This is a genomic window from Rothia mucilaginosa (genome assembly GCF_001061665.1).
In the GTDB taxonomy this organism is placed as follows: domain Bacteria; phylum Actinomycetota; class Actinomycetes; order Actinomycetales; family Micrococcaceae; genus Rothia; species Rothia mucilaginosa_A.
The window spans coordinates 230,041-276,604 of the sequence record NZ_JVSP01000014.1 but is presented as its reverse complement, the minus strand read 5'-3'; the positions used below and the strand labels follow the sequence as shown (position 1 = coordinate 276,604).

Genomic DNA, 46,564 nt, shown 5'->3' with positions numbered 1-46,564 from the left:
TTCGTTTTTTCCTCCTCGCCGCGGCGACTCATACAACTATACAGACCCGAATACGGGCCCGCAACCCGAAATAGGGTGAAGTGGGACACAAATATGGGGGTTTAGGTTCATTCTGACTTGAACAGTGGAACAAAACCCCTAGTCAATGCGGGGTAAAGGCCTCAAAAAATCTTCGAAAAAATCTTAAAAATCCCCACGAAAGCCCGAAAATCCCCCAAAACTCACTCCGAAAACCCCCTACGGAAGCGCAAAAGGCCCCCGAAACGAAGAAAAGATGGGGGAATGGGCTACCGCCCCTCCCCTGCATCCTTACGTTTCCGCTCCTCGACCAGTTCCCTGACCCGGTTCCCTGGCGTACCCGCCATCAAGAGCAAAGAGGGAGGGCGCCCCTCACGGGACGCCTTCCCCCCTTACGTTCATAAACCTACAGAACGGTTATCGCGACAACCTACTCGACAGCCACCGCACGACGACGGGACACATCGTACAGAGTGATGCCCACAGCCATCGCCGCGTTCAGCGACTCCATCGCCGAATCAATCGGAATCGACACAATCTGATCGCAGTTCTCAGTCACCAGGCGGGACAGGCCCTTGCCCTCCGAACCAACCACCACGCACAGCGGCTCGTTCGCAAGCTCCAGAGCCGGCAGCTCAATATCGCCGCCGCCATCCAGACCAATCACAAAGATGCCCTGCTCCTTAGCCTGCTGAATCACACGAGTCAGGTTAGTCGCCATTGCAACGGGAATACGAGCAGCCGCACCGGCACTGGTCTTCCACGCACCCGCGGTCACCGCAGCCGAACGACGCTCGGGAATAATCACGCCGTCACCGCTAAACGCCGACACGCTACGAATAATCGCCCCCAGGTTACGGGGATCGGTAATGCCATCCAGCGCCACAAACAGCGGCGGAGTCGACAGCTTACCCGAGTGCCAGCGCTCCATCGTATCCAGCACCAGATCGGTAGCATCCGGGTACTTGTACGGCGGAATCTGCATCGCCACGCCCTGGTGCACCGCACCATCGGTCAGACGATCCAGCTCGCTACGCGGAATCTCCAGCATCGGGATGTTGCGCTTATTCGCAATCGTCATGATCTCGCGAACGCGGTCATCCACCTCAATGCGGCTCATAATATACAGGTGCTTCGAGGGAATCTCGGTACGCAGCGCCTCCAGCACCGCGTTACGACCCGTCACCAGCTCATCGCTGGCGCGCTTACCGCCCAAACGAGTCTGGAACTTACGGTTCGTACCGGTCGCCGCACGACGCTCAGCCGCACGCTTCATCTTGTACGCCTTGTGGTAAACGCGATCCTCAGCCTTCGGAGTCGGGCCCCTGCCCTCAAGGGCCTTACGGCCGTGACCGCCGGTGCCCTTAGTAGCACCCTTCTTCTTGCCGGTAGCGCCCGGGCGCGAACCTGCCTTAGCCATTCTTCTCTTCCTTCGTCAAAATAATGAATACGAGTCTACGCGAAAAGACCCGCAACGCCTAAGCCCCCAACGCAGAACGCGGGGCACGCCACCAACCTACGCAATGCTCCAGCTCGAACCCTCAGCGCCGTCACGCACCTTCACACCCGCGGAAAACAGCAGGTCGCGCATCGCATCGGCCTTAGCCCAATCCTTCTGGGCACGCGCATCCGCACGCTCCGCCAGAACCGCCTGAATCAGGGAGTCCAGAGCCTCATGCTCGGCATCCGAGGCGCCCTCAGCGTTAAAGCTCATCAGCTGCGCCAGGCCCAGCACCTCAGCCATAGCCATCACGGCATTAGCGGCCTCCGAAGCGTCCTCACCGGCAGCGAGCGCTGCATTACCCGCGCGAGTCTGCTCATGCAGAACCGCCAGGGCACGAGGAATGTTCATATCGTCATCCATCGCCTCGGCGAAAGCCTCGGGCACCTCGCGGTCGGGCTTCAGCAAATCCTGAGTTGCGGCCAGGAACGACTCAACACGCTCAATAGCCGTTGCCGCCTCCTGCAGCGAAGACGGGCGATAGTCCAGCACCGAACGGTAATGCGCGCTACCCAGGTAGTAGCGAACCACCAGCGGACGAGCCATTTCCAGCATCTGCGCCGGCGAAATCGTATTACCGATAGACTTCGACATCTTCTCACCCTCGTAGGTGACCATGCCGTTGTGCATCCAGAAGTTCGCGAAATCATCGCCGGCCGCGGTCGACTGGGCCAGCTCGTTCTCGTGATGCGGGAAGCGCAGATCCAGACCGCCGCCGTGAATGTCGAAGCGCGAACCCAGGTACTTACCGGCCATCGCCGAGCACTCCAGGTGCCAACCCGGGCGGCCACGACCCCACGGGGACTCCCACGAAGCGGTCAGCGGCTCGCCCTCCTTATAGCCCTTCCACAGCGCAAAATCACGAGGGTCGCGCTTACCGCGCGGATCGGCATCCGCCGAATCCTGCATATCGTCAATGCTCTGGTTGGTCAGCGAGCCGTATTTCTCCCAGGAGCGCACATCAAAGTACACGTCACCCGAATCATCCAGCGCCGGGTAGGCGTGGCCGCGGTCAATCAGGCGCTGAATCAGAGCAAACATCTCGGGAATATGGCCGGTCGCGCGCGGCTCATAGGTCGGCGGGTCAATACCCAGCGCCGCGTAGGCCCGAGCAAACACCTTCTCAAAACGGTACGCGAGCGCCCACCACTGCTCATTCGGGAACTCGCCCTCAAAACCGGGCTGCATGGAATCAGCGGACTTCGCCAAAATCTTATCGTCAATATCGGTGACGTTGCGGACCGTCGTCACCTTCAGGCCGCGGTAGCGCATCCAGCGGCTCAGCTGGTCGAACACCAGCGCAGAACGGATATGGCCCAGGTGCGGTTCACCCTGCACCGTGGCACCGCAATAGTAGATACGCGCCTCACCGGGCACGACGGGCTCAAACTCGCGGATAGTCGCGGAAGCTGAATCATAAAAACGCATAGTCACACTCTCATTTTACGGGGTCGGTCCAGGCACCGGGGCGATAGGTTACGGAATGGGGCAAGCCGGGCAGAGGCCTAGTGGCGCTCATACACCAGAGCCGTCGCAATCGCCGCCACGCCCTCCCCGCGACCGGTCAAACCCAAACCGTCGGTAGTCGTCGCAATCACCGTCACCGGGGCCCCCGCCGCCTCACTGAGCACGCGGTTCGCATCCTCACGGCGCGGTGAGAACTTCGGGCGGTTACCAATCAGCTGAACGCTCACATTGCCGATCTCGAAACCGGCCGCACGCACAATCGCCACGGCCTCCGAAAGAATACGAACACCCGAGGCGCCCTTCATATCCGGGCGGTCCACACCAAAGTTCGAGCCCAAGTCCCCCGTGCCAGAGGCGGCGAAGAGCGCATCCGCGGCAGCATGGGCCACCACGTCGCCATCGGAGTGGCCGCTCAGGCCCCGCTCCCCCGACCAGTGCAGGCCGGCGATGTGCAGGGGCGTGCCCTCCGGGCCAAAAGCGTGAACGTCAACGCCGGTGCCGACGCGCGGAATAACAGTCATGATGGGTCCTTCGCTCAATAGATATTAGACAGAAGAAGAGGGGATACTCAGGGGCGCGTTCCGCCAAAGAGCGCCCGCGCCACCTTCAGATCCATGGGGGTGGTCACTTTAAAGGCGTCCTCGTGCCCGGCCACCGTCAGCACCGGTTCGCCGGCCGCCTCCATCGCCATCGCGTCATCGGTCAGCAGCTCGGCTTCCTCGGGAGGCAGGGCTCGGCTACGCTCATGAGCCGCCAGTAGCGCCGCCACCTCGAATCCCTGCGGGGTTTGTACGGCGCGCATGCTCGAGCGAGCCGGGGTTCCAGTAACCACCGCGGAGGCATCCACCGTCTTGATGGTATCGACCACCGGCAACACCGGAATAACCGCGCGCACCGTCCCCGCGGCAACGCGGGTGCCCAGGCCCTCCAGCACGCGGTGGTACACCTCCGGCGGGGTGAAAGAGCGGGCACAATCGTGAATCAGCACGTAATCCACCGCGATCTCGGCCTCGCGAAGCGCGTCAAGAGCCGCCACCACCGATGCGGTGCGGGTGTCACCACCGACCGTCACCAGCGCCTCGGCGCGGTGCGCGTCCTCAAGGAGCTCCGGGCAGAGGCTCTCGCACCCGGCGGGCACCGTCACCACCACGTGCTCGGCAATCCGCGACTCGCGGGCGCCCTGCAGGGCATGGTCGAGTAGCGTACGCCCCTGTACGCGGACCGCGGCCTTCGGAATCGGCTCACCCAGGCGCGTTCCCGAACCTGCACCCAGCACGATAATGGCCACGCGCGAGGGGTCTTTGCTCTGCCGGTTCTGCGCGGGCTGGTTCTGCGCGAAGCGGTTCTGTGCGTTGGCCTCGGCGGTCACAGAATCAGCGGTAAAGCTCATACGTACTCTCCTCGGCTCGACGCTAATTCTCGAACTTATAGCCCAGGCCGCGAACCGTCACCACGTAGCGCGGTGCCGAAGAATCCGGCTCAATCTTGGAACGCAGGCGCTTAATGTGCACGTCCAGGGTCTTCGTGTCGCCCACGTAGTCCGCGCCCCACACACGCTCAATCAGCTGTCCGCGCGTCATCACGCGACCAACGTTGCGCAGCAGAATCTCCAGCAGCTCGAATTCCTTCAGCGGCATGGGTACTTCCTCGCCGTTGACCGTCACCACGTGGCGATCGATGTCCATGCGCACGGGGCCGCCCGTAAGAACCGCGTCCATCGGCATGTCGGGCTCGGCGGAACGGCGGCGCAGCACCGCGCGGATGCGTGCAATCAGCTCGCGCGCCGAGTAGGGCTTCGTCACGTAGTCGTCGGCGCCCAGCTCCAGGCCAAACACCTTATCCAGCTCGGAGTCCTTGGCGGTCAGCATGATAATCGGTACCGAGGACACCTCGCGGAGCTTACGGCACACCTCCGTGCCGGGCATGCCGGGAAGCATCACGTCCAGCAGCACCAGGTCGGCGCCCTCGCGTTCGAAGGTGGGCAGCGCGTCCAGGCCGTTATCCACCACGACCGTCTGAAAACCCTCACGCCCCAGCAGGAAGGCCAGGGGATCCGACAGGGCCTCTTCGTCCTCAACAATCAGAATTTTCGTCATACTTTATCCTTGATTCCCATAAAACCTATACCGCTAACACTACACTGTGAGCGGTGCCTCCGGCGCCTCGGTCAGCGGCAGGGCCAACGTAAACGTCGAGCCCTCCTGCGGCATCGAACGCACCGTCACACTGCCGCCGTGCTGAGTCATCACATGCTTCACGATGCTCAGGCCCAGGCCCGTGCCGCCGGTCTGACGCGAGCGAGCCGGGTCCACCCGGTAAAAACGCTCGAAGATGCGCTTCTGCTCATCCTCGGGAATACCCACCCCCTGATCCGACACCTCAATGAGCAGCTGATCGGCCACGCGGTGCACCAGAATGTCCACCTTCGTATGTTCGGGCGAGTAGCGAATCGCGTTCTCCACCAGGTTCTGCACGGCCATGCCCAGGAGCTCGGCGTCGCCGTACACCTCGGGGGCGTCCTCAATGCGGCTGGAAACCTGAATGTCCTTCTCCTCGGCAGCCAGGTGGGAGCGGTCCATCGCGTCCGCCACCAGGGTGGGCACGGACACCGGGCCGCCACGGGCAATCACGTCGGTCGACTGCAATCGTGAGAGCTCGATAATGTCGCGCACCAGCGCGGAGAGGCGGCGCGTCTCCTTGTGCAGGCGGCCCACGAAGTACTCAATCGCCTCCGGGTCATCGCTAGCCTGCTCAATCGCCTCCGCGAGTAGGCTCACCGCGCCCACGGGTGTCTTCAGCTCGTGCGACACGTTCGCCACGAAGTCGTTACGCATGCGTTGCACGCGAGAAATTTCGGTGCGGTCGTCGGCAAGCACCAGGATGTATTCGTCGCCCAGGGAGGCCACGCGAACATCCAGGACCAGTGCCTCGCTCTCGCCGCGGTCAATTTCAAAGCTTTGCTCGGCAAAAATGCCGCGGTGGCGCACCGTGCGAATCATGCTAGCCAGCTCGGGCGAGGTGACCGTATGCCCGCGCACCAGGCCCATCGCGTAGGCGCCCGGCGAGGCCTGAACCACTCCCCCCACCTCGTCGATGACCAGGTAGGCGCGGCCAATCACCGCCAGCACCTGAGCCGCACCGTCACGCAGCGTCGGTGCGGATACGAGGCTACGCTCACGCTCACGCTCACTACGGGCCACCGCGTTCATGCTCAGGACGCCGACCAGCAGACCTATCATGCCCGCGATGAAGGCGATCAGACCGGCATCCATACGTTCTCCTCCTGCGTGGGTATCTTCCACAAGTATATTGAACAGCCGCCCACCCAAGAGGCCGGCCCACGCAATGAGCCGCCCACCGAAACGGTGAGCGGCTCATAATCACGCGGGCGCTCTGCAGAGCGAACCTCGCGAGAGGTAATTACTTACCCTGGTTTGCCACGGCTGCGATGGCGTCCTTAGCGGCCTCGGGATCGAGGTACTCGCCAGCCTTAATGGGCTTGAAGTTCTCATCCAGCTCGTAGTACAGCGGGATACCGGTCGGGATGTTCAGGCCGGCGATGTCCTCGTCGGAAATGCCCTCGAGGTGCTTCACCAGCGAGCGCAGGGAGTTACCGTGCGCTGCCACCAGAACGGTCTTGCCTGCTGCCAGGTCGGGCTTGATGTCCGACTCCCAGTAGGGGAGCATACGGCCCAGAACGTCCTTGAGGCACTCGGTGCGGGGAGCGTTCTCAACGTTGGCGTAACGAGGGTCGTGTGCCTGCGAGTAGGGATCGTTGTCGTCCAGCGGGGGCGGCGGAACGTCGTAGGAACGACGCCAGGTCATGAACTTCTCGTCGCCGTATTCCTCGCGAATCTCGGACTTGTTCTTACCCTGCAGGGCGCCGTAGTGACGCTCGTTCAGGCGCCAGGTGCGCTTGACGGGAATCCACAGGCGGTCCGCTGCATCCAGGGCGATGTTTGCGGTGTTGATAGCGCGACGCTGCAGGGAGGTGTGCACAACATCGGGGAGGATGTTGCGCTCTGCCAGCAGCTCGCCGCCGCGCTTAGCCTCGGCGCGGCCCTTGTCGGTCAGGTTGACATCCACCCAGCCGGTGAACAGGTTCTTCTCGTTCCACTCGGACTGGCCGTGGCGCAGGAGTACTAGTTTGTAAGTCATGCTTCTATTTTTTCATTTACCCGCCGGTTTGTCATGCCTTCGAGGGCAGAAAATCCGGGTTCTCCCAAAAACTTGCCGGATGCACCGCTTAGCTGGCAGAAAGCCCCACACCCCGCGCCCGGAAATCGTTCCGGAACGCGGTATGCGGGGCTCACCGTATGCGCTTGCGACGGCCACAAGATGGGCGCGGATGCTTAGCTGAAAACCTCCTAGAAGCGGCGGCCACCCACTACGGGCCACACGCCGGCCAGGAACACGCCGCTCACCACGGCGGCCATCAGCTGCAGCATCAGCATCGTGTTACCCACGCCGGTGAAGGCCGAGAAGACGCCCAGCACCTGCACCACGGCGGAGACGCCGGTCAGGGCAAGCCAGGTGTTCTTAGGACGCTTGCCCGCGAACTCGTAGGCGTTGGCCGGCGCGGTCCATGCACGGTACAGCGCCAGAACGCCGATCACGGCACCGGCGGCCGACAGCAGCAGGTTAATCAGAAAGGTCGCGTAGAGGACCAGGACAATAGGAGACATTGTATTCCTTCACTCGAGCGGCCGTATAGCCGGGTACCCAGTACCCTAGCACACTACCGTAGCTAACGGTGCCTTATCGAACGGCCTTGAAGGCCTCGACCAGATCATTGTAGAGGTCATCGACGTTCTCGATACCCACGGACAGGCGCAGCATCGACTCGGGAATCGACTCCGGCTCGCTACCATGGCGGCGGCGGCGCTCCACGAGGGATTCCACACCGCCGAGGGAGGTGGCGGGGGTCCACACCTTCAGCGCCTCAACCACGTTGCGGGCGCCCTGCGCGTCGGTATCCAGCGTGATGCACAGAATCGCGCCGAAGCCGGACATCTGCTTCTTCGCGACCTCGTGGCCACGGTGGCTCTCAAGACCCGGGTAGCGCACCTCCGAGACGAAGGGGTGCTCGCTCAGACGCTCGGCCAGCACCTGCGCGTTCTGCACCGCACGTTCCACGCGCAGCGCCAGGGTACGCAGGCCGCGCAGGCCCAGCCACGCCTCCATGGGCCCGGGGATCGCGCCGTTGGTGATGCGGTAGTGCAGCATCGCCTTGTACAGCTCCTCGTTCGAGGTGAGGGTCATGCCCAGCAGCACGTCCGAGTGGCCGGCCAGGAACTTCGTGGCCGAGTGCACCACAACGTCGGCGCCCAGGTCGAGCGGACGCTGCAGAATCGGGGTGGCAAAGGTGTTGTCCACGGCGGTCACGACGCCCAGGCGGCGGGCTGCGGCAAGAATCTCGGGCAGATCCCCCACCTCAAGCATGGGGTTGGTGGGGCTCTCAAGCCAGGCCAGGACCTTCGGGGAGGAGTAGTTCACGTTTTCCGGGGTCACGCCGGCGCGGGATGCGGCGTCCTCCATGGCTGCGATGACGTTGGCTGTGTCCTCAATGTCCACGCGCACCAGCTCGATGATGCCGCGGCGCTCCAGATCCTTGCACAGGGTCACGGACGCCATGTAGGCGTGCTTAGGAATCAGGACGATAGCGCCCACCGGCACCAGGTCAATCACGGAGGAAACGGCGGCCATGCCGGAGGGGAACAGCAGGCCGGGCTGGGAAGCGTTCTCCAGCTTAGCGACAACCTCTTCCATGCCCTCCCAGGTCGGGTTCGAAAAACGGGCGTACACGCGGTCGTGCTCAATGTTGACGGCGTCCACGCCGCGGTAGGTGGAAGTCAGAACAATCGGGGGGTTCACCGGCGCATCGTGCTCGTGGGCGGGGCGGCCACCGGCGACTACATAGGTTTCAGCGGAATAGTTCATGTCATGGTTATCTGCACTCATACCTTAAGCCTGGCACACCGGGGCCTCGAACGCATACCTCATCCGGCACTTTCCGCTCAGGATTAACACGCTTTTTACGCGGGGATGCTGCCGAGTCCCGCGCGAAGGCCGTTGCGGCTCCCACCGGCAGGCTGCCGATGCGCACCGCAGGCCCACGGTGAACCCGGTACCCTTAAGGGGTGATGGATACTCTCAGCTACACCCCCCTCCCCGATTCCGCGAACCCCGCCAACCGCCGCGGGCTCTTCATCGTGGTCGAAGGAGGCGACGGCGCCGGCAAAACCACCCAGCTCACCCTGCTGGATGAGGCGCTCCGCGCCCGAGGCTACCGGGTCGTCACCACCCGAGAGCCGGGCGGTACCGAAATCGGCGAGAAGCTACGCGCCCTCGTGCTCGAGGCGGGCCAGGGTGCTATTGACGACCGCACCGAGGCGCTCATTTTCGCGGCCTCCCGCGCCGCGCACGCGGCTCAGCTGATTCGCCCCGCGCTCGCTGAGGGAGCGATCGTGCTCTGCGACCGCTACATCGATTCTTCCGCCGCCTACCAGGGCGTGGGCCGCGGCCTCGGTGTGAACACAATTGTTGACCTGAGCCGCTGGGCCACCGCAGACCTGGTGCCGGACGCAACCCTGCTTCTGAGTGTGCCCCTGCGCGCCGAGCAGGAGCGCATGACCGAGCGCGGCACCGTGGACCGCATCGAGGCCGAAGGCGCCGATTTTAAGGCGCGCATCCACTCGGCCTTCGAGCGGATTGCTCGCGAGGATTCCAACGGTTCGCACCGCATCGTCGACGGTGTGGGAACGATCGATGAGGTGCATGCCCGCGTCCTTGAGGTGGTCGAGCCTCTGCTGGGCCAACGTATCCTCGATCGTTCCGCCGCGCCGCGGGTGACCGAGCAGAAGACCGAGGGGGATGCATGAGCCTGTGGGATTCTCTGCTGATTCCTGAGCGCGAGCGCGACCAGTTGCGTCGCGATGTCGCCTCCTCACGCCCGACCCACGCCTGGCTGTTTACGGGCGCGGCCGGCGCGCCCCATCGCGAGGCGGCCAAGGTGTTTGCCGCGGCTCTGCTCTGCGAACAGCCCGATCCGCAGAACCGCGGATGCGGTGAGTGCAAGGGCTGCGTGACCGTGATGAACGGTTCGCATGCGGACTTCACGCACTTTAGGACCGAGGCCACGAACATCAGCATCGAGGAGGCACGCGAGCTGGTCATGAAGGCCCAGGACCGCCCGACGGTGGGCCGCTGGCGAGTGATTCTGCTCGAGGATACCGAGCGCATGCCCGAGCGCACCTCGAACGTGCTACTCAAGGCCATCGAGGAGCCGCCCCCGCACACCATCTGGCTGTTGACGGCTCCTTCTCCCACGGATGTGCTGGTCACGATTCGTTCGCGTTGCCGTCCGGTGCAGTTGCCGGTGCCCTCGGAGGAGCAGGTGCACGGGTATCTTCTCTCGCGCGGTGTGGCCGACCCGCTGGCGCGCCGCGCGGCACGCCTGGCCATGGGCGACGCCGAGGAGGGGTACCGCCTGGCCACCGATGAGCAGGCCATGGCCCGCCGGGAGATGACCACCTCCCTCATTCTGAACGTCCGTTCCATTTCTTCGGCGTTTAGCGCGGCGGAAAAACTCACCGACCTGGCAGAACAGGATGCCCAGGCGGTCTCCGCTGCAAAGGATGAGCGGGAGCGCGCCGAGCTGATGGCCCTGTTGGGCATCCGCGAGGGCGAGCGAGTGGCTCCGACCCTGCGCGCCCAGGTGCGCAGGCTTGAAGACCAGCAGAAGCGCCGGGCCAAGCGCGTGGCTTCCGATACGCTGCTGCGTTCGGTGGCCCAGGTGCAGACCGTCCTTCGCGATGCACTGACGCTCTCCCTTTCGGCGCAGCTACCGCTCATTAACGAGCACCTGCGCGAGCCGCTGACAGCGTGGTGCGAGCGCCGCTCCCCCGAGCAGCTCCTGCAGGACGTGCAAGCGGTAGAGATTACCCTGCGACGCCTGCGCACGAACGCGAACGCGCGCCTGGCGCTTGAGGCGCTCATGAGCCGCTTCGTCGCGTAGGCTCGCGCCCGAGGTTAAGCAGGGCCGCACAAAACTAAAATGCGGGGGCCGTTAACGGCCCCCGCCTGTTATTACAGCGATTTTCACGCGGTACCGTACGCTCGCGTTGGCCCGGCGAACCGGCACCCGCCTAGTTACGGAAACCGTGCACCGGCGAGGGAATACGGCCGCAACGGGCGATAAACGCCTCTGCACTCGGGGTGTGCGTGGGCATGACCGGCGCGCGGCCCAGCAGGCCACCGAACTCGACCATATCGCCCACGCCCAGACCCACGGCCGGGATAACGCGCACGGCGGTGGTCTTGTGGTTCATCACGCCGATGGCAGCCTCGTCTGCAATCATGGCCGAGAGGGTCGCGGCGGAGGTGTCGCCGGGAACGGCTACCATGTCCAGGCCGACGGAGCAGATGGCGGTCATAGCCTCGAGCTTATCCAGGGTAATCTGGCCGGCGGCGGCGGATTCAATCATGCCGATATCCTCAGAGATCGGAATGAAGGAGCCGGAAAGACCGCCGACGTTCGAGCAGGCCATGAGACCTCCCTTCTTAACCGCGTCGTTGAGCAGCGCGAGGGCCGCGACGGTGCCGTGGGTGCCGACGGTTTCCAGACCCATCTCCTCGAGGATGTGAGCCACGGAGTCACCGATCTCGGCGGTGGGTGCCAGGGAGAGGTCGATGATGTTGAATTGCACGCCCAGGCGCTCGGCGGCGAGGGTGCCGACCAGCTGGCCCACGCGGGTAATCTTGAAGGCCGCCTTCTTAATTTCTTCCGCGCAGGTGTCGAAGGATTCGCCGCGCACCTTCTGCAGGGCGCGGTGCACCACGCCGGGGCCGGAGACGCCCACGGAGATGGTGGTGTCTGCCTCCTGCACGCCGTGGAAGGCGCCGGCCATGAAGGGGTTGTCGCTGACGGCGTTGGCGAAGACCACGAGCTTGGCGCAGCCGAAGCCGTGCGTGTCGGCGGTCAGGTCGGCGGTGGCGCGGATGGTTTCGCCCATGAGCTTGACGGCGCTCATGTTGATGCCGGCACGGGAGGAGCCGATATCCACGGAGGAGCAGACCACGTCGGTCTCGGCGAGGGCGCGGGGAATGGAGCGAATCAGCTTTTCGTCGGCGGGGGTCATGCCCTTATCGACGAGGGCGCTGAAGCCGCCCACGAAGTTCACGCCCACGGCTTTGGCCGCCGCGTCGAGGGTGCGGGCGAACTCCACGTAGTCCTCGTCATCGGATGCACCGGCCACCAGCGCGATGGGGGTGACGGCGATGCGCTTGTTGACAATCGGGATGCCAAGCTCGGCCTCGATGCCTTCGCAGACGCTCACGAGGTTTGCCGCGCGGGTGGTGATCTTCTCGTAAATCTTGCGGCGGGCTACTTTGCCGTCGGAGTCGGCGCAGTCGAGCAGGGAGATGCCCATGGTGACGGTGCGGATATCGAGTTTTTCTTCCTCGATCATGCGGATGGTTTCGAGAATATTGCTGTTCATCATGGTGGCCGCCTAGAGGGTGTGCATTGCCTTGAAGATGGACTCGGCCTGAATACGGATCTGCACCCTCTGCTCGCGCTCGACGCTAACCATGGCTTCCTGCAGGTCGATGAGGTTCTGCTCGTCCTTGTTGAAGGAGCAGTGCATAATCATGGTGAAGTATTCGCCCATGATGGTCTGGGAGACGTCCAGGACGTTGACCTTGCGCTCAGCCAGGGCGGTGGTGACCGCGGCGATGATGCCCTCGTGGTCGATGCCTGTAACGGTGATGATGATCTTCACGGTGTTCTCCTTGGGGATGGTGCGAATACTAACGGCGGATGCATCCAGCTGCCGCGGCGGGCGGAATCACCCGGGTTTTATGCATAGAAGAACGAACCTATGCATACTTATACCAACAATTATAGGTTACCCAGGCCACAGATAACAGGGGAACGGGCACTATTTTGCAGAGCCGCACCCCAAACCTTCAAAACCCGAGAATAAAAAATCCGCGGCTTCACCGATATAGATATCGAAAAAACCGCGGATTCTTATAAGTCTGTGTATCTAAAGCCCCTAACGGAACTTAGATGTTAAACGTAGGATGCGATATACAGCTCGCCGCTACCGCTCAGCACGGCCACGGAGGGCTCGCCCACGTGCAGTACCGACTCGGTGGCGCCGAGCACGAACTCGTCCGTGCCGTTGCCGTCCTTGGCCTGAATCGTCACCTTACCCGCGACGCTCAGGGCCGCGCTAATGCCCTTGAAGGTGTAGCTTAGCGGCTTGCCCTCTTCAATGCGAACACGGGTCACGCTCATGCGCTCATCCCACATGGCGTAGGTGCCCAGGGGTCCGTCCTCGGGGTTGGGGCGCTGGATGACGGGGGCGTCCTGCTTCTCGCCGAGCACCTTAATGAGTTCCTCGGTGTCGATATGCTTGGCGGTCAGGCCGGCACGCATCACGTTATCGGAGGGGTTCATCAGCTCAATGGCGGTACCCGAAACGTAGGCGTGCACCTGGCCGTCGGGGGTAAAGGCAGACTCGCCGGGAGCAAGGTGCACCAGGTTCATCACGAAGGCCACGAGCAGACCGCGGTCACCGGGGTACTTGCCGTCCACGATGCGCACGAGCTCGGCGGCGTCGGCTACCACATCGTTCGAGGCGCCCAGTAGCCCGGGGGCGGTGTCTACCAGGTGCTGCACTGCGGCGGAGGCGGTCTCCTCGGGCAGGCGGATAATCTCGGTCAGAAGCTGCTTGGGGCTGAGCTCGGCACGCTCGGCCAGCCAGGCGGCACCGAATGCGGCGGCCAGGGTCTTGAGCTGCTCGACGGGGCGCACGCCGGTGAGCACGCGCATCGGGCTCAGCGCGATGACGGTCTCGGGCTTGGAGTAGCGGTCCTTGTAGTTGCGGTAGGGCGCATCAATCGCGATACCGCGGGCCTGCTCGTCCTCGAAGCCGGCGATGGCCTGTTCGGGGGTAGGGTGCACCTGAATGGACAGGGGGGCGTCAATCGCAAGGATTTTAAAGAGGAAGGGGAACCAGTCGGAGGTTCGGTCCGGGCGCAGGAAGCGGGAGGGATTCTCCACGATCAGCTCGTTCAGCGGGGATTCGGCGCCGTCCACGGTAGCGCGCGAGGGCGCAGCCGGATGCGCACCCACCCACACCTCAGCTTCGGGCTGTTCGGTGGGTACGGGCACGCCACGCATACGTCCTAGAATTTCGCGTGAACCCCACGCATAATTCTGAATCTGGTTTTTAAGGGAAAAAATCTCACCCATGGGGAAAAATACCTCTCGCCGGGGGCTGTTTGATATAAGTGACGTGATAAAAAACCCATATATTCAGCGGAATTTATAAGGTTTTACCTGCCCATTATAGGGGCTTAGTAGACTTCTTTACCGCTAAAATAAAAGGCGTGACTACTATTAATCTACATGACTCATTCAAGGCGTACGACGTGCGTGGCATCGTCGGCGAGACCATTACTGCAGAGACTGTTCGCGCTACCGGTGCGGCATTTGTCGATGTTCTGGGACTGCAGGGCCAGACCGTCCTGGTCGGCGGCGATATGCGTCCCTCCTCTCCCGAATTCATGGATGCATTTGCCCAGGGTGCAACCGCTCGCGGCGCAAACGTTGAAAAGATCGGTCTGATTTCTACCGACGTTCTTTACTTTGCGTGTGGCGTTGAAAACGCCGCCGGTGTTACCTTTACCGCTAGCCACAACCCTGCCGAATACAACGGTATGAAGATGGCTAAGGCCAGCGCCGTTCCGGTGTCCTCCGAAACCGGTCTGTTTGACATCCGCGACCAGGCACAGAAGTACCTGGACGCCGGCGAGATTCCCTCGGTTGAGAAGGTCGGCACCGTGACCGAGAAGGACATCCTCAAGCCCTACGCAGAGTACCTGCGCAAGCTCGTGGACCTCTCCTCCATCCGCCCGCTGAAGGTCGTGGTGGACGCCGGTAACGGCATGGGCGGCATGACCACCCCCGCCGTTCTGGGCGACACCATCCTGCCGGGCCTGCCCCTGGAAATCGTTCCCCTGTACTTCGAGCTGGACGGCACCTTCCCGAACCACCCGGCCAACCCGCTGGAGCCGGCCAACCTGGTCGACCTGCAGAAGGCTGTCGTGGAGCACGGCGCAGACATCGGTCTCGCCTTCGACGGCGACGCCGACCGCTGCTTCGTGATTGATGAGAAGGGTAACGCAGTGACCCCCTCGGCCGTGACCGCTCTGGTGGCCGAGCGCGAGATTGCCCGTGCCAAGGCTGAGGGTAACGAAGAGCCCGTCATCATCTACAACCTGATCACCTCGAAGGCTGTGCCCGAGCTCGTTGAGAAGCTGGGCGGCCGCGCCGTGAAGACCCGCGTTGGTCACTCCTTCATCAAGGCCGTCATGGCCAAGGAGAACGGTGTGTTCGGTGGCGAGCACTCCGCTCACTACTACTTCAAGGACTTCTTCAACGCCGACACCGGTATGCTGGCCGCTATGCACGTGCTGGCAGCTCTGGGTGGCGACGACAAGCCCCTCTCCGAGATCAGCGCGAAGTACTCCCCGTACGTTGCCTCCGGCGAGATTAACTCCGAGATTGAAGACAAGGCTGCCGCTGTGGACCGTGTGCGTGCACACTACGCTAACGCTCCCGTGGTTGTTGAGGATTCCGACGGCACCACCTTCACCAACACCGAAGAGGGCTGGTGGGTTAACCTGCGTCCGTCGAACACCGAGCCGTTCCTGCGCCTGAACCTTGAGGCACCGGATGTCGCCACCATGGAGCGCGTCCGCGACGAGGTTCTGGCTCTGGTTCGCCAGGGCTAAGCTCTTCGCTAGCTACTAAAAAATCCCGCCCCGCAGAATATGTCTGCGGGGCGGGATTTTTTATTTTGATTGCTGATTCCGACTAATTTTTTCTGTCAAACAGGGGAACCCAGTCGACGAACCGGCTTGCGGGATTTTTACGCTTCGCGTGCCTGGTCGTGGAGCATCCACTGGTCCGGGCCGAAGATCTCGTAGTTGATGTTCTTGCCGGGGACACCCGCATCCACCAGTGCGGAACGCACGCCCTGCATGAAGGGCAGCGGGCCGCAGAGGTACACGTTGGCGTTGGAGGGAACGTCCAGCTTGGAGACGTCCACGCGGCCGGTGTAGTCACCGCCCTCGCCCTCGATAAAGGAGACGAGGCGACCGTTGGGCAGCTTGCCGACGAGCTCGACGAGCTCTTCGCGCAGGGGCCAGGTGTCCAGGCGGCGGTCTGCGTGGACCACGGTCACGGGGCGGTTCGAGCCCTTCTCAACCAGCTCGGAGAGGAAGCTGAGCATGGGGGTGGTGCCGATACCCGCGGAGAAGAGGTACAGGGGCGCCTCGGGGTCGCCGAAGCCCTCCAGGGTCAGGTCGCCGTAGGGGTTGGAGAGCTCAACGACGTCGCCGACCTTCAGCTCGTGCAGGATGGAGGTCATCTCGCCGTTGGGGTCGAGCTTCACGGCGATGCGGCGCTGGTTCTTCTCGCTGGGCAGCAGGGTGTACTGGCGTGCCTGGCGCAGGCCATCGCGTGCGGGAACGGTGATGGAGACGTACTGGCCGCCCTTGGACTCGGTCATGGGGGTGTCATCGGCGGGCTCGAAGGTCAGCACGACGACGTTCTCGCCGGTCTCCTTGCGGTCCACAACCTTGAAGGGTGCGCGGGTCACATCGTTGGCCTGAGAAGCGTACAGGCCCTTCTCCAGCTTGATGAGGGCGTTGCCCATGAGCCAGTAGACCTCGGTCCAGGCGTCGACGATTTCGGGGGTGGCCAGGTCGCCGAGGTTAGCGGCGATAGCCTCGAAGAGGTACTTGTAGACGGTGGGGTACTCTTCTTCCTTCAGGCCCAGGGAGGCGTGCTTGTGTGCAACGCGAGAGAGGACCTCGTCGGGGTAGGAGTTCGGGTGCTCGACAATGTAGGAGGCAAACACGGCGATGGAGCCGGCCAGTGCGCGGGGCTGGGTGCCCTCGAGCTGGGAGGAGCGGGAGAACATGCCGTCCATCAGGTCGGGGCGGGCGGCGAACATTCGACGGTAGAAGTCGGGAGTGATGTCGTTAATGCGCTCGGCGATGATGGGCAGGGTCGCCTCGATAACCGGGCGGGACTTTTCGGAGAGCATCGGTGTATGCCTTCTTCCTGTAACGGTCACCCACGGGATCCGGAAGCGTTGCGGGCCGACGTTGGTGGCGGCCGCGAGGTGCCCCGAAGGTCACCCCGTTGGTGACAAAGTGTTTATAAAACACCCCTACCCTAACACTTTGACCTATGTTTTCGTTTTCTCAGGGCGTACTGTGTGCCGGGAGCACCCCGACTCACGGGTACTTAAGGTTTGTTTAGACCTGAAGTGTCAACTAAGTGAGACACAATATATTTGCGTTAGAAAAGCTGATTTCGCGAGTGACTAGCGACGGTGCATGCATAAAAATTCTGCAATGAATATATATTTTCACGAGAAAGTTTGCATACTCACGAAATAATGACTCTGCTCACATTTTTATACCGTGAGCTCAAATCTGCATATTTTCGAAAATAGTGCACGTTTACAGCCCCGAGTAGTCGTCCCGGAACTAGTCGGCAAGGCTCTCCGCCGAGCCTCCAGATGACCTACGAAAAAGCGGGAATCGCGTTCTCCGGAGGAGCCATTCCGAGCTCCAGAAGGATCGGACCCACGGGGCTGGCACCCGCGGTCAATTCGGTAATCGTCACCGAATCCACGGCAGCATAGAAAGCCTCGCGAGCCCTCGCCAGTACGTTGCGCAGGCGGCAGAACTTATCCAGGGGGCAGTGGCCGTTCTCATCCTCACACTCAATCATGGGGATGTCACCCTCAGTAGCACGAAGAATGGTGCCCACCGTCACCGAACGCCCGGATTCCGAGAGCATTACACCTCCGGAGCGACCGCGCGTCGAATCCAGATACCCCTGGTTCACCAGGAACGCCACGGCCTTCGCCACGTGATTGTAGGGGGTATCCACGCCCTCCGCGATCTTCTGGGTCGACAGCTTCTGCCCCGGCTCCAGGGCAGACAGGAGCATCAGCACACGGAGCGAGACATCCGAGAATGCTGTCAAACGCATGGATACTCCTTTACTACTTCGCCTTCAGCGGGGAACCCGCCGAGCATCCGGTGGCACGCGCACCGCATCGACCGACCGGGGCGCGTCAAAAACATACACAGGCATTGTATCGATGCGCTCCATGTGCTGAAAGTTAGAGGCCTCTTCCCCACTCGATCGAAGGTGTCCAAATATTTCTTCGGCTCGTTCGCATTATCTTTTACGGTGCATAGCTTTACATTTCAAATTCGCGCGCTCGGTGCCCGGCAGATAGGCAAGGGGCGGAACCTCAACCGAGATTCCGCCCCTTCAACCGCTCAAAGAGTTAGCGATTTAGCCTCACCAAATTAGTCCTCCAGGGACTTGGCCAGGGCATCGCGCTGCTCGCGAACCTCGGCGGGCAGCTTATCGCCGAACTTAGCCAGCCACTCGTCGATACCGGGAAGCTCAGCGGCCCACTCGTCCTTCGAGACAGCCAGGGCAGCCTTCAGCTCTTCCTCGGAGATTTCCAGACCGGTCAGGTCCAGGTCTTCCTTGGTGGGAACGGTGCCCAGGAAGGTCTCCTCGCCGCCGGCCTTGCCATCCAGGCGGTCGAAAATCCACTTGACCACGCGAGAGTTCTCGCCGAAGCCGGGCCATGCGAAGCCTCCGTCGGGGGTGCGGCGGAACCAGTTGACGTAGTAAATCTTCGGCATGTTCTCTGCACCGTGCTTCTTGCCCAGGTCAATCCAGTGCTGGAAGTAGTCACCGGCGTTGTAACCGATGAAGGGCAGCATGGCCATCGGGTCGCGGCGAATCACGCCGACGGCGCCCTTAGCGGCCGCGGTAGTCTCCGAGGACAGGGTGACGGCGCGGAACACACCCTGCTCCCAGCTGTCGGACTCGGACACCAGCGGAACGGTGGTCTTGCGACGGCCACCCAGAACGATGGCGCTCAGCGGCACACCCTCGGGGTCGTAGTACTCGGGAGCGAGCATATCCACCTGGGATGCGGGGGTGCAGAAGCGGGAGTTCGGGTGAGCTGCCGGGCGGCCAGACTCGGGGGTCCAGTCCTTGCCGGTCCAGTCAATCAGGTGTGCGGGAACCTCGTCGGTCTTGCCCTCCCACCAGACGGAGCCGTCGTCGGTCAGTGCAACGTTGGTGAAGATGGTGTTGCCCTTGGCAATAGCCTTCATAGCGTTCGGGTTGGTGGAGTAACCGGTACCCGGTGCCACGCCGAACAGGCCGGCCTCGGGGTTGACCACGCGTGCCTGGTGGTTCTCGTCGAACTCAATCCAAGCGATGTCGTCGCCGACCATCTCAGCCTTCCAGCCGTCAATGGTGGGCTCCATCATTGCGAAGTTGGTCTTACCGCAAGCCGAGGGGAACGCTGCGGAGATGTAGCGAACCTTGCCCTCGGGGTTGGTCATCTTCAGGATGAGCATGTGCTCTGCCATCCAGCCCTCGTCGCGACCGATGACGGATGCGATGCGCAGTGCGTAGCACTTCTTGCCCAGCAGTGCGTTGCCGCCGTAGCCGGAACCGAAGGACCAGATTTCGCGGGTCTCGGGGAACTGGACGATGTACTTCTCGGGGTTGCAGGGCCAGGAAACATCCTTCTGGCCGGGCTCCAGGGGTGCACCAACGGAGTGCAGGGCCTTGACGAAGAAGCCATTGGTCTCGTTCAGCTTGGCCAGAACGTCCTTGCCGATGGTTGCCATGATGCGCATGGAGCAGACAACGTACGCGGAGTCGGTCAGCTCAACAGCAATCTTGGGGTTCTTAGCCTTCAGGGAGCCCATGACGAAGGGAATGACGTACATGGTGCGGCCGCGCATGGAGCCCTCGAAAAGACCGGTCAGGGTCTGCTTCATTTCGACGGGATCGCGCCAGTTATTGGTCGGGCCGGCGCCCTCTTCGGTCTCGGAGCAGATGAAGGTGCGCTCCTCGACACGTGCCACGTCGTCGGGATCGGAGAAAGCGGCGTAGGAGTTCGGGAACTCGTGATCGCTCAGGCGGACAAAGGTTCCGGCGTCCACCAGCTCCTGTGCAAGGCGGTTATATTCTTCCTCGGAGCCGTCCACCCAGTAGATGTGGTCGGGCTGCGTCAGCGCGGCAACCTCGCGAACCCATTCCAGAAGACCCTGGTGGGTGGTGGGTGCGCTCTGCAGCTCCTTTTCGAGTTCGGCAGAGAGAGTACGAGTTGAGGTGTCAGCCATTGACGTTTTCCCCTTCAATCGGTAAATACCGCGGATACTACGTTGATCCGCGATAGGTCTGCGGTAGCGAAGAAGCAGTTAAAAACTACAAGCGTGCAAATAACAGTGAATATGCACGCTTGGACAGAAGCCACTTCCTCGTGATGCTTACAGAATAACGCATTAACGACCCGAACATCCTTCTATGACGTTATTTCTTACGTTCCGCCCGTCACACCTTCAACAGGAAGACACCGAGGGTAATCAATGAGAAATTCGAGGGCCGGAGGGTAAGAATCGTACGGGGCGGAGGGTTCTCGCAGGGGCTCCCCACCTCCCGTTTGGAACCGCACAAAAATATTTTAAAAAATTTTCCGGGAACCAAAAACCCCGGAATTTCGCGGTAAAACGAGGCATTACAACACTCCGGTGACCCAAAAATGGGACCCTTTTGAGTTTTTCGACTTGCAGGCCCCCCGTAACCTCCGTATAGTATTACCTGTTGCCGCGACGGATTGAAGAAATCCGAAGCGAGGAACATGCGCCTGTAGCTCAACGGATAGAGCATCTGACTACGGATCAGAAGGTTGGGGGTTCGAATCCCTTCGGGCGCACCACCGATCCCCGGTTCTTCGGAACCGGGGATTTTTTGTATCCCCGGACATGTGAGCCCGGACGAGGCTATCTTCCCCTGCCTATTGTGGGCGCGGCGGGTGCATCCTCACCAAAAATCCGCATTTCACCCGCACAATATGACGTGCGCCGGCGCACACCGGTGAAAAAACGCATAGGATGGAAACAAGACCTTCCACGCCCAAGTTGGAGGGACACATCACACAAAGGAGCACCATGGCTCAGTTATCCATCCCGCAATCCCTCATAGGTGCGCTTATCGATATTGCAGATCTAGGAACACTCGACTACTTCGCCCCCAGCGAGCGATGCGCGCACTGGGCCCTCTACGACAATCAACGCCGCGAGTTGCTCTGCCCCTGCGCCCCCGCCGAGGTGCCGAGCATTGAGAAGCTCTTCGAGAGTGCCGCGAAAATTCTCTACGAAAACTTCCCGCGCTATATCGATACGCCCGACCAAATCATCCCGTACACCTCGCGTCAGGAGCTTATGGCCGCCCTCCTGCGAGGAGAGGACACCGCAGAAGGCCCCGAAGATACCGGCGTAGAGGGCAACGACGCAGAAACCGCTGCCGAGGCCGGGGAAGCTACCGAGGGAATCGTCGTGCAGAGCGGCGAAGAAACGAGTGAAGCGGCGGAGGCCGTTGCCCCGGCTGCGGAGAAGCCCAAGCCCTCCCCCGCGCTGATGGCTCGCCGCGCCCGACCGGTAGCCGAGCAGGAGACTCCCGGAGAGCAGACGGTCGAGGAGAAGGGTCTCGCCCCCTCGGAGGCCCCCAAGCCCAGCGTCCCGAAGCCCAGCGCACCCAAGCCCTCCGCCGCCCAATTTGCAGCCCCCAAACCTGCCCCGCCGAAGCCCAGCGCACCGGTTGCCCCCGCGCCCCTCGAGGCTTCCTCCGAGACGCGCCCGGCCGCGCCGAAGCCGCCGGCGCCCTCCGCGGCCCCCTCACCGGGCATGTTCCGCAAGGCGTCGCTCACCTACCGTCCGCCGCAGATCGAGGAGTACCTGCAGGGCCTGCGTGCCCGGCAGCAGGCCGCCGAGCAGGCCACTGAGCAGAACGCCGCCCCCGAAAACATCGCTTCGGACACCCCGAGCACCCCGACGCCGATGCCCGTGCCCTCCGCCGGAGCCGCGCGGACCGCGACGAAAAACGTTGCGCCCGAGGCTCCCACCCGCCCCGCAGGGGTCACCGAGGAAGATCGTGAGCGCGCCTACCGCATCCGTCCCGGGTTGCGTCAGCGCATGGAGCGCGAGGGACTCACCGAGGACCTCGTGCGCACCGTCCTGCGCGAGGGCGCAGCGGAACGAGTCAACGACTGGACGATTCGCTTCAGGCATGACGACTACCGCGTGGACGTCAACACCGCCTCCGCCGAGCTAATTACCGTCGTCGACGAGTACGAAGCCGAGTGCAACGACGGGGCCAATACCACCCTGGCCCGCGGCGAGTACACCTCGCTCAATGCCCTCGAAATGGCCTTCAGCGAGCGCGCCCGCGTCTTCCTCTCCAAGAACCCCGAGTTCGTCTTCGACCTTATGGTCCGCACGCTCGAGAACCCCGAAAGCGTGCGCATGGGTGAGGGTTGGACCCGCATCTACACCGCGGAGGGGCTGGAGATGACCATCTCCCCGGATCAGCGGACCGTGCTCTCCCTGACCAAGACCCCCGATTTCCAGGCCCTGCACGGCGAGAGCCTTCGCCGCGCGCAGATTGAGGATCTCAGCGATGCCATTAACCGGCAGGCCGAGGCCGCCACATCCGAACAGCCCAAGCATCAGAACGCTCAGAACGCCGAGGAGGAGAAGTAATGTCGGCCAAGCAGATTACCGTTCCCCTCGAGGTGTACGTGCGCCTGCAGGAGCTGGCCTCCCTGGCCGGCTACAGCTACCGCGAGGCGGAGGAGGGGACGGAGCGTACCTGGGACCTCGCCAACGACGAGGACGCCTCCCTGCTCGATGAGCGCGGCGCGATTCGCCCCGAGGCCGCAGAGCTCTACTTCACCCTGATGCCGCTCATCGCCCACGAATTCGTGCAACAGCAGCAGGCCCTCGTGGAGGCCTACCGCAAGACCCCCAAGCCCGCCGCGGCGCGCGCGAAGATTCGTCCCTCCAACCAGCGGCTCATCCCGCTGACCGAGGTGCCGCTCGAGAATCAGCGTATCGCCGCGCGCATCGAACAGGAGTTTTACGGCGAGGTGCCGGAGAGCCGCCGCATCTACGGGGTACTGCCCGGCGTCATGGACTACATGATGCGCCACGACCTCGGCTACGCCCTGCTGCTCGAGATTATCGAATCCCCCAAGAGCGTGGTACGCGAGGAGACCGCCGAGGAAAACCGCTACGGCCGCGAGGTCACCCTCTACACCCACGAGGATCTGGGCTACCAGGTTGTGTTGAACCCCCTCACCGTGGAGGTTCTGGCCCTGCGCCCGCTCAAGGCCTCGGCCGGCGGTTACCAGCTCTCCCTCGAGGCTCAGAGCCAGCTCAAGGCCCTCGGTCTGACGAGCGAGTACATTACGCGCATCCTGGATGAGGCCGATAACCGCCAGCCCATTCCTGGTACGAGCCGCACCGTGTACTCCCTCAACGGTTACCAGGTGGAGTTCTCGCACTCCGATCAGCAGGTCATCCGCATTGCGCGCGGTGTCGCCGCGAACCGTAATCCCTTTGAGTCTCAGCCGCGCATGAGCGGACGCAAGCGCCAGCGCGGCCGCAAGATTCCGCACGACGTGGACGAGTTCGTCCAGCTTCTACAGGAGCACGGATTCACGGTGACGATGGGCGGTAAGCACTACGATATACGCCACGAAGCGCTGGCTCCGGGGCAGAAGGCCGTCACGTCGGTGACTCCCTCCGACTCGCAGCGTTGGCACCTGAATTCTGCGCGTCAGATTCGCAATACCTTCGGTGTTGATCTGCGCTATGCCGATCCGCGCGATAGCGTGCGCGGCATCGTGCGGGGTACCCGCCCCGCAAAGGATGCGCTCCCGGCGGAGGGCTCCGCGCCGGATGACGGCAAGCATCCCGCGGATAGCGCGAGCAAGAAAGCTGAAGGGCAGCGTTCCGAGGGTGGGCGGGCCGAATAGCCCGTGCGTATAGACCGGGTTGGCAGACCCGGTGCGCGTTAGACCGTGCGCTCGCAGAAGGGGCGGGGCTCGGGGGCTGTGCTCCCGGCGCCCCGCCCCTGCGTCTTTATGCTCTCCAAGGTATTTATTTGCACGCCGGGGCAGGAGTAAATGACGGGTCTTTCCCCGCTTGTCAAGGGATCAAAGGGTAGACTGGAAGCGAGCTATACGTGCTCTTCAGCATAAAAATTAATATGCGTTCCCGCAGGATGCGTGACGCTAGAGTTCGGGGTATCACATCGGTGGGGTTAATACCGGCCCCTGCCTCTACAATAGAAACGCATCACTACAGAAGAAGGAGAACGCATGGGCGTAACGATTAAGGTCACTGACGAAGCAGGCGAACACTACGATATTCAGTGGGAAGACCACCACACCCTCCTGGAGACCCTCCAGGCCAACGGCGTGCCGGTCCTCGCCACCTGCGGCGGTAACGCATCCTGCGCAACCTGCCACGCCTTCATTGACCCCGAGCACTACGCGGCTTCCGGTGAGCGCACCGAGGCCGAGCAGGACCTGCTCGACATGGTTGATGATGTCGCAAACGAATATTCCCGCCTGTGCTGCCAGGTTGAGTACGCCCCCGGTATGGACGGAGCAGAAATCCAAATGCAGGCGGCGATGTAACAATGTTTAAATCGGCTCAGGTACTCGCATCAACCACCCTCCTCTGCGGCGTGCTCGCGCTCAGTGGATGCGGCGCGTCCCAGGCCGGTCAGGATGCAGAGGACACCTCGGCACACCCGAGTGCCTCCGCATCGGTGAAGCCCGGCACGATTAGTGTGGCTTCCGAGAGCCCCAGCGCTTCGGTGGCCCCGGGCTCCATCACAGTTGTCAATAGCGCGTCCCCGGAGTACGGGGATTCTTCCTCCGCTCACGCCGAGGAGTCTAGCTCGGAGAATCACGAGTCGAAGCACGATCATTCGTCCTCTTCCTCGAACGAGGCAAAGCACGAGGGCCTTCCCCCGGAGCAGAGCGATAGCAATAACGGTGAAGAGCACAACGACTCCGATTCTGGGAACCGTCAGGGTTCTTCCTCGGATTCCGGTTCCTCTTCCTCGAACTCGGGTTCGTCGAATTCCTCCGGCGGCAATAACGGCGGCAACAGCAACGGTAATAACAACGGTAGCTCGAGCCGATCCGATAATTCCGGCCAGAAGAACGCCGAGGGCCCCTCGCAGTGCTCCATGGATGATTTGAACGTTTCGGTCTCCGTGACGGACAACTCCCCCGGTGCACGCACCCTCACGCTGTACTTCCAGAATTCCAGCAATTCACCCTGTTCCCTGCGCGGGTACCCGCGCGTGATTTACGCGGACTCTTCGGGTAATTGGGTGGGGCGAGAGGCTTCTAACTCCTCCGAGTTCATGAACCCCGCCGGTGTGACCATCGCCCCGGGTGATAGCACCACGGTGGTAATGCGCTCCATCAATACGAGCCGCTTCGGCGATAGCTGCGGCGCGCGACGGGTGGAGGGCTTCCTGGTGGGCCTTGCCGGCGATCGGGACGGCGTTACCGTGCCCTTCGACACGACGGCTTGTTCCTCTTCGGTCCCGCAGCTGTCCGTGGGCCAGTTTGGGGCACGCTAGGTAGCGCGACCCAGCAGGCGGCGCAGTAAGACGTTAAACGCGTATATAGTTCAAGGGCGGTTCCCCCATCGCGGGGAACCGCCCTTGAACTATTTCTAAGCCTAATTCTTAGGCTCAAGGTTATGTGGCAGCTTCGCTCGTTTTAGACGGATCGGGTGGCTTCCTCGTGGCTGAAGCGTGCGGAACGATCGTAGCCGGAGGGGATGCCGTGGCCGATATTGACGACCAGGAAAGGCTGTTCGTTGGTACCCGCCAGGAACTCCTTCTTCAGACCCTCGAAGTCTGCGCCGGTCATGGGACCTGCGTCCAGGCCGAGGGCGCGAATCGCGGTGATGAAGTAGCCAGCCTGGATGTGCGCGTTCATATCGGCGGTGGGCTTTGCCAGGTTCTCGTCACCGTAGTAGCCCTTGATGAACTCGGCGGAGTTGGGGTTGAAGGTATCTGCCTTCTCGACCCAGCCGTGATCTGCGGAGAGCAGCGCAATCATGGGTGCGGATTCAGACTTCGGCTTGTTGCCGTCCATCAGGTGGGAGATGAGGCGCTCGCGAGCCTCAGGGCTCTTGATCCAGGTGATGCGCAGGGGCTGGCTGTTGAAGGCGCTGGGGCCGTAGAAGGTGAGCTCCTGGATGCGGCGCAGCTGTTCGTCGGTGACGGGCTCGTCGGTGAAGGAATAGGCGGTGCGAGGCTCATGGAAGAGCGCGACGAGCTGTTCTTCGTTCAGGCGGGTCATGATGATTCCTTTGCTGAGTTCTTAAATTATTTTACAAGTAAAATATTATGGGGTCCGCACATTATCTGTCAAGCCATCATCGCCCCGCACCACCCGTAAATCAAGTGACCCGTAACACGCGTCATAATTGAAGCATGACCGATGCACTCTCCCACTTCTCCGCCCCCGTCCGCGAGTGGTTCCGCCGCGCCTTCAGCGCACCCACCGCCGCGCAGGAAGGCGCATGGGAGAGCATCCGCGAGGGCCGCAACACCCTCATCATTGCACCCACCGGCTCGGGCAAGACCCTCGCAGCCTTCCTCTGGTCCCTCGACGCCCTCTACCGCGAACACCGTGAGCGGGCCGCCGGCGCCGCGCAGCCTCCGCGCGGCACGCGGATTCTCTACATTTCGCCCCTCAAAGCCCTCGGCGCCGACGTCGAACGCAACCTGCGGGCACCGCTGGCCGGCATCACGCGACTGAGCGCCGCGGACACCGAAAACGCGCCGGAGGAGCCCCTCATTACCGTGGGTGTGCGTAGCGGCGACACCCCCGCCCGCGAGCGCCGCCAGCTCATCAGCAACCCACCCGACATCCTCATCACCACCCCCGAGTCTCTCTACCTCATGCTCACCAGCGCCGCCCGCGACACCCTCACCGGCGTCACCACGGTCATCGTGGATGAGATTCACAACCTGGCCGCCACCAAGCGCGGGGCGCACCTGGCCGTTTCCCTCGAGCGCCTGGACGCGCTCCTGCCCGAACCCGCCCAGCGCATCGGGCTCTCCGCGACCATCGAGAACCCCGACGCTGTGGCCCGTTTTCTGGGCGGCGTGCAGCCCGTGAACATCGTCAACAAACCGGTACCCAAGCGCTGGGACCTGAGCCTGAGCGTTCCCGTTCCCGATATGGCGGCCCTCGGCGGGGCAAACGATTACGGGCAGGGGCTCTACGGGCCGGGCGAGGGGGCAGGAGGCGCACCGAAACCGGCCTTTCCCGCCGCCATGCCCGTTGCCGATCCCTCCGCCGACCCTTCCGCAGAAAGCCCCTCCGCCCCCGGCTACACCCTCGAGGATGCCATCGGGGTTTTCCCCACCGCACCCTCGGCCGGTTCCGAGGCTCCCGGAGTGCCCGGGGACGAAACCGGCGGAACGGGCGGAGCCGCCGCGGAGGAGCTCGCCTCCTTCGGCCTCAACGCCGTTCTTGACCCCGCAGAGGCCTACGCGGAGGCCGCGGGCGGGACGGAGGGGCGCGCCGAGACCTCCATCTGGCCCCGAGTGCAGGAACGCATCGTCGACCACATCGAGAACAACCGTTCTACGATCGTTTTCGTGAACTCCCGCGGGCTTGCCGAAAAGCTCACCGCGGCGCTCAACGACATTCACCTGCGCCGCGAGCTCGCCCGGCGGGGCATCGACCCCGAGGAGTACGCCGCACAGACTGATGTGAACTCCCCCGAGGCCGTTCCTCCCCTGGCCCGCGCCCACCACGGCTCCGTCTCCAAGGAACAGCGCACCCTCATCGAGGAGGCGCTCAAGGGCGGAACCCTGCGCTGCGTGGTGGCCACCAGCTCCCTCGAACTGGGTATCGATATGGGCCACGTGGACCTCGTCATTCAGGTGGCCGCGCCTCCCTCCGTCGCCTCCGCCCTGCAGCGCGTGGGCCGCGCCGGCCACCGCGTGGGCGATATCTCCCGCGGCGTCTTCTATCCCAAGCACCGCGGCGACCTCCTCGGGGCGACCGTGACCCTCGCGGGTATGCGCAGCGGCACCCTCGAGCCGCTCGCAATCCCCGCCAACCCCCTGGATGTGCTCGCCCAGCAGACCGTGGCCGCCTGCGCCCTCGGGCCCATCAGCGTTGACTCCTGGTACGAGGCTCTGCGCCGCAGCGCCCCCTACGCCGAGCTGCCCCGCGCCCTCTTCGACGCCACGCTCGAAATGCTCGCCGGCCGCTACCCCTCCGACGAGTTCGCCGAGCTGCGCCCGCGCATCCTCTGGGATCGAACCCCCACCGAGCAGGCACCCTCCGGCAGTATCGAGGGCCGCCCCGGGGCTCAGCGCCTCGCCGTCACGAGCGGCGGAACCATCCCCGACCGCGGTCTCTTTCCCGTCTACCTCGTCGGCGGGGACGAGGAACGCGGCCCCAAGCGCGTCGGCGAGCTCGACGAGGAAATGGTCTACGAATCCCGAGCCGGCGAGGTCATCACCCTCGGCGCCAGCAGCTGGCGCATCGAGGAAATCACCCACGACGCGGTGCGCGTTACCCCCGCCCCCGGTCTGCCCGCGCGCCTGCCCTTCTGGCACGGCGACCGCGCAGGACGCCCCTATGCCCTGGGCCTGCAAACGGGCGCCTTCACCCGAGCCCTCGCCTCTCTGGAGGCCGCGGATGCACCCGCCGCCCGCCGACAGCTCGAGCAGCTCGGCCTGGACCGCTGGGCCGTGGACAATCTGCTGGCCTACCTGCGCGAGCAGCGCGAATCCACGGGTGCCGTTCCCTCCGACCGGCGCCTCATCGTGGAACGTCACCGCGACGAGCTGGGCGATTGGCGGCTGATTCTCCACTCGCCCTTGGGCTACTCGGTGCACGCCCCCTGGGCCCTCGCGGTGCGCGCCCGCATTATCGAACGCTACGGCGTGGACGCCTCGGTCATGGCGGCTGACGACGGCATCATCCTGCGTCTGCCCGCGATGGAGGACGTTCCGCCAGGGGCCGACCTCTTCCTCTTCGACCCCGATGAGCTGGAGGGCATCGTCACCGATAGCGTGGCCGACTCGGCCCTCTTCGGCTCGCGCTTCCGCGAGAACGCGGCCCGCGCCCTGCTACTGCCCCGGCGTAATCCGGGCAAGCGCACGCCGCTCTGGCAGCAGCGTCAGCGCGCCGCGCAGCTTCTGGACGTGGCCCGCAAGTACCCCGAGTTCCCCATCCTGCTGGAGACCGCCCGCGAGTGCCTGCAGGACGTGTACGATCTGCCGGCCCTACTACAGGTGCACCGCGCCCTGGAGTCTCGCAGTATTGCCCTGATGGAGGTGGAGACCGAGGCTCCTTCGCCCTTCGCCCGCACCCTGCTCTTCGAGTACGTGGCCGAGCACCTCTACGATGCGGATGCGCCCGCCGCCGAGCGCCGCGCCGCTGCCCTGGCCCTGGACCCGGCCATGCTCGCGGAGCTTTTGGGCACAACCGGGCTGCGCGAGCTGCTGGACCCTGCGGTGCTGACGCAGACCCTGGCCCGCCTGCAGCGCACGGGCGAACGCTACCGCGCCTCCGGAGTGGAGGGCGCGGCGGACCTGCTGCGACAGTTGGGCCCGCTGAGCGCCCGCGAGCTGGCCGAGCGCCTCCGCCCGGAGTCCGTCGAGCCTGAGCCGGCAACTCCGGATCGACCCGACGAGCCCCGCCCCGCGGAACCCCCGGTGAGCGAGGAGTACGCCCGCGAGCTGGCCGAGCGACTCGTGCACGCGCGGCGCGCCTATTCCTTCGAGGGGCCGGGGACCCCGGAAAGCGGCCCGCAGCTCTACTACGCCGCGGTTGAGGATGCGGCCCGCCTGCGCGACGGCCTGGGCATTATGCCCGCCGCGGCGCTACCGCTCGCCTTCCTGGAGCCGGTGGCCGAACCGCTCGAGGACCTGGTCTCCCGTTTTGCCCGCACCCACATTCCCTTCGGCGCGCACGAGGCGGCGGCCCACTTCTCGCGCTTGACTCCGGTGGGCACCGGAGTGCTTCTCCCCGTGCTGCTGCGCCTGCAGCGCCAGCGGCGCGTGACCTCCGGCGAGTTCCTGCCCGAGGTGATGCGGGGCGCCTCCGAGTGGGCCGAGGGTCCGGGCGGCTCCCCCGAGTGGGTGGATGTGCAGGTTCTACGCACGATTCGCGCCCGCTCGCTTGCGGCACTGCGGCAGGAGATTGAGCCGGTCCCCGCGCGGGCCTACGGATTCTTCCTGCCCGCATGGCAGAACGTTCGTTCTTTATCGGTACGAGTGGCCCGGCCCCTGGCCGAGGCGAGCGCCTACGGCGCGTACCTCGAGCCGCAACGCACGGCCCGAATTATCGACGAGGCACCCGCACCCCTCACCTCCGCCGCGCCCGAGAACGCCCGGGAGGAACAGACCGGCGCGCCGAACGGCGCTCAAGGCCTCGACGAGCCCGCCCTGCAGGAGGAGCTGCTGACCGCCATCGACCAGCTGGCCGGCGTGCGCATGCCCGCCTCCGCTCTGGAAACGCTCATCCTGCCGGCCCGTGTGAAGGGCTACCGCCCGCACCTGCTCGACGAGCTCATGATGACCGGCCGCGTCTTCTTCACCGGGGCCGGTCGGCTCGGCGGCGCCTCCCAGCACTCCGACGGCTGGATTCGCCTGCACCTGAGCGAGAGCGCGCCGCTCACCCTGGGCCCCGGCTACCCCGCGGATTTTCTGCGGGAGGAGGAGCCCGAGCTCCTCGAGCGCCTGCAGACCCCCGGCACCCTCGAGCACGCAATCCACGAAGCGCTCGCCCACGGCGGCCTCTTCGTGCCGGCCCTGCGCGAGCGGGTCGTTCAGATTCTCAGTGGGGCGGCGGCCCCCGGCCAGACGGTCTCCTTCCCGGATGCCGCCGAGCTCTCGAGCGCCCTGTGGCGCCTCGTGTGGGCCGGCGTGCTGACGAACGATTCCTTCGGCCCGGTTCGCGCGACGCTTGCGGGGGTCAGGAGCGCGCATCCGACCCCGGCGGCCGCCCCTCGCCTCTCGCGGGTGGGTCGCCGCGGAGCCGGCCGCATCGCGGCGGCGCGAGCCTCGATGGGCCGTTCCCTGCGCGGCGGGTACGCCGGGGGCGGTCCCCCACCGGTGGCCCCGCAGGATAGCGGCCGCTTCTCTCGCGTAGACTCCCTACTGGGCGAGCCTCTGGACCCCACGGTGGCTGCCCTGGCGCGCGCCGACCTGCTCTTGGACCGCTACGGCGTGCTTACGCGCGGTTGCCTGCAGGGCGAGGACTCCCCCGGCGGCTTCAGCCAGCTCTACCGCATCTACTCCGAGGCCGAGGACCGTGCGCTCGTGCGCCGCGGCTACTTTATCGAGGGCCTGGGCGCCGCACAGTTCGCGGCCCCCGCCACGGTGGATGCGCTACGCTCGGCGGCCGACCGCCTCGGCCCGCGCGATGAGCGACCGCGCCGCACCGCGACCGAGGAGGTGTTCGGCACGTTCACGGTGACGCTTCTGGCCGCCACGGACCCGGCCAACCCCTACGGTGCCGCCCTCGCCTGGCCCGAGCTGCCGAAGCTCTCGGAGGGCTCGGCACCCCTGCGGCACCGCCCGGCTCGCAAGGCCGGCGCCTGCGTGGTGCTCGTGGATGGTGCACCTGTGCTCTACCTGGAGCGCGGCGCGAAGACCCTGCTCATCTTTACGACCGACCCGGTTCTGCTCGAGGCGGCCGCCCCGGCCATCGCGCGCATGATGGACTCGGGCGGCATGGATAAGATCTCGATTGAGAAGGTCAACGACGTGGAGCTTCTCACCGACTCCCCCACCCTCAACCGGCAGGGTGAGGATCCGGTGCAGATTCTGCGCCGCGCCCTGCAGCATCAGGGGTTCTACGCCACGGTGCGCGGGCTCTCCATGCGCCGGTCTCTCTAGCGCCGGCTCGCCCGTACCGGTTTAGGCGCCTAAGCTCCCCGACGCGGCGAGGCATCTGCGAGGGGCCTTCCGCGCACGACAAAGCGCCCCGCGCCTCCCCATGAGGGAGGTGCGGGGCGCTCTGCGTTCCCTACTCACAAACCGGATGGTATTCCGGGAATCCGCCGCGCTCTCGGTCCTCGAGACGGTGGGCCGTGGCGCGATACCTCGGCCCACCGGCTCGAGCCCGGGGGCCCGGCGGAGGAATATCCGTCCGGGGATCCGCGGCCCCATTGTCGTCGAATCCTGCAACCAAACATCGGAGAGGGAAGTTTGTGGACCGTGAGGCTAGTAGCCTCCGGTGAGGGTATCGACGGCACCCAGGCACAGGTCAATGGCTTCTTCCAGCCCCAGACCGCGGGTGCGCACGGTGCGCTGGTCGCGGGGGTTGAGCTGCACCACGTGCAGGGCGAAGTAATCCACGAGCTGCAACCAGCCGCCGAGAATGACGCGGGTGCGGTCGTTAATCGGCATGCCGGTACGCTTGAGCATCCATTCGAGGTAGTCCGTGGGGTTATTGGGGAAGTCCTCACCGCCGGGGGTGGGGACGCCTGCCACCACGAGGAAGTACGTGCGCAGTGCGTTGCGCAGAGCCTCTTCGGGGTTTTCGTGATGCTCGCCCAGGGCCTCGAGAACCGCCTTGGCCTCGCGGCGGGTGACCGCCGCGGCGAGCGAGTCCTTGCCGGGGAAGTAGTGGTAGAGCAGTGCGCGGGTGATGCCCGCATCGCGAGCGATGGCGCTCATGGATGCGCCGAGCACGCCCTTGCGCGCAAAGTGTTCCGAAGCCACCTGAAGAATCTGCTCTTCACGCTCGTGCGGTTCCATTCGCAACGCACTCGCGGTGCGGTGTTCTGCGCCCTGTTCGGTGGACGGCGCAGAAACTTTAGCCTCGGCGACTGTGCCTTGAGGTGCGTGTGAAGTGTCAGATTGTACCGGTGCAACCGGGGGAGTTCCTTTAATCTCAGCTTCCTTACGCTGTTTCTGTCCCATTTCGACCCCTTCGTTCGATTTTTCGAACTTCTGTGTCTTAATCGTAACGCTTTAATGCGCTTCTCAGCCTTTTTAAAAGTATTTATGACGTAGGCTATTCAGCCTACCAGGTCTCTATACGCTTCACATCTTTTAATCTGCAATGGGCTATATACTCTAAATGAAGTATTTATTACTGATGGTTTTACAGGGTTTTCGAAAATAACGTATATATTCATTTGTTTTTGTAAAATTAGCTTTATTTTTTTAAATTAAATCCCGAATATTTTCAAAAATGTGTGAGTATTTCGTTTTTATCCCCACATATTCCCACAAGCGCAGATGAGTGTCAGATAAATCTGCGATTCCTCTAGGCCGCCGCGCCAACCGGTACAGTAGAGCCATGCCCACCCACGATTCCCACCGCGACACGCCGAGGGCCCGTAACACCCCGGAGCTGAGCACCTCCACCCGGATCACCTCCGTGCAGAAAACCTCCGTGCAACACGCCAAGCCCGCCCGCCGCACGCATCGCCGCCTGCTGACCCCTCCGCTGGCGCAGAAGAACGGCATCGACCCCATCCAGCTCGTGCTCCCCCACCCCGAGGAGCTCCCGGAGGAACTCGCCCCCGGCGGACGCGCCCCCGCCACGATTGCCGACTACCTCATCGCGCGCTTCTACCCGAACGACCCGCAGATTATTCACTCCCGCTTCGAAACCGGCGAGGTGCGCCTGGATGACGGCACGGTGCTGACCGCCTCCAGCCCCTACGCGCCCGGCGAGCGCATCTGGTACTTCCGCGAGCTCGCCGATGAGCCCGAACTCCCCTCCGACATGCCGGTACTCTACGAGGACGAGCACGTGCTGGCCATCGACAAACCCCACTTTCTGCCCACCACCCCGCGCGGTTCCTATATCGCGCAGACCGCGCTGACCAAGCTACGCGTGCGCGAGGGCAACCCGCTGCTCATCCCAATTCACCGACTCGACCGCCCCACCGCCGGGGTGTTACTCTTCGCCAAGACGGTTCAGGCGCGCCGCCCCTTCCAGATGATGTTCCAGCACCGCCTGGTATCGAAAACCTACCGCGCCGTGGCCCCGGTGCCCGCCGACCCCACCGCCGCCGAACAAGCCCTGAGCGCGGAGGGGCTGCGGGTGCGCTCACACATTCAGAAGGTGCGCGACGTGTTGCAGGTCCGGCAGCTCTCTGAGACAGAGTACGTGGCGCGGGGCGTGGAGCCGAACACCCTCACCACCGCGCGCATCCTGGAAACCTTCACCCCCGACCCGGCCGAGGCCGAGGCCTGGGGCGTCGAACCCGGTCGCCCGTGGGGCCTCTACGACCTCGCCCCGCACACCGGTAAGACCCATCAGCTGCGCGCGCACCTGAACCTGCTGGGCGCCCCGATTCTTGGGGACGTACTCTACCCGCGTGTGCTCCCCGACGGACCCGACCGCTCCGAGCACCCGCTACAACTGCTGGCCTACACTTTGAGCTTCGAACATCCCATCACCGGCGAGCCCATCAGCCTGCGTAGCAGTCGCACATTAAGTGCATGGGAGAGCAAGAACAGCGCGGTGTGGGAGGCAAGCTGAACCCCCGGAGGGACCGGTGATGACCCGGCACCAAAAAATGCGATAATGCAGAAGTAAGACTTCACCGTACACATATAGAGGGCACCGTGAATTCCCAGCCGTCTTCCCACACCGCGCACTCCCCGGCATCTATGAGCGAGTACGCGGAACGCACCTCCTCCCACGCCGAGGCCGCAGCCGTCAGCGTCACCGACACCTTCGTGCACCGCATCCTCGGCGTGCCCGGAGCGCTCATCGGATCCATTCAGGTACCCGACCCGCGCCCGCTGAGCCAGCGTCTCAACACGTGGCACTACTGGTGGCAGGCCCACCTGCTCGAGTGCATCATCGACGCCGGCCAGCGCCACCTGCGCGAGGGTCGCATCACCGAGGCTCAGGAGCAGCTGCACCGCGCCCGCTCGCTGCTGCGCGGCATCAACGTGCGCAACCTTGGCCGCTACGCCAACGACTACTTTGACGATATGGCCTGGCTGACCCTCGCGGTGGGCCGCATGAACTCCTTCTCGATTGAGCTGACCGGCGCAAACGACGTGGCCGCGCAGGACGCCGGGGCCGCCCTCTTCGAGCAGCTCGCCAAGGGCTTCGCGCCCGGCGGAGGCATGAGCTGGCGCAAGTCCAAGCGCGACTTCGTGAACGCCGCGGCCACCGCACCGACAGCTATCGCATACGCTCGCGCGGGTGACCCGCACACCGCCGCCGCCCTCATTGACTGGATGAACGCAACCCTCTGGGACGCAGAACGTTCGCTCTATATGGACGGCGTGAACGTTCGCGGCGAGGAGTACGAGCTCGAACGCGGCGAGTACACCTACAACCAGGGCACCGCACTGGGTGCCCTGCTGACCCTGGCCGCCTCCGGCGTGCCCTGCGAGGTGGACCCCATCGAGCGTGCGGAGCGCCTTATTGTGGGCATCGTGAAGCACATGACCGAGGAGGTCGAATTTGTCTCCGGAGCGCGCCGCCGCATCCTCATCTCGCACGGCGACGGCGATGGCGGCCTCTTCACCGGTATCCTGGTGCGCTACCTGGGCATGGCCGCTTCCTCGCCCCTGCTGAGCGACGAGGCCCGCGCCCTGGCCTCCAGCCTTATCTACTCGACCGCCCGCGCCCTGTGGGAGGGCCGCCGCGAATTCGACCCGAACCTGCCGATGAACGAGCTGGGCATCGACCCCAACGAGATTCGCGGTCGGGCGCTCGTGCAGTTCTCCCCGCGCTTCACGCAGGCCACGAGCGAGGCGCTCAAGCCCGGCGTGCCCGTAGAGTTCTCCACGCAGCTGCAGGCCTGGATTATTCTCGAGACCGCCGCGCGCCTGGCCCATGCTCGCGATATCGCTTCGCACCGCGGCTACTAGAGACCGGGCGGTATGTTAGGGCTGGGTTCATTGCGGGGGCGTGCGCGCGGGCGTACGGTGAATTTTATGCTTGCTTCAGAATCACAACAGGTCACTGCCAGCCCGAACGCTAACACCATTTTCATGGTGTGGAAGTTCAAGGAAGGCCTCAGCCAGGATGCGCTCATTGAGGGGTTCCAGAACCTCTGCGGGCTCGTCATTAACCTCAACCACACCGCCGCAAACCGCTACTCGTCCGAGAACGCCAGCATTGTGCTGGGCATCAGCCACAGCGCGTGGCTGACCCTGGATCTGCCCAAGCCGCTGCCGCAGGAGCTTGTGGAATTTGAGGAGATTAGGGGCCATAAGCACACCGCGGTGTCCACTCCCGGTGATTTGCACTTCCACATCCGTGCGACTCAGCCGTCGGTCGCCTACGATATGGCGTCCGCTATTACCGCGGCTCTGCGCGATATTGCTGAGGTACTGGATGAGGTACACGGCTTCCGCTACTGGGACGGCCGCTCCATCATCGGTTTTGTGGACGGCACCGAGAACCCGCAGACCCCCGCGGCGCGCGAATACTTCGGTCTCATCGGTGACAGCGACCCCATGTACAGGGGCGGTAGCTACCAGTTCGTACAGAAGTACATCCACGATATGACCGCGTGGAACGCCCTGCCTGTCTCCGAGCAGGAGAAGGTCATTGGCCGTTCCAAGCAGGACGACATTGAGATGAGCGAGGACGAAAAACCCGCCAACTCGCACTCCGCCATCGCCAATATCGGTGACGATTTCAAGGTTATTCGCGACAACATGCCCTTCGGCACCGTGGGTAACAACGAGCTGGGCACCTACTTCATCTGCTACGCCAGCACCTTCTCGACCGTCCGGAAGATGCTCATGAATATGTTCACCGGAGTGGATGGCGCCAACTATGACCGCCTGCTGGATTTCAGCACCGCGGTGACCGGCACCCTCTTCTTCGTGCCGACCGTGGATATGCTCGGCGACTTCGCAGGCTAAGGCGAGCTAAACCCGCTGCGCCCGGCTAGCTTCTTGCGAACCCCGCCTCCGGCAAGAGAGGCGGGGTTTTCCGGTAGGCTAGGGTGTAGACATTCAGACGGACAGCGCACGCAGATCGAGAGAAGAATGAGCGTTCTAGATAACTCTTTCCCCACCGAAGACTTCGGATTCACCATCACCAGCCGCCTGGCGGACACCGCCTCCCCCGGCGCCGAACGCATCGACGCGAACGGCGGACAGTTCCTCGGTCGCACCGGCGTTATCACCACCCCGCACGGTCAGATTCAGACCCCCGCCTTCACCCCCGTGGGCACCAAGGCAACCGTCAAGGCGGTCCTGCCCGAATCCATGAAGGAGCTCGGCGCGCAGGCTCTGCTCTCCAACGCCTACCACCTGTACCTGCAGCCCGGCCCCGAAATCCTGGACGCGGCAGGCGGCCTGGGTGCCTTCATGAACTGGGACGGCCCCACCTTCACCGACTCGGGTGGTTTCCAGGTCATGAGCCTGGGTTCCGGCTTCAAGAAGGTCATCGACATGGGCACCGTCGCGGACGCTAAGGGCGCCGACGGCCGCCCCCTCGGTGACGACGACGTGGCGAAGGGCAAGGAACGCCTCGCCCACATTGACGACGACGGCGTGAACTTCAAGTCGCATATTGACGGCTCGATTCACCGCTTCACCCCCGAGGTTTCCATGCAGGTTCAGCACCAGATCGGTGCCGACGTCATGTTCGCGTTCGACGAGCTGACCACCCTCTACAACTCCCGCGGCTACCAGGAGGAGGCGCTCGAACGCACCCGCCTGTGGGCACTGCGCTGCATTGCTGAGCACCAGCGCCTGACCGCAGAGCGCGTGGGTAAGCCCTACCAGGCGCTGTTCGGCGTGATTCAGGGTGCACAGTACGAGGACCTGCGCCGCAAGGCATGCCAGGACCTCGGCTCCATGCCCTTCGACGGCTTCGGCATCGGTGGTGCGCTCGAGAAGGAAAACCTCGGCACCATCGTGCGCTGGTGCGCCGAAGAGCTGCCCGAATCCAAGCCCCGCCACCTGCTCGGCATCTCCGAACCCGACGACATCTTCGTCGGCATCGAAAACGGCGTGGATACCTTCGACTGCGTCTCCCCCACCCGCGTGGCACGCAACGCCGCCGTCTACTCTCCCACCGGCCGCTACAACATCACCAACGCGCGCTTCAAGGCGGACTTCTCGCCCATCTACGAGGGCTGCGACTGCTACACCTGCACCCACTACACCCGCGCCTACCTGCGTCACCTCTTCAAGGCGGACGAGCGCCTGGCGGCGACCCTCGCCTCCATCCACAATGAGCGTTTCATCGTGCGCATGGTGGACGACGCCCGCGAGGCCATCAAGGACGGCACCTACTTCGAGTACCGTGACGAGTTCCTCGGTAACTACTACTCCGGCAAGAAGCCCTAAGCCCGCCGACCGCACAGCCCACGACCTCATCAGGAGAAACCCATGAGCATCACCCACGTCCCCGACGAGGAGCTCCTCGTCTTCGACCACGAGATTGCCGCACCCATCGAAGACGTCTTCGGCGCGTACATGGACCCCGAGCTGCTGGTCCGCTGGTACGGCCCGGCCGGCTGGCACGTGCGCCCCACCGACGTGGTGCTTGAACCCGTGGTGGGCGGCATGCAGCGCCTGTCCATGATTAACGAGGTGGACCCCTCGGTGTCTTGCATCCTGCAGAGCCGCTTTCTGGCCATCGAGCCCTTCAAGGAGATTGAGTACGCCGAGCAGCTGCCCAATCACCTGGGCACCCCCGGCAGCGTGCTGGTCTACCAGCGTCACCGTTTCTTCCCCGAGACCGTGATTACCGCCGACGGCGTGGGGTCCGGAACCCGTATCGTTGTGGAGATCGGCCCCATGCCTCCCTCGGTTCATGAGGAGGTGCGCACCACCTGGCGTTCAACCTTCGCCCGCCTGGACGACGTGCTCGCCGCCCGCGCACGCGGAGAGCTCTAAAACCCGCCGCGCCAGCTGTCTGAGATAGCTTCGAGACACGAAAGCGCCGCGTTGACGAATCAGTCGTCGACGCGGCGCTTGTGTTTACTGCCTAAAACTCTGCCGAGGTTGAGCCGCAGGCTAGTTGGTCAGCTTCACGGTGATGACGGTGTTACCGCCGTCCAGGGACACGCACTCGGGGGTCGCGCGGTCCACGCCGTCGCCCGGCTTCCAGTAGCAGCGTGCCGACATGACCTCGCGCTCGCCATTGGCCTTGTCGGTCACCTCGGCTGGGTTCTGCACCACAAACTGGCGAATCAACTCACGCGCAAACAGGCAATCCACCGCACCGGAAGCCACCTGAACCGTGGCGTCGTGCTTCAGGTATCCGGTGGCCTCCAGGGTGCCACAGGTGCCTCCCGCGGACTTCACCTCGGAGGATGAAAGCGAGGCGGTGCTCGAGGGGGCCGAAGAAGCTCGGGCCGTCGAAGAAGCCTGAGCCTGACCGCCGGTCTGCGCGCTCGCGGTAGCCGTAGCGCTTGCGGTCGTGATGGTGCCCGGGGTGACGGTCGCCTCCGCGGTCGCAGTCTGCACCGTTCCGGGGGTCGGGGTGGTTTCTGTGACGGTCACGGTGCGAGTGGGGCTGGGGGTGGGAGTTGCCTTCGCGCTCGTCGCGCTGGGGCTGGGGGTCGCGGTGGTGCTCGGCGAGGCCGAGGTTCCGCCGCCTCCGGAGCAGGCCGCGAGGGCGAGCAGGAGCGTCGCGCCAAGGGCTGCGGGGGCATATCGTTTCGTCCGGCGATGCGGGTGAGGGGTCTGTGCCGGTTGCATGGTGACCTTTCTGCGTCTTTGGTTCCGGGTTCCTTAACCATTCTAGAACGCCGCCTGTGCGGGGGCTATGCCGCACCTCCACAAGCTATGTATGGGCGGAGGGGGCTCCCCGCCATTGCGGGGAGCCCCCTCCGCGATTCGTCACGCCCGGGATCTCACTCCGACCTAGAACTGGCCGCCGCTAATGGGCACCGAGTAGGTTCCGCCGTCGTGGCAGGTCATCACGCCCTCCTCCGGCTCACCGTAGCAGGTAATCTGCTTGCCGGAATCGGTGGGGAACACCGTCACGTTATTCGGTCGCAGCATGAGCGTGTTCGCGGTCGTGCTCTCGGCGTGCAGGGTCGCGGGGGCGACATCCTCCACGCGCTCGTCGTAGGCTCCCGTGGCAAAGTTCATGCGGGTGATGCGCACCGGTGCCGAGAAGGTACGACCCACCGCGCCGTTGCCGTCGGTGAGCTGACCGCCCAGACGACGCTCGCAGGCCAGGGTGGACTCGGCGGAGTTCAGCTCGCAGACGGTGCGCTCGTCGTAGCTCTTGAAGCGGTAGTAGCCGGCACCGGAATCGTAGCGGGCAGGCTCCATGAGGAACGGGATCTCGGGGGCGTCCGGGTTCTGCAGGCGAGCCACGAAGGCGATATCCTCGCCGATGGTGCACTCGGGGGCGCCGCGATCTTCGCGGCGGTTTTCGACCATCTCGTACTGCGGGTTCCAGTAGCAGGTGGCGTCCTGGACCTTCGCGATCTGGTTCTGAGTCAGGTTGTCGTCAGCTCGCGGGGTGGTGACGTATTCGGTCAGCACATCCAGGGCGTGGGCGCAGTCCACGGTGCCACGCAGCACCATGATTTCCGCGCCGGTCTTCAGGTAGCCCTTGCGGCCAATGTGCCCGCAGCGCTCGCCGGCGGAGGCGCGTTCAGCCTCCACCTTCTCGGGCGCGCGCGGCGTCTCAGCGGCGGCGGGGCTGGCATCCGCGACGGGGGTTGCCTTTGCCTCAGCAACCGCCGAGGATGCGGAAGGGACGGACTCAGCGGTTGAGGCGGGGGCCGTGGTTTCCGTGACGGTCGGCCCGGTCGTTGCGCTCGGTGTTGGCGTGTTCGGAGCCGGCGTGGCCGTGGAGGAAGGTAGCGGGTGGCGGGTGGGTGAGGCCGTGGCGGTGGGGTTCGGGGAGGACTCGGCGGTGCTCTGGGAACCGCCGAAGCATCCGGTCAGGGCGAGGAGCAGGGCGGCGGCGCATCCGGTGGCGCGCACGGTGCGGCGACCCCAGCCTGCGGGGGCTACCTGAGTGTGGTGAAACGACATTGTTCTCTCCTGGGCTGTACCTTTTGCACCCTTTGCAGAAGGTACCTTAAGCATACGCGTTTCCCGTGAACACCGCCTGAATACGGGCCTGCGCGCAAGCCATCCGGGCTGCGCAGGCCCGTACCCTCCCGCGTTTATTCCTTCGGCAGGAAGGAGCTCAGCAGTTCTCGCTGCTCGGGGCTGAGTCGAGTCAATCGCCCCGCCACGGAGTCCCAGAAGGCCAGCACGGTGAAGGCGCGCACGCACTCGCGCTGATCCACCGGGGAGAGAATCGAGTAGCCGATACGCACGGATGCGGCGCTCACCTTTTCCACGCGTGCACGTACGGGCACGGGCTCACCGGTGTAGGGCAGCTGCGCGAGGTAGCGGATGCCGTGCTCGGCGATGAGGGCCTGAACACCCTCGGACACCAGGTCGAAGAGCGGGATGGGCGGGTTGGGTGCCACGGTCGGTTTCTGTCCCGAGGAGGGCGGCGGGCCGAAGAGGGCCACGCGGGCCTCCTCCATAATCGAGAGCATGGCAACGTTGTTGACGTGTCCGTAGGCGTCCATGTCGCCCCAGCGGGCGGGGACGTACACGGCCAGCTCATCGGCCGCGGTCGTGGCGGCGGAGGCGCCGGCCGCAGAAGTGGTTTTCTGAGGGTTTTCGTGGCTTCGCATGGCTTTAACTCTACTCCTTTCGGAAATACTCCGGAAAATTCACACATAAACACATATTTACATTAAAATCTATGTTCTTCCGAAATTTAACCACTAAAAATATTTGCTCGAATTAAAACGATGAGGCCCGAAAGCTACGATGCTTTCAGGCCTCATCCAACACACAGACATTTGAACGCATACAAGATCATACGGTTCACTATTTATAATAGACCTCTTTCGAGGGCCTGCGTTATTTTTACGGTTATATTACGGCAGCAGCCTTAATCTTCCGTATTTTTCGTTTCTTGACGTTCGCGCCGCGGGAGAGCCGCGAGGGGGATTAGCGTCCCAGCTTTGCCGCGGTCTCGAGGGCGTGGTCGGCGTCGTGCTGCGCCGCATCGTAGCCCTCCGTCGCCCGCTGCGCCTCCGCAAACGTCTGGTCGTCAATCGTGTGGCTGTGACGGATACGAGCGAAGTACAGCACGCTCAGCACCACGAAGTAGCCCACGCCCACCACGGAGGGAATCGCGGATCCGCGCACCCTAAAGAGCGCCACCCACACCGCGAAAAGCAGAACAATGCCCACGCCGGCGGTGAAGCGTCCACCCCACAGGCGGAACCCGTGCGCGGCGGGCTCAACGCGCTTGTACACGATGTAGGCGAAAAGAATCAGAACCCACACGGTCAGCGCGCACACCATAATCACAAAAATCATGGAGAGGAACGCCTCCTTGGGGCTGTACAGCGCCAGCAGAATAGCAATCACCATGCCGCTGGTCGACAGCCACACGGCACGCGCAGGCACGCCCGCGCGGTTCACCCCGGCCAGCGGTCGAGGAGCCATACCGTCAACCGCCAGGGAGTGCAGCAGACGCGCGCCGGCGTACAGGTTCGCGTTCGCGCTCGACAGGGCCGCAATCAGAACCACAAAGTTCACGAAGTGCGCCACGCCATGCACGCCCAGCTGCTCAAAGACCAGAACGAACGGGGAAGCATCCACAGCGTCGCCCAGACCCGATGCCGAACGCCACGGAATAACGGCCACCACAATCAGCACGGCCAGCACGTAGAAGGTCGCCAGGCGAATCATCATCGCCTTCGCCGAGGAACGCACCGAACGGGAGGGATCTTTCGCCTCCGCAGCAGAGATCGAGATCATCTCAATACCGCCGAAGGAGAACATCACCACGGCCAGTGACAGCCACACCGACTCCGGGCCGTTAGGCATGAAACCGCCGTCATTGAAGAGGTTTGCGGTACCCACCGCGGCGTGGCCGGGCAGGCCGAAGAAAATCAGGCACAGGCCCACCAGCAGGAAGGCCACAATCGAAATGACCTTGATCGAGGAGAGGAAGAACTCCAGCATGCCGAAGGACTTCACGCTTGTCAGGTTCAGCACAATCAGCGCCGCGCCGAATGCCGCGATGCCCACCCACAGCGGCAGCTGCGGCCACCAATAACTCAGGTAGGTCGCCACCGACACGAGCTCCACGCCGGCAATCAGCACCGTCGCCGTCCAGTAGGCAATACGCGTCAGGAATCCCGCGAAGGGCCCCAGGTAACGGGTCGCGATCGTGCCGAAACCGCCACGCACCGGGTAGCGAATCGCCATTTCACCGGTCGCCGCGCCAATCACCGAAGCGAGCGCCGAACCGATGGCGTAGGTCAGAATAACCGCGGGGCCGGCCATGGCAATCGCGGTGCCCGACCCCAGGAAAAGGCCGGTGCCGAGAGCCGAACCCATCACGATCATGGTCATCTGCCCGTGAGACAGGGAACGCTTAAGGGTTCGAGGCTCGGCGGTTCCCGCGGCGACGGGGCCGCGGGTGCTGTCATTGTGGGACACGGCTGTGCCTTCCTTTAGTACGCCCGAGGGCGTAATGTGTGCTGTGTGCTCGCGCTGCAGAAACCGAGGGGTCAAAACCGCTGGGTCGCGGGCGCGAATAATTCCATTGTACGGGTGCCGGTTCGCACGTCCTGCGGCAGAGGCGGGAGTTACCGGATGCGACGGGGCGCCGCGGCTCTTGCCCGCGACGCCCCATCCTATAACCTCAACTTGAGACTAAGACTCGGTGGCTTGGGTCTGTGGCTCCTCGGCCTCGTGCATTGCATCCAGGTCGGGGCGCTTGAACCCGCCCAGGCGGCGCGAGGCAATCACGTAGCCGATAGAAATCAGCACGAAGAAGACCACACCCACCATGATGGATTCCTGCACGCCCGAGCCGTCCAGCATGAACAGGGCCACCAGGGTGCCCAGCACGCCCACCAGGGCCAGCCCTGCCGTCAAGCGGCCGCCCAGCACCGTGAAGGAGGAGGCATCCCCCTGGTCCTTCTTGTAGGCCTGGTAGGTCAGCAGAATCATGATCCACACGACCAGGATGCACAGGGTCACCAGCGCCATCAGCAGGGCAAAGATGTTACCGATCTTGGCCACGGCCATCACGGTCGCCACGACAACGCCGGTGAAGGAAATCAGCAGGGCCACCATCGGCACGCCGCGGGAGGTCGTGCGGGCCGCAACCGAGGGGGCCATCTTATCGGCACCCAGGGCGTGCATCAGACGGGTTGCCGCGTACAGCGAGGCGTTCGCACCCGACAGGGCTGCCACCAGCACCACAAAGTTCATGATGTCGGCCGCGAAGGGAATACCCATCTCTGAGAAGACCATCACGAAGGGGGACTCGGTCAGGTCAGAATTCTGCGCCGCCGTCTGCCACGGCACCAGACACAGAATAATCGCCATGGACACCACGTAGAAGGTGGACAGACGCCAAATCATCGCCTTCACGCTGGAGGCCACCGAGCGGGCAGGGTCCTTCGCCTCCGCGGCGGAGAGCGAAATCATCTCGACACCGCCGAAGGAGAACATGACCACGGCCATCGAAATCCAAATCGACATGGGGCCGTTCGGCAGGAAGCCGCCGTCGTTGACGAGGTTCTGCACGCCCGCGGCACCGTGGTTCGGCAGGCCCACGAACACCAGCAGCAGGCCAATCACCATGAACACGATGACCGCGGATACCTTAATCGAGGAGAGCAGGAACTCCAACGCGCCGAAGGACTTCACGCTCACCAGGTTCAGCACCAGAATCAGCACGCCGAAGAACGTCACAGAAGCCCACAGGGGAATCTGCGGGAACCAGAACGCCACGTAATGGCCCACGGCCACCAGCTCGGCACCGGCCAGCGGCACGGTGCAGGCCCAATAGGCCCAGCGGGTGATGTAGCCGCTAAAGGGGTTCAGGTAGCGGCTCGCAATCGTTCCGAAACCACCCTGAACAGGGTGACGCACGGACATCTCGCCCGCGCAGGCGGCGATAATCGCCGCAATCATCGAACCAATCGCGTAGGAGACAATAGCGCCCGGGCCCGCAATCTTAATCGCGGAGGATGAGCCCAGGAACAGACCCGTACCCAGCGCCAAGCCCATCGCAATCATGGTCAGCTGACCGTGGGACAGGGAACGACTCAGGGAGTCGCCCTTCGACTGCTCAGAGGTATTCTCCCGCAGTATAGACATAACGTGTCGCTTTCGTTAGGAATGCTGTGTATCGAAAAATGAAGTGTGAATAGAGGAAGGCCGCCCGAGCAAAACAATCGAGCGGCCTCGTGCGTCAGTCCGGTGTCGGGGCTAGGCCACGTACTCGAGTTCGTGACGCTTAAACCAGCCGATAACCGGGTAGCTAATGGGCATGAGGATAACCTCAACCAGGCACTTGTAGACGTAGCCGACCAGCACGTAGTTCAGGAAAGCCTCGATGGTCTCGATGCCGAGCACCGGAGCCGCAATCGAGCAGAAAATCAAGGTGTCAACCAGCTCGCCGGCCAGGGTGGAGACAATCATGCGCAGCCACAGGAAACGACCCTTGGTAGCCTTCTTCATGGACACCATGATCCAGGCGTTCAGGGTCTGACCGCACAGGTAGCCGAGCAGAGAACCGGCGTAAATCTGCCACACGGGGCCCAGCACCGCCTCAAAGGACTTCTGGTTCTCGTAGAATCCCGCGGCCGGCAGGTACATGATGACTAGGAAGCACACGGCGGCAAAGGCGGCTGCCACGAAGGAAGCCACGATGGCGCGGCGAGCGCGCTTGAAGCCGTACACCTCGGAGAGCAGGTCGCCAATCACGTAGGCCAGGGGGAAGAGGAAGAAACCGCCGTCGGTCACGATGGTGTTACCGATGACGGGCAGCTCGAAGGGCAGCGGGCCGAACTCCACGCCCTTGGTTGCGCCAATATTCGAGATAATCAGGATGACGCAGGATGCAGCCAGCAACAGATCAAAGTAGCCGCGACGACCGGCCCACGGCACCTTCACGGTGCTCGTCTGAGCCTTCGACTCGCTAACGGGTTTAGCCATAACTCTCCCCAGGTTCTTTCTCATGCGTTGTGTTTCTAGTGGTGGTTGTGTGGTGGGCTGACCACCGTAAACTTCAAATGCGGCACGTGGACCGCGTTCGGTGGGCTCGTCTGCCACCCGAGCCTCTCTAATAGTACCCATATACCGTGCGCCGGGCAGGTTGGGGGCCGCCCGCGCTAAAGTTCGGACGCTCGGGCGCAGCCGCACCATGCGCCTCCGGGGCATCTCGGCCCGCGGCGAGAGGTGGCGTCCGGCCTCGAGGCTCTGCCTACAATGGAGCCATGAAGAGGTTGAGCCACCGCCTGCGTCGTCCGCTGATCCACCACAACCAGCGGCGGCTCAGCGCGCACATTCCGCGGTTGCATCCGCTCCTCCCCCGCGCGGCGCGCCTGGTTCGAGCGGCCGCCACGGTATTTGAGCCGCTCGTACTCGCCTCTTCGGAGATTGTGGGTTACCGCCCGTTCTCGCACCGAGGGCGCACTATCTACTACCGCGTGGATAACCTCAACCTGCTCAGCAACCCCGCTACCGGCCGGGCGCCCGGGCTGCTCCTCTACTTCGACGGCGACCACATCTCACGCGCCGGAAGCCGCCTGCTGCGCCGCACCTCCCCGTTGCGTGCCGAGCTGGCGCAG

The 46,564-nt window shown here is 63.8% G+C and carries 37 protein-coding genes and 1 tRNA gene (1 of these 38 cut by a window edge); 15 read left to right on the top strand and 23 right to left on the bottom strand.

Annotated elements, in window-relative coordinates:
- Positions 1-448 precede the first annotated feature (448 nt).
- From rlmB to ADJ95_RS07430, 9 genes are all read right to left on the bottom strand, one after another.
- Complete coding sequence (gene rlmB, locus ADJ95_RS07470; protein ID WP_049334008.1) at positions 449-1,438, bottom strand: 23S rRNA (guanosine(2251)-2'-O)-methyltransferase RlmB; 990 nt, start codon at positions 1,436-1,438, stop codon at positions 449-451.
- Positions 1,439-1,534: 96 nt separating this feature from the next.
- A complete protein-coding gene (cysS, locus tag ADJ95_RS07465) occupies positions 1,535-2,953 on the bottom strand; it encodes a cysteine--tRNA ligase (RefSeq protein WP_049334007.1) in 1,419 nt (472 codons plus the stop codon).
- Between the two features lie 71 nt (positions 2,954-3,024).
- The gene (gene ispF, locus ADJ95_RS07460; protein WP_049334006.1) at positions 3,025-3,507 is read right to left on the bottom strand and encodes a 2-C-methyl-D-erythritol 2,4-cyclodiphosphate synthase; all 483 of its coding nucleotides are present in this window, start codon (positions 3,505-3,507) and stop codon (positions 3,025-3,027) included.
- A gap of 47 nt (positions 3,508-3,554) precedes the next feature.
- Complete coding sequence (ispD, locus tag ADJ95_RS07455) at positions 3,555-4,376, bottom strand: 2-C-methyl-D-erythritol 4-phosphate cytidylyltransferase (protein WP_080974969.1); 822 nt, start codon at positions 4,374-4,376, stop codon at positions 3,555-3,557.
- A 22-nt stretch (positions 4,377-4,398) separates the two neighbouring features.
- Positions 4,399-5,082, bottom strand: a complete 684-nt coding sequence (locus ADJ95_RS07450) for a response regulator transcription factor (RefSeq protein ID WP_049334005.1) — start codon at positions 5,080-5,082, stop codon at positions 4,399-4,401.
- Between the two features lie 39 nt (positions 5,083-5,121).
- Entirely contained in the window at positions 5,122-6,258 is a 1,137-nt protein-coding gene (locus ADJ95_RS07445; RefSeq protein ID WP_049334004.1) for a sensor histidine kinase, read from the bottom strand.
- 148 nt (positions 6,259-6,406) lie between these two features.
- The gene (locus ADJ95_RS07440; RefSeq protein WP_049334003.1) at positions 6,407-7,144 is read right to left on the bottom strand and encodes a phosphoglyceromutase; all 738 of its coding nucleotides are present in this window, start codon (positions 7,142-7,144) and stop codon (positions 6,407-6,409) included.
- 209 nt (positions 7,145-7,353) lie between these two features.
- Positions 7,354-7,671: a DUF2516 family protein gene (locus ADJ95_RS07435; RefSeq protein WP_049334002.1), complete on the bottom strand. Its 318-nt coding sequence runs from the start codon at positions 7,669-7,671 to the stop codon at positions 7,354-7,356.
- A 73-nt stretch (positions 7,672-7,744) separates the two neighbouring features.
- Positions 7,745-8,947 (bottom strand): trans-sulfuration enzyme family protein, encoded by a 1,203-nt coding sequence (locus tag ADJ95_RS07430; RefSeq protein ID WP_049334001.1) that lies wholly within the window; start codon positions 8,945-8,947, stop codon positions 7,745-7,747.
- A 182-nt stretch (positions 8,948-9,129) separates the two neighbouring features.
- Between ADJ95_RS07430 and tmk the strand changes: the two genes are divergently transcribed.
- Together tmk and ADJ95_RS07420 are read left to right on the top strand one after the other, a co-directional pair.
- Entirely contained in the window at positions 9,130-9,867 is a 738-nt protein-coding gene (tmk, locus tag ADJ95_RS07425; RefSeq protein ID WP_049334000.1) for a dTMP kinase, read from the top strand.
- Positions 9,864-11,003, top strand: a complete 1,140-nt coding sequence (locus tag ADJ95_RS07420) for a DNA polymerase III subunit delta' (RefSeq protein ID WP_049333999.1) — start codon at positions 9,864-9,866, stop codon at positions 11,001-11,003. The genes tmk and ADJ95_RS07420 overlap by 4 nt, the downstream gene beginning before the upstream one ends.
- A 130-nt stretch (positions 11,004-11,133) precedes the next feature.
- On the opposite strand, the gene ADJ95_RS07415 is transcribed toward ADJ95_RS07420, so the two are convergent.
- The 3 genes from ADJ95_RS07415 to manA form a co-directional block, all read right to left on the bottom strand.
- Entirely contained in the window at positions 11,134-12,489 is a 1,356-nt protein-coding gene (locus ADJ95_RS07415) for a PFL family protein (protein ID WP_049333998.1), read from the bottom strand.
- A 9-nt stretch (positions 12,490-12,498) separates the two neighbouring features.
- Positions 12,499-12,768, bottom strand: a complete 270-nt coding sequence (locus ADJ95_RS07410) for an ACT domain-containing protein (RefSeq protein ID WP_049333997.1) — start codon at positions 12,766-12,768, stop codon at positions 12,499-12,501.
- 293 nt (positions 12,769-13,061) lie between these two features.
- Positions 13,062-14,249: a mannose-6-phosphate isomerase, class I gene (manA, locus tag ADJ95_RS07405; RefSeq protein WP_049333996.1), complete on the bottom strand. Its 1,188-nt coding sequence runs from the start codon at positions 14,247-14,249 to the stop codon at positions 13,062-13,064.
- 137 nt (positions 14,250-14,386) lie between these two features.
- Here manA and ADJ95_RS07400 point away from each other — a divergent pair, with 137 nt between their 5' ends.
- The gene (locus tag ADJ95_RS07400; RefSeq protein WP_049333995.1) at positions 14,387-15,793 is read left to right on the top strand and encodes a phosphomannomutase/phosphoglucomutase; all 1,407 of its coding nucleotides are present in this window, start codon (positions 14,387-14,389) and stop codon (positions 15,791-15,793) included.
- A gap of 137 nt (positions 15,794-15,930) precedes the next feature.
- Here ADJ95_RS07400 and ADJ95_RS07395 read toward each other — a convergent pair whose 3' ends face one another.
- The 3 genes from ADJ95_RS07395 to ADJ95_RS07385 all read right to left on the bottom strand — a co-directional run bounded on the left by ADJ95_RS07395 (position 15,931) and on the right by ADJ95_RS07385 (position 20,248).
- Positions 15,931-17,112: an FAD-binding oxidoreductase gene (locus ADJ95_RS07395; protein WP_049333994.1), complete on the bottom strand. Its 1,182-nt coding sequence runs from the start codon at positions 17,110-17,112 to the stop codon at positions 15,931-15,933.
- A gap of 485 nt (positions 17,113-17,597) precedes the next feature.
- On the bottom strand, positions 17,598-18,071 hold the full coding sequence (locus ADJ95_RS07390) for an RrF2 family transcriptional regulator (RefSeq protein WP_049333993.1): 474 nt from the start codon (positions 18,069-18,071) through the stop codon (positions 17,598-17,600).
- Positions 18,072-18,397: 326 nt separating this feature from the next.
- Positions 18,398-20,248 (bottom strand): phosphoenolpyruvate carboxykinase (GTP), encoded by a 1,851-nt coding sequence (locus tag ADJ95_RS07385; RefSeq protein WP_049333992.1) that lies wholly within the window; start codon positions 20,246-20,248, stop codon positions 18,398-18,400.
- Between the two features lie 520 nt (positions 20,249-20,768).
- On the opposite strand from ADJ95_RS07385, the gene ADJ95_RS07380 reads away from it, so the two are divergent.
- The 5 genes from ADJ95_RS07380 to ADJ95_RS07360 all read left to right on the top strand — a co-directional run bounded on the left by ADJ95_RS07380 (position 20,769) and on the right by ADJ95_RS07360 (position 25,571).
- Positions 20,769-20,844 (top strand) — tRNA-Arg (locus tag ADJ95_RS07380).
- 232 nt (positions 20,845-21,076) lie between these two features.
- Entirely contained in the window at positions 21,077-22,666 is a 1,590-nt protein-coding gene (locus tag ADJ95_RS07375) for a hypothetical protein (protein ID WP_049333991.1), read from the top strand.
- A complete protein-coding gene (locus ADJ95_RS07370; RefSeq protein WP_049333990.1) occupies positions 22,666-23,943 on the top strand; it encodes a hypothetical protein in 1,278 nt (425 codons plus the stop codon). Before ADJ95_RS07375 ends, ADJ95_RS07370 begins: the two co-directional genes overlap by 1 nt.
- 345 nt (positions 23,944-24,288) lie before the next feature.
- Positions 24,289-24,609: a 2Fe-2S iron-sulfur cluster-binding protein gene (locus ADJ95_RS07365; protein WP_049333989.1), complete on the top strand. Its 321-nt coding sequence runs from the start codon at positions 24,289-24,291 to the stop codon at positions 24,607-24,609.
- Between the two features lie 2 nt (positions 24,610-24,611).
- Positions 24,612-25,571, top strand: coding sequence for a DUF4232 domain-containing protein (locus ADJ95_RS07360; RefSeq protein WP_049333988.1), 960 nt, complete (start codon positions 24,612-24,614; stop codon positions 25,569-25,571).
- A 142-nt stretch (positions 25,572-25,713) separates the two neighbouring features.
- On the opposite strand, the gene ADJ95_RS07355 is transcribed toward ADJ95_RS07360, so the two are convergent.
- Positions 25,714-26,301 (bottom strand): malonic semialdehyde reductase, encoded by a 588-nt coding sequence (locus ADJ95_RS07355; protein ID WP_049333987.1) that lies wholly within the window; start codon positions 26,299-26,301, stop codon positions 25,714-25,716.
- Between the two features lie 134 nt (positions 26,302-26,435).
- On the opposite strand from ADJ95_RS07355, the gene ADJ95_RS07350 reads away from it, so the two are divergent.
- Complete coding sequence (locus ADJ95_RS07350) at positions 26,436-31,874, top strand: DEAD/DEAH box helicase (protein WP_049333986.1); 5,439 nt, start codon at positions 26,436-26,438, stop codon at positions 31,872-31,874.
- A 327-nt stretch (positions 31,875-32,201) separates the two neighbouring features.
- Here the strand turns inward: ADJ95_RS07350 and ADJ95_RS07345 are convergent, their stop codons facing one another.
- Positions 32,202-32,738, bottom strand: coding sequence for a TetR/AcrR family transcriptional regulator (locus tag ADJ95_RS07345; protein ID WP_049333985.1), 537 nt, complete (start codon positions 32,736-32,738; stop codon positions 32,202-32,204).
- A 547-nt stretch (positions 32,739-33,285) separates the two neighbouring features.
- Between ADJ95_RS07345 and ADJ95_RS07340 the strand changes: the two genes are divergently transcribed.
- From ADJ95_RS07340 to ADJ95_RS07320, 5 genes are all read left to right on the top strand, one after another.
- Positions 33,286-34,479: a pseudouridine synthase gene (locus ADJ95_RS07340; RefSeq protein ID WP_080974968.1), complete on the top strand. Its 1,194-nt coding sequence runs from the start codon at positions 33,286-33,288 to the stop codon at positions 34,477-34,479.
- Between the two features lie 86 nt (positions 34,480-34,565).
- Positions 34,566-35,831 (top strand): glycoside hydrolase family 76 protein, encoded by a 1,266-nt coding sequence (locus ADJ95_RS07335; RefSeq protein ID WP_049333984.1) that lies wholly within the window; start codon positions 34,566-34,568, stop codon positions 35,829-35,831.
- Positions 35,832-35,897: 66 nt separating this feature from the next.
- Complete coding sequence (locus ADJ95_RS07330; RefSeq protein WP_049333983.1) at positions 35,898-36,836, top strand: Dyp-type peroxidase; 939 nt, start codon at positions 35,898-35,900, stop codon at positions 36,834-36,836.
- Positions 36,837-36,962: 126 nt separating this feature from the next.
- Complete coding sequence (gene tgt, locus ADJ95_RS07325) at positions 36,963-38,273, top strand: tRNA guanosine(34) transglycosylase Tgt (RefSeq protein WP_049333982.1); 1,311 nt, start codon at positions 36,963-36,965, stop codon at positions 38,271-38,273.
- Positions 38,274-38,315: 42 nt separating this feature from the next.
- The gene (locus ADJ95_RS07320; protein WP_049333981.1) at positions 38,316-38,825 is read left to right on the top strand and encodes an SRPBCC family protein; all 510 of its coding nucleotides are present in this window, start codon (positions 38,316-38,318) and stop codon (positions 38,823-38,825) included.
- A gap of 120 nt (positions 38,826-38,945) precedes the next feature.
- Here the strand turns inward: ADJ95_RS07320 and ADJ95_RS07315 are convergent, their stop codons facing one another.
- The 6 genes from ADJ95_RS07315 to ADJ95_RS07290 form a co-directional block, all read right to left on the bottom strand.
- Positions 38,946-39,632, bottom strand: a complete 687-nt coding sequence (locus ADJ95_RS07315) for a hypothetical protein (RefSeq protein ID WP_049333980.1) — start codon at positions 39,630-39,632, stop codon at positions 38,946-38,948.
- Positions 39,633-39,797: 165 nt separating this feature from the next.
- A complete protein-coding gene (locus tag ADJ95_RS07310; protein WP_049333979.1) occupies positions 39,798-40,928 on the bottom strand; it encodes a hypothetical protein in 1,131 nt (376 codons plus the stop codon).
- A 134-nt stretch (positions 40,929-41,062) separates the two neighbouring features.
- Positions 41,063-41,587, bottom strand: coding sequence for an acyl-CoA thioesterase (locus ADJ95_RS07305; RefSeq protein WP_049333978.1), 525 nt, complete (start codon positions 41,585-41,587; stop codon positions 41,063-41,065).
- A 322-nt stretch (positions 41,588-41,909) separates the two neighbouring features.
- The gene (locus tag ADJ95_RS07300) at positions 41,910-43,415 is read right to left on the bottom strand and encodes an amino acid permease (protein WP_049333977.1); all 1,506 of its coding nucleotides are present in this window, start codon (positions 43,413-43,415) and stop codon (positions 41,910-41,912) included.
- Positions 43,416-43,631: 216 nt separating this feature from the next.
- The gene (locus tag ADJ95_RS07295; protein ID WP_049333976.1) at positions 43,632-45,089 is read right to left on the bottom strand and encodes an amino acid permease; all 1,458 of its coding nucleotides are present in this window, start codon (positions 45,087-45,089) and stop codon (positions 43,632-43,634) included.
- 111 nt (positions 45,090-45,200) lie between these two features.
- On the bottom strand, positions 45,201-45,929 hold the full coding sequence (locus ADJ95_RS07290; protein ID WP_049333975.1) for a queuosine precursor transporter: 729 nt from the start codon (positions 45,927-45,929) through the stop codon (positions 45,201-45,203).
- Positions 45,930-46,210: 281 nt separating this feature from the next.
- Between ADJ95_RS07290 and ADJ95_RS07285 the strand changes: the two genes are divergently transcribed.
- On the top strand, positions 46,211-46,564 hold the 5' end (the start) of the coding sequence (locus tag ADJ95_RS07285) for a hypothetical protein (protein ID WP_049333974.1). 615 nt of this gene lie beyond the right edge of the window; only the first 354 of its 969 coding nucleotides appear in the window; its start codon is at positions 46,211-46,213; its stop codon lies beyond the right edge, outside the window.

What these genes read in the sequence shown, in the direction of transcription:
- ADJ95_RS07370 (WP_049333990.1), top strand. Translation starts at nt 22,666, where the DNA reads ATGTCGGCCAAGCAGATTACCGTTCCCCTCGAGGTGTACGTGCGCCTG.
- ADJ95_RS07385 (WP_049333992.1), bottom strand. Translation starts at nt 20,248, where the DNA reads ATGGCTGACACCTCAACTCGTACTCTCTCTGCCGAACTCGAAAAGGAG.
- ADJ95_RS07365 (WP_049333989.1), top strand. Translation starts at nt 24,289, where the DNA reads ATGGGCGTAACGATTAAGGTCACTGACGAAGCAGGCGAACACTACGAT.
- ispD (WP_080974969.1), bottom strand. Translation starts at nt 4,376, where the DNA reads ATGAGCTTTACCGCTGATTCTGTGACCGCCGAGGCCAACGCACAGAAC.
- ADJ95_RS07375 (WP_049333991.1), top strand. Translation starts at nt 21,077, where the DNA reads ATGGCTCAGTTATCCATCCCGCAATCCCTCATAGGTGCGCTTATCGAT.
- ADJ95_RS07330 (WP_049333983.1), top strand. Translation starts at nt 35,898, where the DNA reads ATGCTTGCTTCAGAATCACAACAGGTCACTGCCAGCCCGAACGCTAAC.
- ADJ95_RS07415 (WP_049333998.1), bottom strand. Translation starts at nt 12,489, where the DNA reads ATGATGAACAGCAATATTCTCGAAACCATCCGCATGATCGAGGAAGAA.
- ADJ95_RS07305 (WP_049333978.1), bottom strand. Translation starts at nt 41,587, where the DNA reads ATGCGAAGCCACGAAAACCCTCAGAAAACCACTTCTGCGGCCGGCGCC.
- ispF (WP_049334006.1), bottom strand. Translation starts at nt 3,507, where the DNA reads ATGACTGTTATTCCGCGCGTCGGCACCGGCGTTGACGTTCACGCTTTT.
- ADJ95_RS07295 (WP_049333976.1), bottom strand. Translation starts at nt 45,089, where the DNA reads ATGTCTATACTGCGGGAGAATACCTCTGAGCAGTCGAAGGGCGACTCC.
- ADJ95_RS07355 (WP_049333987.1), bottom strand. Translation starts at nt 26,301, where the DNA reads ATGACCCGCCTGAACGAAGAACAGCTCGTCGCGCTCTTCCATGAGCCT.
- manA (WP_049333996.1), bottom strand. Translation starts at nt 14,249, where the DNA reads ATGGGTGAGATTTTTTCCCTTAAAAACCAGATTCAGAATTATGCGTGG.
- ADJ95_RS07395 (WP_049333994.1), bottom strand. Translation starts at nt 17,112, where the DNA reads ATGCTCTCCGAAAAGTCCCGCCCGGTTATCGAGGCGACCCTGCCCATC.
- tmk (WP_049334000.1), top strand. Translation starts at nt 9,130, where the DNA reads ATGGATACTCTCAGCTACACCCCCCTCCCCGATTCCGCGAACCCCGCC.
- ADJ95_RS07420 (WP_049333999.1), top strand. Translation starts at nt 9,864, where the DNA reads ATGAGCCTGTGGGATTCTCTGCTGATTCCTGAGCGCGAGCGCGACCAG.
- ADJ95_RS07430 (WP_049334001.1), bottom strand. Translation starts at nt 8,947, where the DNA reads ATGAGTGCAGATAACCATGACATGAACTATTCCGCTGAAACCTATGTA.
- ADJ95_RS07315 (WP_049333980.1), bottom strand. Translation starts at nt 39,632, where the DNA reads ATGCAACCGGCACAGACCCCTCACCCGCATCGCCGGACGAAACGATAT.
- ADJ95_RS07320 (WP_049333981.1), top strand. Translation starts at nt 38,316, where the DNA reads ATGAGCATCACCCACGTCCCCGACGAGGAGCTCCTCGTCTTCGACCAC.
- ADJ95_RS07390 (WP_049333993.1), bottom strand. Translation starts at nt 18,071, where the DNA reads ATGCGTTTGACAGCATTCTCGGATGTCTCGCTCCGTGTGCTGATGCTC.
- ADJ95_RS07310 (WP_049333979.1), bottom strand. Translation starts at nt 40,928, where the DNA reads ATGTCGTTTCACCACACTCAGGTAGCCCCCGCAGGCTGGGGTCGCCGC.
- ADJ95_RS07290 (WP_049333975.1), bottom strand. Translation starts at nt 45,929, where the DNA reads ATGGCTAAACCCGTTAGCGAGTCGAAGGCTCAGACGAGCACCGTGAAG.
- tgt (WP_049333982.1), top strand. Translation starts at nt 36,963, where the DNA reads ATGAGCGTTCTAGATAACTCTTTCCCCACCGAAGACTTCGGATTCACC.
- ADJ95_RS07435 (WP_049334002.1), bottom strand. Translation starts at nt 7,671, where the DNA reads ATGTCTCCTATTGTCCTGGTCCTCTACGCGACCTTTCTGATTAACCTG.
- ADJ95_RS07445 (WP_049334004.1), bottom strand. Translation starts at nt 6,258, where the DNA reads ATGGATGCCGGTCTGATCGCCTTCATCGCGGGCATGATAGGTCTGCTG.
- ADJ95_RS07360 (WP_049333988.1), top strand. Translation starts at nt 24,612, where the DNA reads ATGTTTAAATCGGCTCAGGTACTCGCATCAACCACCCTCCTCTGCGGC.
- ADJ95_RS07450 (WP_049334005.1), bottom strand. Translation starts at nt 5,082, where the DNA reads ATGACGAAAATTCTGATTGTTGAGGACGAAGAGGCCCTGTCGGATCCC.
- rlmB (WP_049334008.1), bottom strand. Translation starts at nt 1,438, where the DNA reads ATGGCTAAGGCAGGTTCGCGCCCGGGCGCTACCGGCAAGAAGAAGGGT.
- ADJ95_RS07340 (WP_080974968.1), top strand. Translation starts at nt 33,286, where the DNA reads ATGCCCACCCACGATTCCCACCGCGACACGCCGAGGGCCCGTAACACC.
- ADJ95_RS07440 (WP_049334003.1), bottom strand. Translation starts at nt 7,144, where the DNA reads ATGACTTACAAACTAGTACTCCTGCGCCACGGCCAGTCCGAGTGGAAC.
- ADJ95_RS07345 (WP_049333985.1), bottom strand. Translation starts at nt 32,738, where the DNA reads ATGGAACCGCACGAGCGTGAAGAGCAGATTCTTCAGGTGGCTTCGGAA.
- ADJ95_RS07350 (WP_049333986.1), top strand. Translation starts at nt 26,436, where the DNA reads ATGACCGATGCACTCTCCCACTTCTCCGCCCCCGTCCGCGAGTGGTTC.